General features: G+C 53.8%; 50 protein-coding genes and 2 riboswitches (1 of these 52 running past the window's edge). Of the genes, 12 read left to right on the top strand and 38 right to left on the bottom strand.

All coding sequences use genetic code 11. From position 1 onward, the window contains the following. The 3 genes from DFQ01_RS23380 to DFQ01_RS23370 form a co-directional block, all read right to left on the bottom strand. Positions 1-716 carry the beginning of an S-layer homology domain-containing protein gene (locus DFQ01_RS23380; RefSeq protein ID WP_110046324.1) on the bottom strand. It extends 1765 nt beyond the left edge of the window, so the window shows 716 of its 2481 coding nt (coding positions 1-716); its start codon is at positions 714-716; the stop codon falls past the left edge of the window. 299 nt (positions 717-1015) lie between these two features. Then, positions 1016-1597, bottom strand: coding sequence for an ATP-dependent Clp endopeptidase proteolytic subunit ClpP (clpP, locus tag DFQ01_RS23375; protein ID WP_110046323.1), 582 nt, complete (start codon positions 1595-1597; stop codon positions 1016-1018). Between the two features lie 98 nt (positions 1598-1695). After that, complete coding sequence (locus DFQ01_RS23370) at positions 1696-2448, bottom strand: RNA polymerase sigma factor (protein ID WP_110046322.1); 753 nt, start codon at positions 2446-2448, stop codon at positions 1696-1698. Positions 2449-2670: 222 nt separating this feature from the next. Here DFQ01_RS23370 and DFQ01_RS23365 point away from each other — a divergent pair, with 222 nt between their 5' ends. Beyond that, positions 2671-3129, top strand: a complete 459-nt coding sequence (locus DFQ01_RS23365) for a RidA family protein (RefSeq protein WP_110046321.1) — start codon at positions 2671-2673, stop codon at positions 3127-3129. Between the two features lie 38 nt (positions 3130-3167). On the opposite strand, the gene DFQ01_RS23360 is transcribed toward DFQ01_RS23365, so the two are convergent. Then, entirely contained in the window at positions 3168-3653 is a 486-nt protein-coding gene (locus DFQ01_RS23360; protein ID WP_110046320.1) for an 8-oxo-dGTP diphosphatase, read from the bottom strand. A gap of 244 nt (positions 3654-3897) precedes the next feature. Between DFQ01_RS23360 and DFQ01_RS23355 the strand changes: the two genes are divergently transcribed. The 4 genes from DFQ01_RS23355 (at position 3898) to queF (ending at position 7507) form a co-directional block, all read left to right on the top strand. Next, on the top strand, positions 3898-4971 hold the full coding sequence (locus tag DFQ01_RS23355; protein ID WP_219993711.1) for a phosphotransferase enzyme family protein: 1074 nt from the start codon (positions 3898-3900) through the stop codon (positions 4969-4971). 544 nt (positions 4972-5515) lie between these two features. Further along, positions 5516-5971, top strand: a complete 456-nt coding sequence (locus DFQ01_RS23350; protein WP_110046319.1) for a hypothetical protein — start codon at positions 5516-5518, stop codon at positions 5969-5971. Positions 5972-6206: 235 nt separating this feature from the next. Next, positions 6207-6533: a hypothetical protein gene (locus DFQ01_RS23345; RefSeq protein ID WP_110046318.1), complete on the top strand. Its 327-nt coding sequence runs from the start codon at positions 6207-6209 to the stop codon at positions 6531-6533. Between the two features lie 419 nt (positions 6534-6952). Beyond that, positions 6953-6996: riboswitch (PreQ1 riboswitch) on the top strand. Between the two features lie 13 nt (positions 6997-7009). Then, the gene (queF, locus tag DFQ01_RS23340; protein WP_110046317.1) at positions 7010-7507 is read left to right on the top strand and encodes a preQ(1) synthase; all 498 of its coding nucleotides are present in this window, start codon (positions 7010-7012) and stop codon (positions 7505-7507) included. A gap of 108 nt (positions 7508-7615) precedes the next feature. On the opposite strand, the gene DFQ01_RS23335 is transcribed toward queF, so the two are convergent. Continuing rightward, on the bottom strand, positions 7616-8362 hold the full coding sequence (locus DFQ01_RS23335; RefSeq protein WP_110046316.1) for a stalk domain-containing protein: 747 nt from the start codon (positions 8360-8362) through the stop codon (positions 7616-7618). 209 nt (positions 8363-8571) lie between these two features. Here DFQ01_RS23335 and DFQ01_RS23330 point away from each other — a divergent pair, with 209 nt between their 5' ends. Both DFQ01_RS23330 and DFQ01_RS23325 read left to right on the top strand, forming a co-directional pair. After that, positions 8572-9600, top strand: a complete 1029-nt coding sequence (locus DFQ01_RS23330) for a SepM family pheromone-processing serine protease (protein ID WP_174812853.1) — start codon at positions 8572-8574, stop codon at positions 9598-9600. Between the two features lie 27 nt (positions 9601-9627). Then, a complete protein-coding gene (locus DFQ01_RS23325) occupies positions 9628-10608 on the top strand; it encodes a helix-turn-helix transcriptional regulator (protein WP_245946843.1) in 981 nt (326 codons plus the stop codon). Positions 10609-10833: 225 nt separating this feature from the next. On the opposite strand, the gene DFQ01_RS23320 is transcribed toward DFQ01_RS23325, so the two are convergent. Both DFQ01_RS23320 and DFQ01_RS23315 read right to left on the bottom strand, forming a co-directional pair. Beyond that, positions 10834-11292, bottom strand: a complete 459-nt coding sequence (locus DFQ01_RS23320) for a hypothetical protein (protein WP_110046314.1) — start codon at positions 11290-11292, stop codon at positions 10834-10836. Beyond that, the gene (locus DFQ01_RS23315; RefSeq protein WP_110046313.1) at positions 11289-12677 is read right to left on the bottom strand and encodes an MATE family efflux transporter; all 1389 of its coding nucleotides are present in this window, start codon (positions 12675-12677) and stop codon (positions 11289-11291) included. Before DFQ01_RS23315 ends, DFQ01_RS23320 begins: the two co-directional genes overlap by 4 nt. Positions 12678-12869: 192 nt before the next feature. On the opposite strand from DFQ01_RS23315, the gene DFQ01_RS23310 reads away from it, so the two are divergent. From DFQ01_RS23310 to DFQ01_RS23295, 4 genes are all read left to right on the top strand, one after another. Continuing rightward, positions 12870-13748 (top strand): AraC family transcriptional regulator, encoded by an 879-nt coding sequence (locus tag DFQ01_RS23310; RefSeq protein WP_110046312.1) that lies wholly within the window; start codon positions 12870-12872, stop codon positions 13746-13748. A gap of 86 nt (positions 13749-13834) precedes the next feature. Then, positions 13835-16375 (top strand): DUF7948 domain-containing protein, encoded by a 2541-nt coding sequence (locus tag DFQ01_RS31970; protein WP_110046311.1) that lies wholly within the window; start codon positions 13835-13837, stop codon positions 16373-16375. A gap of 314 nt (positions 16376-16689) precedes the next feature. Then, positions 16690-18021 carry a serine--tRNA ligase gene (gene serS, locus DFQ01_RS23300; RefSeq protein WP_110046310.1) on the top strand — a complete coding sequence of 444 codons (1332 nt, stop codon included), beginning with the start codon at positions 16690-16692 and terminating at the stop codon, positions 18019-18021. A gap of 359 nt (positions 18022-18380) precedes the next feature. Further along, positions 18381-19973: a sensor domain-containing diguanylate cyclase gene (locus tag DFQ01_RS23295; protein ID WP_110046309.1), complete on the top strand. Its 1593-nt coding sequence runs from the start codon at positions 18381-18383 to the stop codon at positions 19971-19973. A gap of 251 nt (positions 19974-20224) precedes the next feature. On the opposite strand, the gene DFQ01_RS23290 is transcribed toward DFQ01_RS23295, so the two are convergent. From DFQ01_RS23290 to DFQ01_RS23145, 30 genes are all read right to left on the bottom strand, one after another. Beyond that, entirely contained in the window at positions 20225-21088 is an 864-nt protein-coding gene (locus tag DFQ01_RS23290; RefSeq protein ID WP_110046308.1) for a bifunctional 5,10-methylenetetrahydrofolate dehydrogenase/5,10-methenyltetrahydrofolate cyclohydrolase, read from the bottom strand. A gap of 63 nt (positions 21089-21151) precedes the next feature. Further along, positions 21152-21231: riboswitch (ZMP/ZTP riboswitch) on the bottom strand. A 158-nt stretch (positions 21232-21389) separates the two neighbouring features. Next, complete coding sequence (locus DFQ01_RS23285) at positions 21390-22463, bottom strand: ABC transporter substrate-binding protein (RefSeq protein WP_110046307.1); 1074 nt, start codon at positions 22461-22463, stop codon at positions 21390-21392. Continuing rightward, positions 22460-23278 carry an ABC transporter permease gene (locus DFQ01_RS23280; protein ID WP_110046306.1) on the bottom strand — a complete coding sequence of 273 codons (819 nt, stop codon included), beginning with the start codon at positions 23276-23278 and terminating at the stop codon, positions 22460-22462. The genes DFQ01_RS23285 and DFQ01_RS23280 overlap by 4 nt, the downstream gene beginning before the upstream one ends. Beyond that, complete coding sequence (locus DFQ01_RS23275; protein WP_110046305.1) at positions 23278-24087, bottom strand: ABC transporter permease; 810 nt, start codon at positions 24085-24087, stop codon at positions 23278-23280. The genes DFQ01_RS23280 and DFQ01_RS23275 overlap by 1 nt, the downstream gene beginning before the upstream one ends. Then, positions 24077-25207 (bottom strand): ABC transporter ATP-binding protein, encoded by a 1131-nt coding sequence (locus DFQ01_RS23270; RefSeq protein ID WP_110046304.1) that lies wholly within the window; start codon positions 25205-25207, stop codon positions 24077-24079. The genes DFQ01_RS23275 and DFQ01_RS23270 overlap by 11 nt, the downstream gene beginning before the upstream one ends. Before the next feature lie 534 nt (positions 25208-25741). Continuing rightward, on the bottom strand, positions 25742-26617 hold the full coding sequence (locus DFQ01_RS23265) for an AraC family transcriptional regulator (protein ID WP_110046303.1): 876 nt from the start codon (positions 26615-26617) through the stop codon (positions 25742-25744). A gap of 106 nt (positions 26618-26723) precedes the next feature. After that, positions 26724-27605 carry a C39 family peptidase gene (locus DFQ01_RS23260; RefSeq protein WP_110046302.1) on the bottom strand — a complete coding sequence of 294 codons (882 nt, stop codon included), beginning with the start codon at positions 27603-27605 and terminating at the stop codon, positions 26724-26726. A 19-nt stretch (positions 27606-27624) separates the two neighbouring features. Further along, positions 27625-28704 carry a VgrG-related protein gene (locus tag DFQ01_RS23255; protein WP_110046301.1) on the bottom strand — a complete coding sequence of 360 codons (1080 nt, stop codon included), beginning with the start codon at positions 28702-28704 and terminating at the stop codon, positions 27625-27627. A gap of 31 nt (positions 28705-28735) precedes the next feature. After that, on the bottom strand, positions 28736-31237 hold the full coding sequence (locus DFQ01_RS23250; protein ID WP_110046300.1) for a hypothetical protein: 2502 nt from the start codon (positions 31235-31237) through the stop codon (positions 28736-28738). 104 nt (positions 31238-31341) lie between these two features. Next, positions 31342-33384 carry a phage tail protein gene (locus DFQ01_RS23245; RefSeq protein ID WP_174812854.1) on the bottom strand — a complete coding sequence of 681 codons (2043 nt, stop codon included), beginning with the start codon at positions 33382-33384 and terminating at the stop codon, positions 31342-31344. Next, positions 33374-35335: a putative baseplate assembly protein gene (locus tag DFQ01_RS23240; protein WP_110046298.1), complete on the bottom strand. Its 1962-nt coding sequence runs from the start codon at positions 35333-35335 to the stop codon at positions 33374-33376. Before DFQ01_RS23240 ends, DFQ01_RS23245 begins: the two co-directional genes overlap by 11 nt. Before the next feature lie 69 nt (positions 35336-35404). Next, entirely contained in the window at positions 35405-38554 is a 3150-nt protein-coding gene (locus tag DFQ01_RS23235; protein ID WP_110046297.1) for a putative baseplate assembly protein, read from the bottom strand. Between the two features lie 18 nt (positions 38555-38572). After that, a complete protein-coding gene (locus DFQ01_RS23230; RefSeq protein ID WP_110046296.1) occupies positions 38573-38968 on the bottom strand; it encodes a GPW/gp25 family protein in 396 nt (131 codons plus the stop codon). Positions 38969-38986: 18 nt separating this feature from the next. Further along, positions 38987-39280, bottom strand: a complete 294-nt coding sequence (locus tag DFQ01_RS23225) for a PAAR domain-containing protein (protein WP_110046295.1) — start codon at positions 39278-39280, stop codon at positions 38987-38989. Between the two features lie 53 nt (positions 39281-39333). After that, a complete protein-coding gene (locus DFQ01_RS23220) occupies positions 39334-40002 on the bottom strand; it encodes a phage baseplate assembly protein V (protein ID WP_110046294.1) in 669 nt (222 codons plus the stop codon). Then, positions 39999-41084 carry a phage late control D family protein gene (locus DFQ01_RS23215; RefSeq protein ID WP_110046293.1) on the bottom strand — a complete coding sequence of 362 codons (1086 nt, stop codon included), beginning with the start codon at positions 41082-41084 and terminating at the stop codon, positions 39999-40001. Before DFQ01_RS23215 ends, DFQ01_RS23220 begins: the two co-directional genes overlap by 4 nt. 1 nt (position 41085) lies before the next feature. Continuing rightward, complete coding sequence (locus DFQ01_RS23210; RefSeq protein WP_110046292.1) at positions 41086-41721, bottom strand: CIS tube protein; 636 nt, start codon at positions 41719-41721, stop codon at positions 41086-41088. Positions 41722-41760: 39 nt separating this feature from the next. Beyond that, the gene (locus DFQ01_RS23205) at positions 41761-44304 is read right to left on the bottom strand and encodes a hypothetical protein (protein ID WP_110046291.1); all 2544 of its coding nucleotides are present in this window, start codon (positions 44302-44304) and stop codon (positions 41761-41763) included. Continuing rightward, positions 44301-44741 carry a phage tail protein gene (locus DFQ01_RS23200; protein WP_110046290.1) on the bottom strand — a complete coding sequence of 147 codons (441 nt, stop codon included), beginning with the start codon at positions 44739-44741 and terminating at the stop codon, positions 44301-44303. Before DFQ01_RS23200 ends, DFQ01_RS23205 begins: the two co-directional genes overlap by 4 nt. A gap of 21 nt (positions 44742-44762) precedes the next feature. After that, positions 44763-44987 carry a DUF6760 family protein gene (locus tag DFQ01_RS32035; RefSeq protein WP_110046289.1) on the bottom strand — a complete coding sequence of 75 codons (225 nt, stop codon included), beginning with the start codon at positions 44985-44987 and terminating at the stop codon, positions 44763-44765. Next, positions 44939-45307 carry a hypothetical protein gene (locus tag DFQ01_RS23190; RefSeq protein WP_110046288.1) on the bottom strand — a complete coding sequence of 123 codons (369 nt, stop codon included), beginning with the start codon at positions 45305-45307 and terminating at the stop codon, positions 44939-44941. The genes DFQ01_RS32035 and DFQ01_RS23190 overlap by 49 nt, the downstream gene beginning before the upstream one ends. Positions 45308-45399: 92 nt before the next feature. Beyond that, on the bottom strand, positions 45400-45837 hold the full coding sequence (locus DFQ01_RS23185; RefSeq protein ID WP_110046287.1) for a phage tail protein: 438 nt from the start codon (positions 45835-45837) through the stop codon (positions 45400-45402). Between the two features lie 227 nt (positions 45838-46064). Beyond that, positions 46065-47894: a phage tail sheath family protein gene (locus DFQ01_RS23180; protein WP_110046286.1), complete on the bottom strand. Its 1830-nt coding sequence runs from the start codon at positions 47892-47894 to the stop codon at positions 46065-46067. Positions 47895-47938: 44 nt separating this feature from the next. Continuing rightward, positions 47939-48814, bottom strand: coding sequence for a hypothetical protein (locus DFQ01_RS23175; RefSeq protein WP_110046285.1), 876 nt, complete (start codon positions 48812-48814; stop codon positions 47939-47941). Continuing rightward, a complete protein-coding gene (locus tag DFQ01_RS23170; protein WP_110046284.1) occupies positions 48811-49398 on the bottom strand; it encodes a Pvc16 family protein in 588 nt (195 codons plus the stop codon). Before DFQ01_RS23170 ends, DFQ01_RS23175 begins: the two co-directional genes overlap by 4 nt. A gap of 27 nt (positions 49399-49425) precedes the next feature. Further along, positions 49426-51744, bottom strand: coding sequence for an ATP-binding protein (locus tag DFQ01_RS23165; protein ID WP_425452433.1), 2319 nt, complete (start codon positions 51742-51744; stop codon positions 49426-49428). Between the two features lie 337 nt (positions 51745-52081). Continuing rightward, complete coding sequence (gene melA, locus DFQ01_RS23160) at positions 52082-53587, bottom strand: alpha-glucosidase/alpha-galactosidase (RefSeq protein ID WP_110046283.1); 1506 nt, start codon at positions 53585-53587, stop codon at positions 52082-52084. A gap of 168 nt (positions 53588-53755) precedes the next feature. Then, positions 53756-54685, bottom strand: coding sequence for an AraC family transcriptional regulator (locus DFQ01_RS23155; protein ID WP_245946841.1), 930 nt, complete (start codon positions 54683-54685; stop codon positions 53756-53758). Between the two features lie 419 nt (positions 54686-55104). Next, positions 55105-55524 carry a DUF3995 domain-containing protein gene (locus DFQ01_RS23150; protein WP_110046282.1) on the bottom strand — a complete coding sequence of 140 codons (420 nt, stop codon included), beginning with the start codon at positions 55522-55524 and terminating at the stop codon, positions 55105-55107. Between the two features lie 181 nt (positions 55525-55705). After that, positions 55706-56473, bottom strand: coding sequence for an SDR family NAD(P)-dependent oxidoreductase (locus tag DFQ01_RS23145; RefSeq protein ID WP_110046281.1), 768 nt, complete (start codon positions 56471-56473; stop codon positions 55706-55708). A 270-nt stretch (positions 56474-56743) separates the two neighbouring features. On the opposite strand from DFQ01_RS23145, the gene DFQ01_RS23140 reads away from it, so the two are divergent. After that, positions 56744-57337 carry a TetR/AcrR family transcriptional regulator gene (locus DFQ01_RS23140; RefSeq protein ID WP_110046280.1) on the top strand — a complete coding sequence of 198 codons (594 nt, stop codon included), beginning with the start codon at positions 56744-56746 and terminating at the stop codon, positions 57335-57337. 157 nt (positions 57338-57494) lie between these two features. Here the strand turns inward: DFQ01_RS23140 and DFQ01_RS23135 are convergent, their stop codons facing one another. After that, complete coding sequence (locus DFQ01_RS23135; RefSeq protein WP_146216902.1) at positions 57495-57671, bottom strand: IS3 family transposase; 177 nt, start codon at positions 57669-57671, stop codon at positions 57495-57497.

Genomic DNA, 57671 nt, shown 5'->3' with positions numbered 1-57671 from the left:
GACAAGGCGATAATTTTGTTAACGCCTTTCTCTTGAAGCGCTGCGACAGCTTGCTCCGCACTTGCCTTAATGTCTTTGAAATGGATTGCTTCACCTGGCGAAGACAAAGCCGCCGTATCCGGCGTCGTCAGGCCAAAAATCCCGATTTTCTCACCGTTCACGGTGCGGATAATGGCCGGATAGATATTGCCGTTGTCCCCTGGCTCGCCCACAGCTGCGTTGAACAGCGGACTCAGACTCGCATCCGTACCGAAGTCGATGTTGCTGCTCACGAACGGGAATGATGCGCTTTGAATGAACGTTTTCAGCGTCGAAGGCCCTTTATCGAACTCGTGATTGCCGAATGTCATCGCGTCGTAACCGAGTTCATTCATAAACCACAGATCAGCCAATCCTTCATACTTGTTAAAATACAGCGTGCCCGAGAACACGTCTCCCGCGTCAAGCAGCAGCGTATTGTCGTTGCGCGCTTCCTTGATAGCCGTCACACGGCGTGCGACGTTATCCAGATGTGCATGCGTATCGTTCGTATGCAGCACACGAAGGTCGAAGGTGTTCACTTCCTCGCCCGGGTTCATAACAGGCACTTCTTCTGCATGCGCATGTTGTACCCCAGGGATTCCAGCCATCGCACCGCTCCATACGAGTGCCACGGCAAGCATTTTGGTAAGATCGCTCCGCATACGCGAGCGGACAAACGGCTTCACTAGTTTCATTGTAAGCTTTCCCCCACCTCATGAATTGTTGACCAATCGTACTCCGTAACGACCTGATGATGTCTGGATGCGCAAATACCGAATCTCTCAATCTTCCAAATAACTGTAAACGACTATACGGTTGCATCTTATAGGACAAACGTTTGACGATCATTAATGGCATATGTTGATATCGTAAATTCAACCAATAATAGGTATGAACGCTTCTTGTATTCCCTAGATTTCGATGCAAAAAAGCAAGCCCGTCAGGATATTATCCTCGACGAGCTTGCTTTGTCTGACCGATCAAGCCTCTTCTCTTATGCCTTGTTAATGATCTGGTCAATAATGCCGTAGTCGCGCGCTTCCTCGGCAGTCATGAAATAATCGCGGTCCATATCCTTCTCCACCCGCTCCAGCGGCTGGCCGGTGCGATCGGCTGTAATTTGGTTCAACCGCTCGCGCGTCGAAAGAATGCGTTTGGCGGTAATCGCAATATCGCTCGCCTGGCCTTGTGCTCCGCCGTGCGGCTGATGAATCATCACTTCGCTGTTCGGGAGCGCGAAACGTTTGCCTTTTGTCCCCGATAGCAGTAGAATCGCCGCGAACGAAGCTGCCATCCCCGCGCAAATCGTCTGCACATCCGGCTTCACATATTGCATCGTATCGTAAATCGCAAATCCGGCCGTTGTCGATCCACCCGGACTATTGATATAGAAGTGAATATCTTTCTCCGGATCTTCCGCCGCTAGAAAAAGCATCTGTGCCGTAATGCTGTTCGCCACCTGATCATCAATCGCCGAACCAAGGAAGATAATCCGATCCTTCAGCAACCGTGAATAAATATCGTAAGACCGCTCACCGCGGCTGCTTTGTTCCACCACATAAGGTACGTAGGACATAGGGTTCACCTCAAACGTTTTTGTTGGTGGGAGAGATCGTCAAGCAAAGCTTGCGATCGAGAAACAAAACGTTGCATCGGAAGCATTAACCCCTTCCATCAAGCTGCATACATCAACGTATCGAAGCCGCCAGCATAGCTGGCCCTGACATCGACAGCTGCGCTAGCCTGCACCGGCGCGACATGAGCACCTTGAACGGCTGGCAGAACATCCTGCGACTCATCTGCGTTCAGCAGTAGGAGCAATCCTGTTACATTCCGAGTTCGGAATGCGTTCAAATAGGCATAGACAACAGCTTCATCTGCATAGCTTCTGCGTGCAGCAGGCATTCTTTTACCCCGTATTCTACGGCCGCCAGCCCGCTCCTGCCTCCACCCATCCAGCTTCGTACGGGCTCGATGCAATGCAGCCTTGACCGCACCTTCCGACATCTCCAGCAGCACCGCCGTCTCGCCAGCCGTGAATTGCAGCCCTTCTATGAACAGCAGCACCATCCGCTGACGCGGAGGGAGCAGCGACACAACAGCCGACATCGCTTCCGTCAGCTCCGGCGATACCTCTACCTGATCCTCCGCCATGATCCGATCTGCCAACTGCTCTGTCAGTTCTTCACAAGCAAGCCGGCGCTTCCGGCACAGATCAATCCACGCGTTCGCCGCAACGCGATATAGGTACGAGCTGCTAACAGGCCTGCTGCCAGCTCCCTGCCGCCATATTTTCATCCAAGTCGTCTGCGCCAAATCATCTGCATCCCAATTCGATCCCGCCAGCTTCCGGCAAAATCGCTTCAGCCGATGCTGCTGCTCCTTAACGAGCACATGCATGCGCTCCTGATCCTCTGCTTGATTCATGCCGTATCTCCGCCTTTCTTGATCGATCTCTCCCACTGTATAACGATGATCACTACGTCAAACGATACGGTACTTCGATAAAAATTTCCTGTCGCACACGCCGTTCTTTTCATTTATTATAGCTCGATTTCCAGTACTTGTTGAATCTTCCTTACGATGTTAGGATAGTCCTAATCTATCGAATGATTTTCCAGTCTGTGAAGAACCGAGGAGGGATTATATATGGCAGAAGGCTCAATTGAACGTCGATTAGAGGAGCTCGGCATAGCACTGCCCAAAGCAAGTGATCCAGCGGCGAGATATGCGAATGGTGTACAGGTGAACGGGTTGTTGTTCGTATCAGGCAAAGGGCCTGCAGGCAGTCCGGCAGGCAAGCTGGGACAGCAGTTTACGACAGAGGAAGGCTATCAATTCGCGAGACAGGCCGGCCTTGAAATTCTCGCAGTTGTGCAATCTGAGCTCGGTTCATTGGATCGTGTGAAACGGGTCGTGAAGCTGCAAGGCTTCGTGAACGCAGACCCAGAATTCGAGGAGCATCACAAAGTGCTTAACGGCTGCTCCGACCTAATGCTCGACGTGTTCTTAGAGAAAGGGCTCCATGCGCGCTCCGTATTCGGTGCGGTATCTGTCCGAAACAACTTGCCTATCATTGTAGATTCGATTTTCGAGGTCGAGGAGTAAATCAAATGCAAAATCCCCTCATAACGAGGGGATTTTGTTCATCCAAGCTGTCGCAGCTTATCTTCAATAGAGCTGTCATTGTCCTCGTCCCATACGACCGATATTTCGAAGGTACCCGGTTCGAAGAACAATGGCAGCCTCCGTTTGAACCATGACTGCATCGGCAGCTCCATCGCATCGACTAGGTTCACCCAGCGCAGCTCCCCTTCGGGTGGATCGGTCAATAACTGCCCCGTATACTTTTTCGCTAAATAATTGAAAACCAAATAACGATAATTCGTCTTCGGCACAACATATTCGTCGATGCCTTTGAAGATCAGGTCCTCAGGCTGTACGATAAGCCCCGTTTCTTCTCGCAGCTCGCGCACCGCCCCTTCCGTGAAGCTCTCAGGGAAATCCACTTTGCCGCCAGGACCGATATAGCCCGGGAAGCCAAGCTTATCCGGCCTGTTCATGAGCAAGATGTTGTCACCGTCCTGCACGATGCACATCGTATATAATCCGCACACATTTCTAGCTGCCATAACGTCCTCCCGTATCACTACTTGTAAGTGTTCGTTGTAGGAGAACTATTCGATAAATCAATCAAGCCTCCTGCATGTTAGCTGAATCGCTTGGTCTTCAACTTAATTCTATATGTTTTATATTCCATATTTGTTAATATACAATGTGAATATACTCGAGAGGAATGATGGATCAATGTTAAACAAGACCGTTAGAAAATCAGTAGGTAAGTCCATCTAGCAATAAGAATAAAGGAGAGATTATTTGAATCATAACGAGGTTGTCGAAATTGGAAATGCTTATTTGCTTCCATTGGTATCCGAGCTGTACGGGTTGGAAGGCTGCGATATCCAGCTGATTCCTGCGCATGACGGCGGGCGGAACATCGTATACACCTGCGAGAAAGAAGGCGCCAAAGCTCTGATACTCCGAATCGCTTTCTTGCCGGACAGGAGTCGGGAAGATTTTCTCGGAGAAGTGGAGTATATCCGATATTTATACGAGCATGGAGGCAGTGTATCGGATGTAGTCAGCTCCAGGAATGGAAATCTTCTGGAAGAGATCACTCACAATAATCACACCTTCTTTGTCTGCCTGTTTGAGAAGGCCAGAGGAACAAGGCTTGCGGACAATCATTATCGGTATCGGGATGGCGTCCCTATTACCGAATATTATTATAATTGCGGTAAAACGCTGGGAAAGCTGCACCACCTATCGAAAGGGTATGCGTCTGCCCATAGCCGGCATCGTTTTGAAGACAAATACAATGCCGAATCTATCGATACACTGATACCCGACTCGTTGCCGCTGCTGAAGAAGAAGCTGTTCGAGCTCCTTACAACCTTAGAACAATTGGACAAGAACCGCGAATCTTTCGGTATGGTCCATTTTGATTATAACGACGGGAATTATTCGATCGATTACAATACCGGGCAAATCACGGTCTATGATTTCGATAATGCATGTTACTGCTGGTATATGTTTGATCTGGCAGGTCTCTGGACACAAGGTGTAGGCTGGATACAATTCGAGCCGGACGCCGGCAAACGCAAAGCATTCATGGATGATTACTTCGCAACCGTCCTTGCAGGATACCGATCCGAGACCGAGCTCGAAGATTCCATGTTGGATCAGGTGCCCTTATTTATTCAGGCAAACATCATGGAGAATATTGTTGATGCATTCGAGGTCATGCGGAACAACGGCGAGGAGCCGGCGTGCGACGAGGAACTGTCGTATCTCATCAAATGTTTGGAGGATGACATCCCGTATAAGGGATTCTTGCATGATATATACTCGTGTGAAGAACCGTTTGCGTATGAGGTGCGAGATTTATAATTCTATAGCTTAGAAAAAACGCTTAATAGAGAGTTCTGCAAAAGCATCACTTTTGTCTGAGCGAAAGTTGTAAATTTGAATCGAATATCTATGAACTAAAAAAGCAGTTTATCCTCAACCTAGGATGGACTGCTTTTTCTCATTTAGCTTACCATCTGCCTTACGTTTACTGCAAAAGTGGTAGGACCATCTTGAAGTCGAATCAGTCTAAACAGGAAATATATTTCATTATGCTCTGATATACAGGGTCTAGTCACTAGGAACTATCTTCCCACATACCCATATTTTAATACATTCTCTTCTTCGGACCCTATCCAGATTTGGATATTATCTAAAAAAATTATAAATACCACCCCAAGGCGAATTTATCAACAATCATATTATTTAGTATTTATTATTTTTTTGATAAAAGAGGAACCAAAAAGAACTGTTTAGAAAGTCTCTATTAAGTATTTTTGCTTGTCTACTAATCGTATCGATTCCTCAATTTGCTACCGCCGCTTCCAGTGCTAAGGAGGTCAAGAAAGGAAATAAGATTGTACAAGTGAGCAAGAGTGAGGCGCAGCGTTTACGTACCGAAGCAGGTTTACCTTACGATGATAAAGTAACAGGCGGATTTATTGTCTATCCAGAGGAAACGTCGACGACAACCGAGTCAAATATTATTACACCACTGGAGATCGGCGGAAACGAATATTATATAGTAAATCCAGCGACTTCCTATAGAATTGACTATTCCGATCCTTATCTGCCTGGGACTAGTGGGTGTAACATGACACTGACGAATAGTGCAACCTTCACCAAAACATCGACACTTACGGGTAATGTTAGCTTCTCCGCTAGCATGTTAAAAATCATCAGCGCACAAATCGGGGCTAGCTTCTCGATTGGAACTACGAAAACAATAACAGCTACCGGTTCTAAAGCTGTAACGGGTTGCCAGGTTCTGAAAGGGTATCCAAGATATGAAGAAAAAAACTGGCGACCTGTGGGAAGATGATCCAATTTGGGATGACTATATTTCACCATATAAAGCGACGAGATTGGAATCTGTATACTTCGAAACAAGCTATATGTAATAAAGGTTTCGTCTTATCAAATGAATCCTTGGTCAATGGACATGACTCATCGACCAAGGATTCATTTCTTTATGTAATTTACAGATTACTCCGCAACCCACAGTCATGAAATTGCGTCAGTTAAATATACTGATCCATACGAAAGGAGGAGTCTGTATGAAGCATCGTTCAATCGGTTTAGTCAGCATCGTTGCGGGTATAGGAGTGTTAGCCAGCCAGCTTTTTCACCATCCAGTTAATAAGGTGTATGTCTATCCGCCGGAAGCAAAATTAGAAGCTTATCCCGATGTAGTTCAAACATCGACCAGCGAATTAATTATAAATGGATGCTCTATTCCCCATAAAACCTTCTCGGTCGAAGTGTCGGAAGATGAGGCTAAGAAACTCCGAGAAGAAGCTGGATACTCTTCCGAAGGAGTGACCGGAGGAATTAGCGTAGAACTTCTGGAAACAGGTACATGTTCTTCTCAAAAGGATAAATAATCCTTCGATGTATTAAATATTGTTTTAAATAGACTGCGACTAAGGGAAGCATCCCACTGATTATGGGATGCTTCGTCTTATATAAAAACTAAAACTTCAGTCTACTACTCTGACGAAATCTTATTGTTCGCAAAACAAATCCGGAATCTACTATTGAATAGATCTTCCATAACAAATGGTTTTCAGGTACAAGCTTATTTAGTTCAGCATGAAATGATGCGGCTAATGGTTTGTCTGGATAGAACTACTACTACGATCAACTCATGTTGCGGTTCTTTTTTGGAGACATATCAACCATCAACGCTCTCCGCCATTAAAAATATTGCCATTCCCGCATCTGTTCTACACAAGCTGGCCGAACCTGCTATAATGGATACGCGCTGCGCGTTTGGCGGCGCATCGAAATCCTTGCCACAAGCAAGGTAGAGGTTCGCAAACTCCCTCTCTAAAAAACTAAGCTCAAAGGAGACCACATAATGACAGGAAGACAACATGAGGAGATGAGCGATCTGACGCTCCTCGGCAACCAAGGCACCAAGTACCCATTCGAATACGCACCAAGCGTGCTCGAAACGTTCGACAACAAACATCCGTACCGTGACTACTTCGTCAAATTCAACTGCCCGGAATTCACGAGCCTTTGCCCGATTACGGGACAGCCGGATTTCGCGACAATCTATATCAGCTACATTCCTGATGTGAAGATGGTCGAGAGCAAGTCGCTTAAGCTGTATCTGTTCAGCTTCCGCAACCATGGCGATTTTCACGAGGACTGCATGAACATTATTATGAACGACCTGATCAAGCTCATGGAACCACGTTATATCGAGGTTTGGGGCAAATTCACGCCGCGCGGCGGCATCTCGATCGACCCGTACTGCAACTACGGCAAGCCGGGCACGAAGTTCGAAGATATGGCGACGCAGCGCCTGATGCAGCACGATATGTATCCAGAGAAAGTGGACAACCGTTAATCGGCTGTCCTTACATAAAAGAGCTGTCCTTGAAGTCGGTAGACTTCATGGGACAGCTCTTTGTCGTTTCGTCGGCGGTCGGGGCGTCTAGCCACCGGGCCTAGTTCGTTACTCTACCTCTATCTCCAGCTCCGCCACTAGCTCCTGCTTCGTATCGATCATGTTGTCCTCATTCAAAGAATAAGAGGATACCGCCCCTATCACATATTTGCCCTTCGGCAGCGCTGCCGGACGCGGGGTTGTTCGCATATAGGTGTCCAAATCGTCGGAATGGAGTCGGTTCAAGTTATAGGAGATGAGCAGCTCCTGCGGCATCGATTCGAGCCGCTCATTGTCGTACTGGAATGTCTCGGTCACGAGCATTTGTGGGTCCAACAAGCTTGCTTCTGTTCCATCTGCCCCTCGAATGTAGTAAAGAATCAATGCTCCGCCATGATGGATAGTCAGCTCCTCCTTGCTCAGCGAGGTCAGGCTGGCCCAGACGTTCAATGGCTCACCTTCTGCATACCGAGTCTTCGCGGAGGACAGCTTCAGCTTGAACTGCTCCGTCTGATCGGATTGTGTGACTGTCGATTTGTTGTAACGAATCTGGTTGTCGTCGATATAGACCGATTTGCTCTGTGCATCGTATCCTACGATATTGTGCAGCTGCTCCGAAATGAATCGAATCGGCACATAGGTGCTGCCATTCACATTCATGACGGACTGACCGCTTGGCAGCTCCTTCTTCTCGTTATTGATATAGATCGCGCCATTGGATAGATGCGCCTGCACCAAATCCGATGCGTACGAGACAGCTGTGAAAGCCCCGCCCAAGCAAATTACGGCGGCAGCGATTTTTAGTTTATCGTTCATTATGACAACTCCACTCTCATTTCATAAGATAGATTCAACTAGTATTGACGCCGAATCTATTCTATCAGTTTCTATATTTAAACATATATAGAATAAACATAGAACACTAAATCTCGTTATCTCCACCCTTTTCCACTCCGCTGGGAACTGCTATTCTTTTATGCGATAATGAGAAAACAATGATCGAAGAATGTGAGGTTCACTGTACGATGAAATGGTTCCGACAACGTTTAACACGCTGGGTTATAGCATTTATCGCGCTTTATCTGATCCTATTCTTGCTGCCAACGCCCTACTATCTCTATCAACCAGGAACGGTAGAACCGCTCCATGAGCTCGTCACGGTGGAGCAAGGCCAGAAGCAGAAAAGCGCAGGCTCCTTCAACCTGACGACCGTCTATTCGCAGAAAGCTCGCAATGTCGTCATGCTCATTAAAGGCATTCTCGATTCCGATACCGAGGTTCGCAAAACCTCGGATGTACAAGGCAATCTTACAGACAAGGAGTATGTGGTCGTACTCAAACATATGATGTCATCGTCGCAGCAGACGGCGGTCGCCTCTGCACTGAGCGAAGCCGGACTGCAAGTAGACAAACGTGTGACGGGTCTGTTCCTGCGTATGCTCGTGGCTGGCTCCAAAGCTGAAGGCGTGCTCGAGGTCGGTGATATTTTGCTCGAAGTAGACGATCGTCCGGCCCAATCCTTGCAGGCAGTCAGCAGCTACATCACGTCTCAGAAAAAAGTCGGCGACATCATCGAAGCAGTCATTCTGCGTGATAGCGAGGAACGAACGGTACAGATCGAGCTTGTCGCCGCGAACGCGCAAGGTGTGCCCGGCATCGGCGCGGTCTTCGAGCCGGAATATGTCGTGACACCGTCACGCAGGATCGATTTTGCCGAATCGGATATCGGCGGGCCTTCTGCGGGACTCATGTTCTCGCTCGAAATTCTCGACCAGCTGCTGCCGGAGGATCTGACGCATGGTTTGAAAATCGCAGGCACAGGCACAATTGATATGAACGGCAATGTCGGTCAAATCGGCGGCATGCGCGACAAAATCATCGCCGCCCATCAGGCCGGCGTCGTTCTGTTCTTCTGTCCGAAGGATCAGGACATAACCAGCCACAATGCGCAGGAGGCGATCGACGAAGCTAAGAAGCGCGGATACGACGACCTTCGAATCGTACCAGTTAGTACATTGAAAGAAGCGGTAGAGTACTTACGGAACAACTATTAATCTCAGAGGCGAGGAGGTGTGAAACGGATGGCTGAACAAGAGCACTTGACGGATAACGAAAGGGACGATGAACAACGTGATCCACTGCTAGAGGAACTGGATGACGAACAGGTACTTGCGCCAATTGGCGATACAAGAGGCGAACACGACTATCATCGGTTTCTTATGAACCCGGCGCCCGGCGAAGGCGAGCTTGTCGTCTTGTTCAGTGGTGAAGGCCAGCCCCATCCGCTGCACAAAATCGGCCCCGCCATCCACGACTATGTGCTCATGCATACCGTCCTGTCCGGCCACGGCGTCTATCGGACGCGAGGGCAATCGTATACGTGCCGCGGCGGCGATTCGTTCGTCATTTTCCCCGGCGAGCTGTTCTCCTACCAGGCGGATGCGGAGGAGCCTTGGCACTATACGTGGGTCGGCTTCGTTGGTTCGAATGCAGCACCGCTGCTCGAGTCGATGGGTGTAACGCCGGATCGCCCGATTATTCGCGGCGCCCGCCTTCCTGATCTGCGGCCGCTGTACAGCTCCCTGCACGACACCTTGCAGCAACCAGACGACCCGCCGATAGCCGATCTCGAAGCATCGGGCTGGCTGCGTCTCATCCTCGGTCAAATGGGCCGCATCTGTCACGGAAACGGTACGAGCGCCGAGCCGGATACAGCGGCGATTGATCGACAGATCGAACAGGCGGTCCGCTTCATGTCGCTCCATTACACGCAGCCCGTGTCCATTGAGCAGCTGTCCCGCATGCTAGGTTATCATCGAACGCACCTAAGCCGCATGTTCAAACGGACGACGGGCCTGTCGCCGAAGCAGTATTTGATGCAAATCCGGCTGGAACGCGCGCAGATGCTGCTATCCGACACATCGATGCCGATCGATCAAGTCGCGTCGGCCGTCGGGTTTAATGACCCGCTCTATTTCTCGAAGAAATTCAAGGATTGGGCCGGGACCTCACCGTCTACTTATCGCAAAGAGCTGCCGCAGCGACAGCTTCTGTCAGAGTGACAGCGATAGTTTCTGCCCAATAAAAAAGCCTGCTCCATATAGCTATATGGAGCGGCTTCTGTATGTTTGTTATTTTGAGTCAGGTACAGCCCAATCATAGATACCATCAAAGTTCATGCCGAGATAATACAAAGAGACTAACATGGCAAGGCCTATAAGTGTTGATACTTTTCGACATAAGGGAATAAATTCCTTTATTGTGATACTCGCGTACCAGCCCCTTGCTCAGGTCGACGACGAAGTGGAAGAAGAGCACTTCGAGGCATGACGCTTCTTAAGCAGGTAGCGCTCCGTGCGGAAGCTGATCATTCGGGCGGCGAATAAAACAAACGTCAGGAACAACGCGATCATTAGCGGCCTGCCGGTATAGGCTGCCACGCAGCTCGCGATACATAAGCTGATGATAGAGGCCTCCAGCGACAATGTGGCAACTCGCTCAACTCGTACGGAACCGACGCCTGCGCATTGAACGCACAATGCTGCTTCATCCTCCGTATCGCCTGCATGAGCAGCCCGGTTTGCTGCGCTGCCTGCTCCCTTACTCAGATCCATAGATGACCATTCTGTCCCGTCGTCCTTCGCGATGCGGCTTTGTTGCGCGCAAGATGATGACGAGTGTCTGCCCGTTCCGCTGCATGTATCACATGTTCGATAGCCTGCCGCATACATGAACTCCAGCTTCATCCCGTTATCCCTCCTCCGTTCATTGCGACGGTCCTTAAACCAATCTGTTCTTTCGGCAGCCTCCGCCGGCTTCTCCAACGCCAGCCAACCAATACCGCACGATAAAGCTCATCGATCATTAGACCCGCCAGCACCCCGACAATTCCCCACCCTGCCAGTACACCGAATACATAGGCTCCGCCAGTCGCGAACAGCCACATCCCAATGACCGTGTTAAAAGCGACGAACTTCGCCTCCCCGACAGCGTTGAGCGTCTGCGTAATCGCATACGTCCAGGTGCGCATCGGCTGCCAAATTAAGCACATGAGCAGCAGCGGCAGTGCCTTCGCGATGACATCCGCATCCGAGGTGAACCAGCCAAGTGCCTCGCCGCCAAAGCCGTAGACGAGTGCAGCAAGCCCGAACGCAATCGGAATACCTGCGGTTACAGCACGATACGGGCTGCGGTAAGCAGCATCATAATGTTTGCCTCCGTACAGCTGACTGCATTGAATTTGTGCCGCCATGCCAAGTGCTGACCCGATCAACCATGGCAGCTGTTGAATGACGTTGGTGTACGTATACGCAGCAAGCGAGATTGCACCAAGGGACGAGACAATCGATAGCTGAACGATTTGCGAATAGCCCCAAGACGCAGCTGTCCCAAGATTCGGCAGCCCAATCGCCATCATCTCCTTCAGAATCGAGCGATCGAAGCCCCGCCAATCGGAGCGCTGGAATCGCTGTTGGAATGCGCCGGACAACACCCACAGGCTGACCAGCAGCGCGAGCAGACGGCTGACGATCGTCGAGATGCCGATCCCAACGATGCCCAGCTTCGGCAGCCCAAGTGCGCCGAATATAAAGCCATAGTTCAAGATGAGATGTACGGCATTCATGCCGATCGCGATCAGCATCGGCGCTCTCGTGTTGCCTGTACTGCGGATCATCGAGGTCGTCATCATATTAAGCTCCGTAATGATGACGCACGACCCGACGATCGTCATATACGCAATGGCGTCAGGCGCCACCTCGGATGGTGTCTGCATGAGATGAACGATGCCGCCTGAGCCGAAAGCGAACAACAAGCTGAGTACCGCTCCGCCGATCATCCCTGCTTTAAGTGCGAGCGCGGATGCACGCCTTGCTATATCGGGCGAGCCCGCGCCCCAATGCCGGGCAATGACGATGCCTGCCCCGCCATTAATCAGAACGAAGATCGTCATAATCGATTGAAGAACTTGATTCGAAAGGCCAACGGCGGATACCGCGTTATCTCCGAGGCGGCTAACCATAAGGGAATCGACCGTTCCCATTAGAAATTGCAGCAGCGTCTCGATGGCAATCGGCCATGCGAGCGCGAATAGCGATAATGCCGCGACGTCCTTACGTGCTGTTGTGGGCATGCAAATATGCAGCCTCCCTCTGATGACAATCCGCTTCCCTTACGGGAATGAATTTCACTTCCTGTTATTTGACGATTTTGCTCCGAAATCGTGCTACTATTAAACAATATATAAGGATATACAGTGGAAGTCTTAATGCTTCTTGTCGTTTATTATTCCAATCTTGCGATCCAATCAGGAGGAACCGTTTAGATGAATAGAGAGCTGCTTGAGGATACGGAGCTGGCTGATCCTGCTTTTCCTATCAATGTGTTTCATACGACCTTTACGCGGGTCGATTTCTTGCGGCTGCATTGGCACGAGCATTTTGAGCTCATTCATATCGAGGAAGGCGAAGCTGCCTATCAGATCGGAGGACGGACGGTTATCGCCTGTCAAGGAGATATGCTGTTCATTAACAGCGGAGAGCTCCATGCAGCAAGCCTAACGAATGTGGATTCTCCAGCGACCATTCGCACACTTGTGTTCAACCCATCCATGCTTGGCCTGAAGGAGCCGCATATTAGCGACATCGTCGCGCCGTACACGTCTGGGCTTTCGCTCATTGCCAACGAGTTCAGACCAACGGATCCCCTCTATCCGCAGTTGAAGGATACCTTCATTCGCCTCGTAGACGAATTCAACGCCAAGAAGCCTGGTTTCGAGCTGTCCGTCCGAGCCTACTGCCAGCTGTTGTTTACTTGGTTAAGCCGGGAATTTACGGTGACGACGCGCAGCGACAATGAGATCGAGACGCTTCGGGTGAAAAATGATCGATTCAAGGAGCTGTTCACCTACTTGGAGCAGCACTATATGGAGCGTATCTCCGTCGAGCAAGCGGCTGCCATTGTGCACATGAGCGTGTACCATTTTTGCCGTATTTTTAAGCAGATCACAGGTCAGACGTACATCCAGTTCATGAATCTATATCGGATTAATAAAGCCGAGCAGCTGCTTCTGCAGACGTCGATGAGCGTAACTGAAATTGCCGCAGAGGTAGGCTGCAGCAGCATCAACAGCTTCTCGAAGCTGTTCCGTCAGCTCAAGGGCATCTCCCCCAGCGATGTACGGCGAGACCGCACCAGAAGCTAGCTGGCATAAGGCTCGGCGGCGAATACGCTCCCCCGGCAACGCATAGACATAAAGTGGAAATCTATGTGACTGAAAGGGGTGCACCTATGTCGCTTCATCATGCATGGGACAACGAACTGTTAATTCGTGAGGCAGTAGCGAATCCTCGTTTGCTATTCACGCCGACCTATGATGAGCAAGAGCGTGCGAGAGGTATCGAATACGCCGTTGATCGGAAAGGCATGAAAGGTCGGTTCGGACGCGAATGCGTTGAATTGATGGTTTACAGTGCAGCAGGATCAGATGCGCTGACCAAGACTGCGATCTCGCTGCAAGGCGTGCGCTTGAACTTGTATTTCATCGGCGCCAATCCTAATGTCGTGCTGGAGCCATGCGGACGATTAATGAGCAAGTGGAACGTGCTGCGTGGCAGCGATTCGGGAAAATGGCACACGGACGTGCCTGTCTATGAGAAGCTCGCTTACCGTGATGTATGGCCGGGAATCGATCTTATTTTCTACGGCGGAGACAGTGGGTTGAAGTTTGACGTTGCTGCGCAGCCTGGCGCCGATCTGAATCAGATTCAATTCGCGTACGAGGGTGCTGATCGACTAACGATAACCGATCAAGGCGCACTGGAGATTGAAACAGCTGTGGGCTCGATTCATGAGCATATTCCGATCAGCTACCAATGGGCCAATGGAGAGCAGCAGCATGTCCAATGCCGCTATCGGCTGATCGATGAGGACAGCCTCCACTTTGGATACGAAATCATTGCCGGGTATGACCCTGCTCTCCCGCTCGTGATCGATCCCCTGCTGCTGTATAGCAAACTCGTCGGCGATACCAACACCTTCAATTATGCTAATTCCATTGCCGGCGACTCAGAAGGAAATGCATATGTCGTTGGAACCACGACAGATCCGAACTTTATCGTTACGCCAGGAGCATTCCAGTCCGTATTCTCGGGTTCCAGCGATGCCTTCGTGATTAAGCTGTCGAAGACTGGCGATCCTTTCATCTATGCAACCTTAATCGGCGGCGATGCCAGTACGTCTGGCGCAAGCATTACCATTGATGCGGATGGCAACGCCTTCGTCTTCGGTTCAACAACGGGCACCGAATTTCCAGTCACACCAAACGCGTTCAGCAATACGCATCATGCCAGCGGCGATTTCTACGTACTTAAGCTGAATGCATCCGGAAGCGAGCTAATCTACTCTACATTAATCGGGGGCAGTCAAGGACAATACGCAACCGATATCGCAATTGACGCAGCTGGCAATGCCTATATTACCGGCTATACGAGCTCGGCTGATTATCCGACTACGCCTGGTGCGCTTCGAACGGTCAAAAACACAGGATCTCAGAGCGACGCGGTCGTCACCAAAATAAATGCAACAGGCAGCGCACTTCTCTACTCGACCTTCTTAGGCGGCTCATTAACCAATTTCGCCAACGGCATTACCGTTACGGAGCTCGGCCTTGCATATGTAACAGGAAATACGACGTCTACTGATTTCCCCGTCACATCTGGCGCTTACTCTACCACTAAAGCCGGAGGATCAAGCATCTTTGTCGTTCAGTTGAATGAGACCGGAACCGGCCTCATCTATGGTACTTACCTTGGCGGTACGGGCAATGATTACGGCAATGCGATTGCCCTCGACTCATTAGGATACGCTTATGTGACCGGAAGCACCGACTCCACTGACTTCCCAACCACCTTAAACGCTTTCTCCCGAACGAACAGCGGCGGAACCGATGCATTCGTAACGAAGCTGAGCCTAACAGGATCATCTCTTGTCTATTCCACTTATCTTGGCGGAACAGGGACGGATGTAGGCAGCAGCATAGCCGTCGACTCCACCCATACGGCCTATGTGCTCGGCACAACCAGTTCGAGCGATTTCCCGACTATTGCTGGCGCGGTTCAAAGCAAGCTGAATGGAGGAGACGACTTATTCTTCACCATGGTCAGCATTACGGGAACCGACCTGATATACTCCACCTATCTTGGAGGCTCAAAGCAAGAAATCGCTGGTGGTATTAGCGTTAATGCATATAGTGAAGTGTTCATTGCGGCCACGACGATTTCGCTCGATTTCCCTACGAATTTGGAGGATATGAAAATAACGCAGAGCAAAGCGATCATCCTCAAATTCGGCTATCCCGCTCCCCCAGGTCCACAAGGGCCAGAAGGTCCACAGGGTCCCGAAGGACCGCAGGGGCCTCAGGGGCCTCAAGGTCCTGAAGGACCGCAAGGACCGCCGGCTGATCGCCCGCCGGTCGTTAACGTGATAGCCAATCCGGAGATCATCCAGCCAGGCGGCGAGACGCTTATCACGATGACGATCCAGAACGTAGCCTCTATTGCTATACGGAAACGACTTCGTACACGCATTCCGGAAGGTTTCGAGCTGGTGGCGCGTTCGCTGTTCATCAGCAATCATCCAGAACTGGTCGATCTGCTCGAAGACTTCGAACTCGGCGTCAACCAGCCGGGACAGATCGATACGATTCGATTCCGGCTTCGTGCACCGATCATTCGCCTACTGGAGCGTGGTATACTGACGAACATCGTATCCAGCGAGCTCGGCGACGTCACTGTCCATACGGAGATTACGATCGAGGACGAGGAAGAATAAGGGATTAGGGTATCTACCCTTGCATCCACTTTCGCGCTCTGCTATACTTTCTCATAATTTCAAATCGACATTATGCCTATGATGAGCATCCAACTCGGAGGCGTTCCCGTCAAGAACAGCTAAGCAGCGGCCTCGCTGCAAGCCTGATCCTAAGTTTACCGGCACCGCCCGTTATCGCGGAACCAAAGCGGATCGCACGGCCTCGTGCCAGCGGTCAAGTTGGGTGGCACCGCGAGTGATAGAACGCTCCTCGTCCCATACGGATGAGGGCGTTCTTTGTTTTGTTCCAAACAAAATAGAAGGAGCGGTGTAACATGTTAGACATCAAATGGATCAGGGTACATGCAGACGAGGTGCAGCAGGCAGCGGACGATAAGCGGATCAACCTGCAGGTGAGTGAATTGCTCGCACTGGACGATGAGCGCAAGCGGCTCATACAGGAAACGGATCGGCTGCGAGAGGCGCGGAATGCAGCATCGAGGCATATTGGACAGCTGATGCAGAACGGAGATCCAGCAGCGGCCGATGCAGTCCGCCAAGAGACGGCAGCGATGCTCGCAGAGCTGGATGCACTGCAGCCGAAGCTGGCTGAGCTTGAACGTCAATGGTCGCAGCAGATGCTGCTTGTACCAAACATCGTCTCGCCCGCCACTCCGCGCGGCGCGTCGGACGCAGATAATGTGCTGGTGAGGCAGGTCGGCGAGCTGCCTGCCTTCGATTTCACGCCGCGAAGCCACGTTGAGCTCGGCGAGCTGCACGGATTGATGGATCTGGCCCGCGGGGTCAAAACAGCGGGGACGCGCCAATATTATTTGCGCGGAGCCGGCGTGCTGCTTCATCGCGCGGTGCAGCAGCTCGCGCTCGATGTGCTGCTCGAACGCGGCTTCACCCCGCTTGATGTGCCGCTTGCAGTACGCGAAGAAGCGATGGTGAACACAGGCTTCTTCCCGCTCGGCACGGATCAGACGTATCGCATCGCAGGCGAGGATCGGCTGCTCGTCGGCACCTCGGAGGTGCCGCTTATCTCGTACCTCAGCGATGAAATCGTCGATGTGACAGAGCCCATCCGGCTCGCCGCCGCATCGCTCTGCTTCCGCAGCGAGGTTGGTTCGGCTGGGCGCGATGTACATGGACTGTACCGTGTCCACCAGTTCGCTAAGGTTGAGCAAGTTGTACTATGCGAGGCGGACCCTGCCGTGTCGGAGCGTATCCTGCATGAGATTACGTCGCATGCGGAGCATATATTGAATCTGCTGGAGCTGCCGTATCGCGTCATGGCTGTCTGTACGGGCGATATGTCGCAGAAGACGTATCAGCAATTCGACATCGAGACGTGGATGCCAAGCCGTGACGCGTATGGCGAGACGCATTCGTCGTCGAACGTACATGATTTCCAAGCCCGACGGTCGAACATTCGCTATCGCGGAGCGGACGGCAAGCTGCACTTCTGCCATACGCTGAACAACACGGCTGTCGCGTCGCCGCGTATTCTAATCCCGCTGCTCGAGAATCATCAAGAAGCGGACGGATCGATTCGCATTCCAACTGCCCTGCAGCCGTATTTGGGCGGGTTGAAGCGGCTTGAACTACCTGCTTCGCCGGCGGTTACGAGCCGCGAACAGACGACATTGGCGCGAGAGGAATAGCAATCGCGCACATGCTGCTGCAGCTGCGCAATGAAGGAGCAGCGTCGGCATTCTGTGCTCGTTGTATACGGCGGATACCTGTGAAAATGCGGGTATCCGTTTCTTTTTGCGAAGCTCCGATTCGTCTCTCTTATCCAGTGCACGTTTGCACAAAAACACCGCTACTTATTGGGTAAGTTAACGTATAATATAGCGGGCTGCGAGCAAGTCCCACTTGTTAACGCAAGAAGCTTGATCTCGTGACCTCTACAACTTATACATAAATTAACAATTCCTGCAAAAGGAGTTGCGCGTATTTTGTCGAATTATTATTGCAACACATAATTTGAACTAATGAGAACAGGGGATGACCAGGTTTAATGCTTCACGTTATTACTCGCAATAAATACAAACTGTCCCTTCCGATGCTGCTGTCTGCACTAACAGCCATATCGGTCCTGCTCACGCTCGTCGTCACCATTACTGCGTCCTATCAATCACAACGCGAGACGCTGTACGATACAACCCTTCAGATGAACAATTCCAGCGCTCAGAAAATGAGTCTGACGATGAGTTCACTCTTTCAATCGATGCGTGGCAGCCTGCGAACGGCAGCTGATTACTTAAGCGATCATCCGTCACTGGATGATTCGGGCATCATCGATCATCTGGAATATTCACGCAAGACGAGCAGCTATTTCAACTCGCTCTTCTGGGTTGATACCGATGGCGTCGTTAAGAGCATATCACCCCCGGCCATCGCGTTGAAAGGCACGAAGCTTACGACCGCAGCGTCCCGTGAGGCGCTTAATTCGCACGCTTCTTATCTGTCGATGCCGTACGTGAGCACGACTGGACGTTTAATCATTCTCATGTCGGAGCCGATCTACGATTCGAATAACCATTACGAGGGCTTTATCGGCGGGACGATCTATCTGCAGGAGAAAAATATTTTGAATACGATCTTCGGCAGCAATCCGATCGAAACCAATGGCTCCTATTTCTATGTCGTCGACCCAAGCGGCAAACTCGTTTTCCATCCGGATCCGACCAGACTTGCTGAAGATGTGTCGAGGAACGCAGTCGTCCAGAAGCTGATGGCAGGCAAAACCGGCGAATCCGAGGTCGTCAATCTGAAAGGCACGACCTATCTTGCCGGGTATGCAACGGTGCCAACTACGGGCTGGGGCATCGTCATGCAATCGCCTGTCCAGACCGTCTACGAGCAGCTGAACAACCAAATTCGGTCCACGATCATCTACATGGCGCTCCCATTCCTCGTCATTATGCTGGTGGCGATGTACATTGCACGCAAGCTCGCTCTGCCATTCGCGGCATTAACGGATTATATCGGCCAAGCGGCTGGCGCCCAGGAAACACCGCCACCTGTGAGCCCGAATCACTGGAACCGGGAAGCGCATGTGCTGTCCCAGACCGTTGTGCTCGCCGTCGAGACACTGCGCAAGCAGTCCGAGGAGCTGTCACATGCCGCCCTTATCGATCCGCTGACCGGACTTATGAATCGGCGCGCGATGGAAGGCGTGCTGAGCAAATGGACGGCGACGAACGTTCCGTTCGGCTTGATCGTCATGGACCTCGACCGGTTCAAATGTATTAACGACACGCTCGGACATCAGGTTGGTGACGAGGTGTTGAAGTGTTTGGCCAATGTCGTTCAGCGCTCCGTTCGATCCAGCGACATCTGCTGCCGATTCGGTGGCGAGGAATTCGTTGTCCTGCTGCCTCACATCAGCGCGGATGAAGCATTCCGTCTTGCGGAACGTATCCGGAAAACGATGGAGAAGGAGCCGACGCCAGCTAACCGCGTCATTACGCTGTCGCTTGGCATCGCCGTATCGCCGCAGCACGGCACCGATTCGAGCACGCTGTTCCGCCTAGCGGATGAAGCGCTGTATGCAGCGAAGGAGGCCGGTCGCAACCGTACGATGCTGGCTGCGTTAAGGGACCAGTAGCCTGTCCCTTAACGACCCTACATTTCTTTTTTCTACCCACCTAAATCCTCCCTGCTAGGGAGGAGACCCCAGGGGACTCCCGTCCCCTGGACCCCGGAAGGGGTTGGTGGCAGGACAGATGCCGTTGCTAATTACTACCTGCTAAGAGCCGTGTGCCCCTTTTGGTCACAACTTTCGTTCGAGCATGTATTGAAAAAAAGCGTTGCTGAGCAACGCTTTTTTTCTTTGAATGGGCTAGTTATCTGCCAACTTCATGACTGCACAGAAATTTGTTTCGAAGCAGCCCGTTCTGCTCCGTCCACCGTATGCTTGAGCAGCGTAGCAATCGTGACCGGTCCAACGCCTGCGGGTACGGGCGTGATGGCGCTGGCGCGTTCCGCGCAAGCTTCATAGTCGGCGTCGCCGATGTTGCCTTCGTTGTAGCCGGCATCCAGCACGACTGCGCCTCGCTTGATCCAGCTGCCTTGCACGAAGTTCGCTTTGCCGACGGCGGCGACGACGATGTCGCCGAGCCCGACCAGCTCGGGCAGTCCATTCGTGCGCGAGTGGCAGGTCGTCACGGTTGCGTTGCGGTTAAGCAGCATCGCAGATACGGGCTTACCGAGTATCGGGCTGCGGCCGATGACGACGGCATGTTTGCCTTCGATTGCGATGTTGTAATAATCGAGAATCGCAATGATCGCTGCAGGCGTGCAGGATGGGTACTGCGCGAAGCCGAAAGCATTTTGTGCAAAACCAAGTGTTGTAACGCCGTCTACGTCCTTCTCGATCGCAATCGCCTCGAACGCCGCGCGCTCATCGATATGATGCGGTACGGGGTGCTGCAGCAGAATACCGTGCACGCTCTCATCCTCGTTCAGCTGCCGAATCGTCTCGATCAACTGCTCCGTTGTCGTAGAGGACGGCAGATCGACGCGAATGGAGCGAATGCCGATACGCTTGCACGCGTTCCCCTTCATGCGTACGTAGGTTGCCGAAGACGGGTCGTCTCCTACCAGTATGGTCGCAAGACAAGGCACGACGCCCTTCTCTGCCAATGCAGCAACTCTTCCTGTAAGTTGTTCCTTGATATGCGCGGCTACTTTGCTTCCGTCGAGAATCAATGGTTCATTCATCCGTATTCCATCCCTTCGTTTGTGTAATAAACAACAAAAAGAGATAAGCGCATAAACTGCACTTATCTCTGCCCAGGCGTACGGCTTATTCATCCGCGTGCTTCCTCATGGTTCCCCATGCTCCGCCAGTCACACGCAGCGATTAAATTATCTAACTATTCAATATATTATCAGCGATTGTTTCGAATCGTCAACCGTTATGGATGCCGCGATTACAACATGTGGACCAAATGTTATGGTGTCCGCCATACGAACTCGGACAGCCTCTTTGTATCGGGTCAGCTTGTCTTACAGCTTACCCTCACTTCCGGTGCATCTTGAACTCCAGGAACAGCTCATTGTAATGCGCGAGCATCCGCTTGCCCAAGTTGCGATATACCTCAAGCTTTTCGGTCAGCTCAGGCGCTGGATAGAACCGTTCATCGCCCGAGATGTCCTCCGGCAGCAGCGCCAGCGCGTCCTTGTTCGGCGTCGAATACCCGACGTATTCCGCATTTTGCGCGGCATGCTCCGGATCGAGCATGAAGTTCATGAACTTGTACGCCCCTTCGATGTTGCGCGCCGTCTTCGGAATGACCATATTGTCGAACCACAGGTTCGAGCCTTCCTCCGGCACGACGTAATCAAGGTTCTCGTTCTCGCCCATAATTTCCGATGCATCGCCCGACCAGACGACGCCAACCGCTGCCTCTTCGTTCGCCAGCAGCATCTTGATCTCGTCGCCGACAATCGCCTTCACGTTCGGCGTCAGCGTCGACAGCTTGTTCTTCGCTTCCTGCAGATGCGCTTCTTCCGTGTCATTAAGCGAATAGTGAAGGCTGTTCAGGCCGAAGCCGATGACTTCACGCGCGCCGTCGACGAGCAGAATCTGGTTGCGCAGCCGCGGATCCCATAGATCGTTCCAGCTCTTGATCTGCCAGCCATCCAGCATGCTTGGGTTGTACACGATGCCGACCGTACCCCAGAAGTACGGAATCGAATACTCGTTATCCGGGTCGAACGACAAGTTCAGAAACCGCTCATCGATATGCGCCAGATTCGGAAGCTTGCTGTGATCGATCGGGAGCAGCAGGTTTTCTTCTTTCATTTTGCTAATCGCATATTCCGAAGGAACGCTCACGTCGAACGTAGTGCCCCCCTGCTCGATCTTCGTCATCATCGCTTCATTCGAATCGAATGTCTGATAGATGACCTTCAAGCCGCTTTCCTTCTCGAACTCCGTGATCAGATCGGGATCAATGTAATCGCCCCAGTTGTAAATCGTGAGCGTGTTGCTGCCCGCATACCCTTCCGAGGAATTGAGCAGATGTACGCCGTACATAAGCGCGAAGGCAACGACGAACACGGCAACGAACATTCGAACGAGCTGCTTCATCGCTGCACCTCCATTCCCGGCGGTCGGTTGCCCCGCTGATTAATGAAGTAATACCCAATCACGAGGATGATCGTGAATAGGAAAATAAGCGTCGACAGCGCGTTGATCGACAGCGAAATGCCCTGCCGTGCGCGGGAATAAATCTCGACGGCAAGCGTCGAATACCCGTTGCCCGTCACGAAGAACGTAACCGCGAAGTCGTCGAGCGAATACGTCAGCGCCATGAAGAACCCTGCGAAGATACCCGGCCGGATGTACGGCAGGATGACCTTCGTCAGCACGTCTGTCCGACTCGCACCAAGGTCCCGTGCAGCATCAATCCACGTTGAGCTCATCTCTTCCAGCTTCGGCAGCACCATGATGACGACGATCGGCACGCTGAAGGCGATATGCGCCAGCAGCACCGATACGAAACCAAGCTTGATGCCGATGATCGTGAACAAGATGAGGAACGACGCGCCGATGATGACATCCGGGCTGACGATCAGCACGTTGTTGAGCGCCAGCAGCATGTTTTGCGTCCGACGGCGTCTCACATGCTGAATCGCAAGCGCGCCAAGCACACCCAATATCGTCGACAGCGCCGATGACAGCAGCGCGATAACGAGCGTGTTGAGCACGATGATGAACAGACGCGTATCCGCGAACACTTCCTTGTACCATTCCAGCGTGAAGCCTTCGAAATCATGCATCGCCCCGCCGCTGTTGAACGAGTAAAGCATCAGGAAGAAGATCGGCGCATAGAGCACGACGAATACGGCGATCAGATACAGATGCGACCATTTCCATTTACGGGATGAACGTGCTGCTGCCATTATCGGCTCACCTCCCGCTTACGACGGTTACCCGTCAGCACCATAATGAGCGCCATGATCACGACGAGGAACACCGCAATCGTTGCGCCCATCCCCCAGTCCTGGGTAACGAGAAAATGCTGCTCGATCGCAGTGCCCAGCGTAATGACGCGGTTGCCTGCGATGAGGCGCGTAATCATGAACAGCGACAGCGCCGGAATGAACACCGCTTGGCAGCCGGCCTTCACACCGTTGACCGTAAGTGGAAACACGACGCGCTGGAACGTGGTCCAGGCCGAAGCGCCGAGGTCGCGCGAAGCGTCGATAAGCGACGGATTCATTTTCTCCAGCGCATTGAAGACAGGCAGTATCATGAATGGAATGAAAATATAAACCGAAACGAACACGAAGCTGAAGTCCGTGAACAAAATTTGCTGGCGTCCGATGCCCAGCGTATCAAGCGCTGCATTGACAATGCCATATGTACCGAACAGGCCAAGGAACGCATACGCCTTCAGCAGCAGGTTAATCCAGCTTGGCAGGATGATGAGCAGCAGCCACAGCTGCTTATGCTTCGTGCGCGTCAACAGATAAGCTGCCGGATAAGCGATGAGCAGCGAGAAAGCCGTTATGAGAAAAGCATACCAGAACGAGCTGAGCGTCATTCGCATATAGACCGGCGTGAAGAAGTCGCTGTAGTTCGAGAATGTAAAATTCCCTTCAATATCGAACAGCGAATAATAGACGATCAACGCAATCGGCGCGACGACGAACAATACGATCCACGCGGCGTACGGGATCAGATACAGATTGCGTGACTTAACGGACATGGACGACCTCTTCCTCGTCCTCATCCGTTTCTGCATACGCCTCTAAACGCCGATCGAACTCTTCCTCCGTCTCGTTAAACCGCATAACATGAATCGCTTCCGGGTCAAAATCAAGCCCGATCCACTCGTCGACCGTCGCCTTCTTCGTCGAGTGCACGAGCCATTCGTTGCCCGCTTCATCATACGCGCTAATCTCATAGTGAACGCCGCGGAACAGCTGCGTGTCCACACGAGCCTTCAGCTTGCCGTTCTCCGGCTTCGTCATCTCCAGATCCTCTGGACGGATTACGATCTCGACCTGCTCGTCTTTGTTGAACCCGCCGTCGACGCACTCGAATGTACGTCCCGCGAATTCGACGACATAGTCTTCTTTCATTCGTCCGACCACAATGTTCGATTCGCCGATGAAGTCGGCGACGAAGCGGTTAATCGGCTCGTCGTAAATATCCGTTGGCGTGCCGCTCTGCTGAATATTGCCTTTGTTGAGGACGAAGATCTCGTCCGACATCGCAAGCGCCTCTTCTTGGTCATGCGTAACGAAGATGAACGTAATGCCAAGCCTGCGCTGCAGCTCGCGAAGCTCATACTGCATCTCGGTGCGCAGCTTCAGGTCGAGCGCGGACAACGGCTCGTCCAGCAGCAAAATTTCCGGCTCATTCACAATCGCGCGCGCGATCGCGACACGCTGGCGCTGACCGCCGGACATCTCCGTAATTTCGCGGCTCTCATAGCCCTCGAGGTTTACGAAACGAAGCGCCTCCCGCACTTTGTTCGTAATGACGTCGTTCTTCAGCTTTTTGATCCGTAGGCCGAAAGCAACGTTCTCGAACACGTTCAGATGCGGGAACAGCGCATAGTCTTGGAATACGGTGTTTACTTGGCGGCGATTCGCCGGCACTTGATTGATCCGCTTGCCGTTGAAGTAGATCGAGCCTTCCGATGGCTCCATGAAGCCTGCGATGAGACGCAGAATGGTTGTTTTGCCGCAGCCCGACGGTCCGAGCAGCGTGTAGAACTTGCCTCGCTCGATCTCGAAGCTGACGTCATTCAAAATCGGAGCGTCATTGTCAAATCGCTTGGTCACATGCTCGAAGCGAATGATCGTGTTGTTGTCGCTCATCGTCATCTCTCCTTACATCAGGATCTTTGAACGTAGTTCAAAGTCACTCTACTGCTACATCAGGATCTTTGAACGTAGTTCAAAGTCACTCTACTGCTACATCAGGATCTTTGAACGTAGTTCAAAGTCACTCTACTGCTACATCAGGATATCTTCTGATTGGACAGCGAGCCGTGTCGGCTCCTGTCACTCTTATGCCCTCATTATATATCATGGGAAAATCCATGCAATAAACATTCCGGCCAGCAGGAAAAAAGCCGCAGACAATCGTTAATATCTCCATTATTGTCCACCTTCACGCACACTTCCAACTGGCTGCGACGGACTCCAGGGGCGCTATTGATCGAAAAACAATGTTACCGTTCCTGTAACGGACACAGCAGCCCCTATTCAGTGGTTTCACGCCATCATTGGCGCCTAACCAGCTCAATAGAGGCTGCTCAGTCCGTTAGCATAGGAAATGGGTGATTAAGAGTAAAATAGTGTCCGCATAGTCCGTTAAGCTTCCGCGCGGCGACCGTTAGCGCTGGAACTCTACGGCTTCTTCACAACAGGAATCCAAATCTCGCTGCGATAATTCGGCACCGTCGTATCCTTGCCTTCGTTCCACAACAGCTCCGGCCCTTCCGTCAGTTCGTAGCCGGATGACGGGAACCACTCGGAATAGATGCGTCCCCACACCTGCTGCAGCGTCTCGGGGAACGGACCGACCGCTTCGAACACCGCCCACGTGGTTGCTGCGACTTCCAGCGCCGCCCATCCATCGGGACATGCTTCTGTCGTAGCTGAACCAATATAATGATCCAACTCGCCCTTCTCCTCCATACGTCCTTCCGAGAAATGAACCGACGCGCTAATCATGCCCGCAGGCTCAATATTGGACAACTGCTTCAGCAGACTGATCTTCTCCATATCGAGGCTTTGCCACATCGCGGCAATCTCAGCATTTACCCCTTCGAATACGATCGGCACACGCTTCATAAGTCCTACGATACGGAAAGCTTCTTGGTCCACGATTCGATAATTCATCTCGATTCCTCCTTGTACGGTAAGCTGGAACGTCATCGGCGGATATGCTTTGAACGAATGCGCACCGGTTCTCGCCTCCGAAGGCGTCATCCCATGCAGCTGCTGGAATGCTCGAGCGAACGCATCAGCCGAGCCGTAGCCATATTTGACCGCTATATCAATGACTCGTTGATCTCCGCCCTGCAGCTCGAACGCTGCAAGCGTAAGCCTTCTGCGTCGAACGTATTCGGACAGCGGAATGCCGGCAAGGAACGTGAACATTTTCTTAAAATGATAGGCCGAGCAATACGCTCTTCTTGCCGCCTCGGTATAGTCGATCTCCTCCGCCAGATGGCGCTCAATATACGACATGGCATCATTCATTGCTTGAAGCGAATCCATTCGTCTGACTCCCCTTCCAACCTCAGCGTAACAGTATCCGAAGCCCTGCATCCGACTTTTATTGTACAAAAAAAACCGCACAAGCGTACGCTCATGCGGCTTCACCCTACACGTTAAAAATCCAGAACTGCCCCGCCTCTTGGCGGAACACCGACTCCTTCGCCGTCACGCGGCCATCGTCCTGCCTGCCCTCATCGACTAGACCGTCATGACCTCTGCGGAAATACGATTGGTTGTCATGATTCGGATCCAGCACATCCACCCAGCTATCGCTAGCCCGATTCATATAGCCATGCAGCACGATATAATGCCCACCCTGTGTAAAATGTCCCGGCCTCATCGACGCGATAACCATCCGCCCCGGCTGGCTCAACGCCAGCTTTACGTCATCCCAATCCGCCGTCTGCTCGCAGCGCAGATTATAACGGGCCGCGATGCTGCCGTAGTAGCCCCATTCCGTGCCGTCATCATAGCTGCGGAAGCCATGATCAAGACTGTACTGAGCCGTTTCCGGCGGAAGCACGACCGTTCCTTTCAGATTGGTAATGACCATCGCCATGCAGGTTGGCCCACATCCGGAGCTGCCAATGTTCTGTTTAGGATCACGATGATTGGAGTACATGACCCCTTTCCATTTCGAATCCTCTTGGCTGTAATAGACCGGCTGCTTAGCGGGATAAGGCTCATCGGCCGGCTTATGACCAGACGCATCCAGCACATCCGGACTGAAGAGAACCTTCCAAGACTGCAGTCCGATTTTGCCAGCGGCGCCCCCGGTATTGCCAAGCTTATTCATCGACTTGAACGCATTAACGGCGAACAGCGTATTAGGTCCGAACTTCCCATCAGCCGTAAGCGGCTGATTCGTCGAACCGGTGTAGCCCAGTTCATTGAGCCGATTTTGCAGCAGAATGACCTCTTGCCTCACCGTGGATGGATCAAGCGATAGGACGTCGTTGAGCGGGGCAGGCTGTTGAACGTTTGACATAGGCAAACACTCTCCTCAGCTATAAACCTGTAAATTTATAATCTTTGCCATACAGCAGCTTCAGCGCCTGCTCCGGTTCGCCTTTGTTCAGCCGGTAGTAAACGCCGGCCTGCATCTCATTGCCGCTCTTAGAGAAGTAGCCCATATACTTGCCGTCCACTTCATCCGCCACGCCTTTGATCGCTTTGGACTTGCTCTTCTTGACTTCATCCGCATCCATCTTCGTGCTCTTCGTGCTTGGCGCATCCTCTACAAGCTTGCCGCTCTCCTTGTATATCGCTCGAATGAGCTGTTCATCCGTCGCCGTCGCCATGTCCAGATCCTTGAATGCAACTTCAAGCACATACAACAGACCTGGCGACTTGGAGCCGACGCCATGCTGAACCGCACGCGACCAAATAACATTTTTGAGCGCGAAGCTGCGGGTATTAATATCGAGGCCGAATTTGTCTTTGATCTTATTCGCCGCTTTGTCGTAATACATCGTCTTCGTATAATCGTGCTGCAGCTTCAGAAATTCCTTCGGCTTATCCTTGCCGAGCTTCTCGAACGCTGCATTGAACTTGTCGCCGAATTTGTTGCCGTCCTCCTTGTAGCCCGCTTCCAGCACCGCATAGATATCGGCGTCATGGTTCTTCAGCCAAGCATAGAAATCATCGATGACCTTCTGTGTGGAGCTGAATTGGTACGCGCCATACGATTTGCCGCCTGGATCGCCGACGCCGCTCGATACGGTGCCCGGATTGCCGTTGGACTCATATTTGGATGACAATACGCCCAGCTCTTGATCCCCCGCACCGCTTTCCTTCGGCGCAGCAGGAGCTGTGCTTGCTCCTTGCTTGCTGGCATCGATGACAGGGGAAGACGGCGCCGGCTTCGCTTCGGACTTGTTCGGCCCGCTCCAAAGCGAGTTCACATACTTCCACACCGTACTGCTGCCCAGATACTCCTCAATGAGATCGAGTGTGCTTGGTTCAGGCGCCTTCGGCGCTTCCTTCTGCGCAGTTGCAGGAGCAGCGGGTTTCGGAGCCGTGCTCTTCTTCTTGCCAGATGCTTTCTTCTTCTTGGATTTCGGCTTGGCGGCCGCGCTCTTGGCCATCTCTACCACTCCGTTCTATGGCGGGCAGGCATTATGCCTCCTCCGGCGAATCTGTGCTTCTGGTCGTTGGCGTCGACGTATCTTTGGTCGTCTTCCGCGTCGTCGTCTTCTTCACGGTCTCCACGGCTGCCTCTGTAACGGCTTCTTGCACCGCTTCATTCACTGCAAGCTTCTCTGCAGAAGCAGACAACGTCTGGGCCGTCGATGGCGATGGGGTTACACCTTTCTGCAGCGAAGACGACAAACCTGACGAGACCGTAATCGAACCGGTATATGTCGTGCTTGCGAATGCCCACCAGGTCACCGTCCAGCTGACTCCATATTCCGCTTGTACAGCCAGCCCTCTCCGATCCTGCAGCGTGATTGTGAAGGTAGTCGGCGAGTTGATCTCATACGTCGCCATAACACTCGGCAGCTCCGGCTCCAGATAAGAGAGGTCACCGAAATGCATCGTCGATGTCGATATCGGAATCACGATCGGTCCCGGACCCGGGTATGGCGTCGGATCTGGATTCGTTACGGCGATGGAAGGGCTAATGCCGCTGATCACATCGAGTTTATCTGCAGGTAGGACGATATCGGTCAGCTTATCGGCCGTCTTTAGCTTATCAAGCACATCGGCGTTGATAACGGGCGTAACGTTATCGATTGCGCTGACCGTATCAAGCTTTTCAACCGTCGACAGCTTATCCGGAATCGTCGTCTCCAGCTTACCGATCAATGACGTATCAATGCCGCCGGATGTAACGGTACGAATAACACCAAGCACGATTGCCACATTCGAAGATGCCAGCTGATGCGGAATCGATGGCGAGACTACGTTTTGCCCGGGATATACACCTTCGAACACGACTGAACCTGACGAGATCAAAGCCCCCGTACCCGAACCTGAGCCTCCGCCAGGAATCGTTACGTTAATCCGTCCGTTCGTCGGATCGTCCACTGCGGTTACACCTGCTCCGGTGAAGTTGATTTTCGTGCGGGCGGTCAGCGCGATGCCTTCGTCCTGCACGACCACTTTCTGCGGATCTGCAAGCGTGCCGGATAGGTTGTTCACGTTGATTTTATCCAGGCCGCCATCCTGATGACTGAGCGCGTGACTGGAAGCTGCGCCGCTGATCGTCACATTAATGCGGCCATTCGCCGAATCATCGGTTGCGGTAACGCCTGGACCGATGAAATTGATTTTGGAACGGGCGGTCAGCGCCGTCCCTTCTTCCTGCACGACGATTTTCTGCGGGTCGGTAAGCGTACCCGGCAGATTATTCACGTTGCTCACACCTGCGATCGTTATGTTCGTTCGATTGTTCGTCGGATCATCGGACGCGACAACGCCTGCGCCGGTAAAATTGATTTTGGCACGGGAGGTAAGTTCGCTCCCTTCGTCCTGCACCGCAATCTTCTGTGGTTCGGCGAGCACGCCGGACAAATTGCTGACGTTAATTTCATCTTCTCCGCCGCTGCCATGCGTCGCCGCATGCGTCGGCAGCTCTACCGGACGTTGACGGTCCGCGACCAGCAGCTCGAAGAGCAGCTCGTTATTATAAATGAAGGAACGGACCGATTCATCCGCTTCCGTTATCAGCCCGTTATTGATCTTTAGCTTCGCAATGACGACCGCGTCGCTCTCGGGATCCACAACCTGCAATTGGTTAAAATATTGCTCCGCCAACAGCCTTGCAACCGATCGCTCTGACTCGATCGCAATAGTCGAATGATTCAAGCCGTTATAGAACACGCTGTTGATCAACACGTTCCCGCTAATCGCGCCGCCTGTCGACTGCTCGCCGGCGCGCGCATAGTAACGCTGCGTTCGAACGGTGCCGACGGTTAATCCGCCGAGACTGAACGGAACCCGATTGTTCTTCCAACCGCTGAGCATCGTGAATTGATTCGGCAGCGTATCCGTTACTTCAACGAGCAGACTGCCGGATGACTGCTGCTTCACCGTCGTCTTCAGCACCACTTCGACGATATCGCCTGGATTCGCAATGGATGGAACCGTACGCTCTACAATGAACTGGCTGTTCTCATATACGGTTACGGTCTTCCGATATTGCGTATCGACAGGAACACCTTTGTCTGGTGCTTTCTTGCTTAGCACGAGATTGAACGTCTCGCGGATTTTGTTCGCTGCAACCTCTTCCTTGCCTAATATCGCATTGGCGACGACAGGAACTGGCTCGAACGGCACTTCGACATATTGGAGCGACAGATAGAGATCGCCGGACGTAAAATCTATCGGATATCCAGCCAGCTTGCCGATGTCCGCCCGATCTTCATTCGCTGCAACGACAATTTCTCTGCCGCTCGCATCAATCGCAGTCCCTGGCGATACTCGAAATCCTTTGCCATCTATAAGCGTGACATGAAGGCCGCCGATTACTCCCGTGCCGTGAATGAACCGGTTGAGCAAATTCCGCTTTTCGTTCATATACCGCTGCTCCAGCTGAAAATCTTTGACATTCAGCAGCTTGCCATAAAAATAATTGTTCCGCTCGAATTGCTGCAGCTGCACTGGACTATTCGACACAGCATTAACCCCCTACATGAGATTGCTCGCTTTATGTGCATGCCTCTGCCTCTAAACGTTCGAGTTCGCAAAGTTCGGTTCTCTTCCGTGATCAGAAGCGGACTCTATAACAGTCGCGTATCCGCCCCAAGACCGGAACGGACATCGAGCTGACCGAACGGCGTGCCGTCCTCTAGCATCGAGTCCCGCTGCATGACCGAATCGTCATACAGCAGCGATAGCGGCTTCGTTAGATACGTGTTTACTTCCAGATAAGTGTGACCGCCTAAATAAATCCACGGCTGCAGCCAGACTACGTCTGCGCCTGTATGCGCCGGCTGATCGCTTGCGATCATGCGCTTCACTGTCGCCAGCTCCGCCGACCCGGCGATCTGCCTCGGCTTCAGCAGCACGGAGAACCGGTAAGGATCATCGCCGAACAGCGCGGCATACGCATTCTTCGCCTCCGATTCCTCGATGCTGCGAACCTTGCAGCTCTCGAATATAATCGGCCGCTCATTCGTATACAGCTCCAGCAGCCGCTCCATGCCTTCCTTCGTTCCCCGCTTGCGGTGAATGTCCGGCATTCCTTTAATCAGCCGCCGCATCTTCGATTCCGTCCAGCCTTGGTCTGTGAGAACGCCAATCCACGTCGCCAGCCAGCGCATGTATTCAGCGTTAACGGCATCGACATCCAGCCAACGCGGCGACGTCTCGATCTGCCCATCCAGCTCGGACAGAAACGTCTCGAACATCGACAGAAACCGCTCGAGCAAATCTTTGCTCGCCGGATCTTCCTGATAAACGGCGGGCAAATACCGCAAGTACGACAACCTTGGAAAATGTGCCCGAATGCCTGCAATGACAGGAGACTGTTTATCGCTGCCATACAGCTGAATACGAACCCATAAATAACGGCCCGCCTCACCGCGGATAAGCATATCGCGCGGATTGATCGACGTCTCTGACCAAGGGAGAAGCGACAGCGCAGCGATTTTGTCCGAGGACCTCACGCCTGGCTTCTTCAAATAATCGTCCAGATTCTGATTGCTGCCATCGATACGGAACGTGGTGGAATCAGCGATCAAATAAGAGACGCGGATGAGCGTGTTGTCCGGAATCGTGCGATCCAGCTGCAGCTTATGCCAGCGCAGTCCTTCCTCCGTACAGTCGATGCTGCGCGAGATGTATTCGCCCTTCGAAATCGGCGAACCGCTCTCGCGAAACAGCGCCGGTTCCCGTCGCAAATAAGCAACCGATTGCAAGGTCCGATCGAATAGAAACATGCTGCTTCCGCTGAACACAATCCGATCAGCAGCACCGCTGTAAGCGGTCAAAGGGCCAATATACGTGCCTTCCGCATTAAACAGCTGAATGATCGAATCCTGTCCGATATAGAGAACGTTTAAGTTATCGACGGCGATCGAACGGGGCGCTGTGAGCGGCCCAAGCTCGACCTGCTGCGGCTCTCCCACGCCATGCTGCGGGTAGATGTAGAGCTGCTTCCTATCGGTATCGACCACATACAGCGTGCTGTCGCTTCCGATTGCCGCTGTCTGGCGCCCCCCTGCTTGCTCTGCTAGTTGCTGCGGCGGAGCAATCCAGTCGACGAATCGGCCGCCTTGGTCGAAGCGTGCCGCTTGTACGGTATGCGTCAAAGTCACATAGCAGTAACCGCTGCTATCGGCTGTAATATCGCATGGGAGAAAATCAACAAGCGGCATTTCGCCATCGATAACGACGGGTACATCCGTGCTCCATAGCGGCTGACCCGTGATAGCGGAGTAAGCTGCAGCTTGTAAAACCTCCGTAGATGTCCGTTCCAGCAGATAGACAATTCCCGAGCTGTACGCCATAGCAACGGCTTCGTTCAATGCATACACAATGCCGCCCGGACGATCGAGCCGCATCGTCATTGGGTTGAAGGCATACACCTTCGCAGATGTCTTATCGAAGAGCAGCAGCATGCCATTGGGTCCTTCGGCGACGTCGGCTACGACAGCTCCAGCAGGCAGAAGCTCTGCTAATCGGATCGGCGCATCCGCTCGGTAGTCATTGGCCATTTGAATCCGAATGCCTTGCTCATCGAGCTCCAACTGATGCAGCAGCCCTTCCTGCCAGGTCGGCAACGATCGGATGACATGATAATGAAATTCGCTACGATCCAAAACGGGCATAGAAGGCTCCTTCCTCCGTCAGTCGACCCGACCATGGCAGTTCAATTTCGATCTCGTGCCGGTCAGCGTAAACAAGTGCGTTAGCTGCAATCGTCAAATTGCCCTGCTCATCCAATTGACCGCTGCCGCTTATCAAGAACAGCTGGAGACGCCGCACGTTGTCTACGCCTGTCACCCCATCTACCAAGGCATACAGCTCCGAGAGATAAACCGTTCGGCCAAAAGGCCATCCGCTGCCATGCGGCCCGCCTTCCAGCGGATGCAAATAACGGTTCAGCGCCTCTTCAACTGCTCCTGTCACCACCGAGCTATCATAGCCGCTGAAGGCACGAACCAGTACGCTTGCCATCACCTTCACGTACTGAGGCGCCATTACGCGAACCTGTGTCGTAAGCAGCCGATAGCGGTCGAGATGGCGAGCGATCGTGTCCATAAAGCTGCCGCTTGGCTGCGGATTCGGCTGATCGCTGTATGGCACCGCTACGACAGTTACTGCATTCTCCTCGAGCATGAGCGCTTTGGCTCGCGCTACACGAAGGCCTGGCGCACGGCATGCCAGCTGCTCATAATCGGCATCCGTAACCGCGCGCGTTAAATGCTTCAGCTCAGCTGCAGCGCGCGCCATCGCTTCGTCGACGCTTTCGGCCGCAGCTCCGCCGCTCGCAGCAGTCAGCATCTCGATGCGAAGCGCTCCGTTCAGCTCATTGCTGCTTCCGACGAATCGGCCAGACGCACCGGACGTAATGCTTCCTTGCAGCGCCAACGTCTTTCGATACGACGCTCGAACACTATCGACATTCGAAGCAGGCGGCACTTTGCCATGCTGTCCGTCACCGAATCGAAGCTGCCCGCTGCCGCTATCAAGCACATAGTGCTCGTCACCGGGTGCCGAGGCATCGAAATCGTCTACACGATCCCATACCTTCCATGTGCCATCGGCTTCTCGTACTTCAATACTCAGCCCGTCTGCTACGATCCCGCGGTCACCTAGCTCGAACTGGCTGTTTCCGAGCCCCATGGATCGACCGACGTATCGGTCCTCGACCGCCTCCTGCTGCACGATTGAAACGGTGTTGAGCATGACGCTGTCGATTCGAGGCGCAAGCTCGTAATCATCGTTAATAACGGTGCATTTGATCCAGCAGCAGGCTTCGGCAACCGTCGGAAAATGCGTCCGCATAGCTGCATCGTCCGGCATTCGCAGCGTAAGAAATCCGCTCCTCGATAAATCTAATGTCTGATCGACCACGGGTTGGATCGATGTCCAATGATTCGCACCGCTGTTGTCCAGATAAGCCCAGCTAAGCCGATTGGGCGGCGTCGCATCGAATGGCGTTTCACCGATCTCCGGATCTGTAATCGGTACAGGATAGCCGTCATACATGCGGAAAGCAATCGACAACAGCGTGCCTTGCGGCACCATGCGATCCAGGCCGATATACAAGCTGTTGCCTGCCTTCGCCGCTTCGCCGAATGGATGGAAGGTGATCCCGTCATGGCCGGCCGATTCCAGCTGATCGATCTGTGCAGAGCCGTCCAGCGTAATAAGCTGTGCGATGGAGACGTCTGTTATCGTCACTTCTTCCTCCGTCTCGAACGGTATCTCGCCTAGCAGCAGCTTCGTGCGCGCCGGAACGACAAGCGGAGAATCGGAGCTTGCACCCGATTCCAGCGGCAAGAGCCTCACTACCGCTCTTGCTGGCTTGGGAGGAGCTGGAGCTGTGCCTAGCAGCTTCACATATTTGCGGATATGATCATCACGGACTTGATCCAGATAATAACGCTGACCTTCGGCAAGCCATGCGAACAGCTCCAGCATCGTAATGCCTGGATCATGCGCATTATAGTCCGTCCATTCGGGAGCATAACGGGCGATTTGCTTCTTCGCATCCTCGATGAGCTGCGCGAACGTTTTATCGTCCAAATTCGGAATAGGAAGCATGTTGAAGCACCTCGTGGTTTACGAAATTGTAGGGATTGTCACAAGACTGAACGCATGGCATGCATCGTATTACTTGCTCGCGCTTCGTACGACGACATGGTGATCGCCGCTGTAGATCAGAATGTGCGGCGAGAGATCGACTGCCGCTTGCTGCATCGGCGTTATGACCGCGACCTGCCCATTCGCATCGCGCAGCGTCATCTCCAGCCGCTCCACATATTCAAGGCCAGGTATGCTGCCTAGTAGCACATAGAGATCGGATAAAGCAGGTATACTGCCGAATGCCCAGCCCCGTTGATCAGAATGGCCAGACAGCGGGTGCAGATACGACTTCAGCCTGCGCAGCGCTTCGCGCTCTGCATCGGGCACATACGCGATATTGGTTGTTACGAGCGTCGTACGGATGGACACTTCGATGTAAGAGGGGCCTCTGACGTGAATATGCTGCGGCTGTGCGACAACATTCGCCGCCCTCTGCTGCACATACTCGGTAATGGTTCGTCTAAGCTCCGTACTTGGCTGCGGCAACTGCTCGCCAGACTGCGGCACGACGAGCAGTGTCACACGTCCAAGCTGATAGTCGCCACGTTCATTCGTGTTGGGCAAACATTGTACCCGTGCAATGCCGCGCGACGCCTCGAAGACGAGGCTTTCATAATCCGCCGCCGTAACGGCGCGATAGCGATGACGAACCATCTGCGGTCCACGTACTCTCGCAGCTTCCTCATTCTCCGTATCATAGCCGCCTGCCGCCGCCACTGGATTCGTTACGCCATCCACATAAGCGATCGACGACTTCAGCATCGCAATCGTACTCGCGGCTACATTGCCGCGAACGCCGCCCCCGCACTGATAATTGAGCTTAACGTTATTCGTGCCGATCGGCGGAATCATGCCATGAATGCCGTCACCGAATCGTATGACGCCCGTCGTTCGGTCGATGACATAGTGGCGGTCGCCCTCACCTGACCCCGACAGCGTATCAACGGACGTCCAGCGTACCCAGAGCCGTATCGCAGCGCCCTTGTCGTCTTTGTCCTCCATGAATACCGTGCCGTCTTCCTCGAACTGCTGCCGCTCTCGATCTGTCAGCGATGCCCGCTCATCGACGTACAATTGCTCCGTAATGACGGGCACTTTGGATACGGTGAATAATGCATTCGGCGTGCCGCGAGAGGAGCCGACCATTTCATCGCGGTAGCTCTCCACCTGCTCCGCGATTGTCGTGTTCCGATACAAACCAAGCACAACCGGAGCCGGCTCCCGATTCTCATCCATGGAACCAGCCGCCTGAAACACCCCCGTCGTATCGACCGCTCGCAGCCAGAAGCGAGACCGTCCGAATAGGTCTGTCTCCGTCCAATCCGGCAGCCCAACGAATTCCACGCACCCGCTTCGGGTCAAATGGTCGGTTCCATCGTTCGCATCCAGCTTCACCCAACCCGAACCGCCTCGTTTCTCCGCATAATACTGCCATTCCACTATCGGATGGCGGTCCGGATCATACAACTGATCGAGCAGCGAGAAATAAAGGCTGATCGGACCCCGAAGCGGTGCACGGTCGAAACCGAGATAAAGCGCCTGCTCCTGATCGAGCGCTTCCGCTGCTTCTGTCGAGCTGCCTGCGGTTCGATCTTGATAGCGAAGGTTCCGATAGGTCAATACCTGCTCGGCCGGAGCAGCAGACTGGTAGGCGATGTTCACTTTGCGAATGAGCAGCTTCTTGCCCGTCACCTCCAGCTTGCCGGAAGGATCGAGCTTCATCAGTCTGCACCGAATCCAATAGCTCTCCTGCCCTTGAACCGCAAGAGACGCTGCATCTATGCCAACGTCGAATTGAATTTGAACCATGTCATTCTTGCTATCGTAAGCGATGTCTCGGCGGTTCAAGCGGAGCCAGCCCCCACCGTTCCAATACTCCCAAGACACCTCATCCGTGAATAGTGTCGCGAAGGCAGCCTCTGCGTCTTCTCCCTCCAATTCCTTCGCAGCCGCAAGCAGTCGAAGCGCCTCCTCCGCGTTGCCTATCATGAAGGACAACGTAACAAGGCCTCCCTGCTTCGATAACGCCTCTGCACTGGCGATATACAGCGTGTCACCCGTGCGCGGGCTTTCGCCAAACAAATAGAAACCTTCCTCCTTATCGAGCGGTCCAACTGGATTGTTATTGCTGAACATCAGGTCAGGCGCACCGATATCGCCCTGAACGGCAATACGCCACCGGCCGGTGTAGTCCGCCCCTGTCGGGATGCGACCACGCAGCCACCGATTCCGCTGGCCATTCACCTCCGTAGAGCCGAGCATCCTCGAACCAGGTGCAGGCCGAAGGCCCCCGGCCGTATGCTGAAGATTGATCCAAGCACCGTCCCAATACTGCCACTGTGTCCGATCGCTCTCATCGGTAACAGCCGACCCGCCCTGTTCATTCAACGTTTCGTGCAGTAGTTTAATGGTGGAAAGCGCGCTGCACTGGAGCAGATCATTCTCCGCAATGTACACATAGCTGTCCTGCTTGTTCAGTCCCATGAACAGCTTGAAGGCGGTAACCCGGTTAACTTCCGTTCCTGCAGCATAGGACAGGACAAGCGGCGAAGCCAGTGCAATGACATTGTCCTTAGCTCGCAGCACTTCAGCGTATTCCATACCGCCGAGATCCAGCAGATCGCCTGGCTGAAGCCCTTTCGCACTGTCCACGAACAACTGCGTGTCACCACTTCGCACCGGTGAACCGATCACCGCCCAGAAAGGTGTTGGCAGCTGTTCCGCCATTCCTGGAGGAGCAGCATAGATGCCGTCTGCGCCTGCCGTTGCGCTCAGCATCTCTGTAATACGGGCCGGCGTTGCCAGCATCGGCCGCGTCGTCTCGAAGACGATCGGCTTGCCGCCATCGGATGGCGGGGCAGCCGTCTGCGTTCGAGCCGGAATTAGTACCGGCTCCTTCAGCCCTGCGCTAAGACGGAATGTGACTGGCACGCGGGCTGGCGTCGCAGGCAGCAGCGAGACGCCAAGCTTGCTGAGGTAAGTCATTAAATTTTTATCCGGCACCCGATTCAACCGATCCAAGGTATCCACGTATTGACCGGCAAATATACGAATAACAGCGGCGGCAGGATCATGCTCGCTCAGCGCATTCCATTCCGGCACATAGTACGGTGCCAGCTCCAGCAACTGCTCGATAATCCGGCCGACATCCCGTCCGTCAATGAGCGGGGCGCGCATCGTTCCACCATCCTCCCATTATCCTTCGCGCAAATAAAACGGATAGACTAGATTGAATTCATTGTTCGTCGAGCGGACCCGATAACGGATCGTAATCATCAGCTTGCCGGCCGTGCTGCGCTCCGGCTGCACATCAACCGACAATGTCTCGATCCTTGGCTCCCAGCGCATAAGCGCATCGCGCACGCTTGCCTCCATTCGGGCGGCAGTCGCTACGCCCATCGTCTCGAATACATAATCGTGTATACCGCAGCCGAAATCCGGGCGCATGACACGCTCGCCTTTGGCCGTGAACAGAATGATTCGGATCGCTTCCCGAATGTCCGTCTCGTCTGCGGATAACGCGAACGTTCCATTGCTCGGCTCCAGAGAAACAGGGAACTTCCATCCCTTCCCCAGAAATGAATTAGCCATCGCGTCTGCTCACCGCCTTCACCCGATTATGACCGTTGGCTCGCCCATAATAATGGCGTTTGGTCCGCCTCCCGGCTCCATCACACTGTCGCCCATACGAACAGCTGGCAAGCCGTTAATGAGCACGGTTGTGCTTCCCATACTCACAACGCCCGCGCCATGCGGCGGCGGCGGCGCCGGCAAACACATATGCAGATCAGAGCCCGCCCGCCAGGCAGGCTTGCCGCCGATCAGCACGTTCGCGCTGCCCGGACCAGGGCTTAGCGGTAAGCCGTGGCTGGTCGGATCGCCCATTCTTGCCGCAGGCGGCATAGGCGTCAGCCTCCTTCGTCTGTTTGCTATATTCGGCGTCGAAGCAACCTCTATTAATTGATTTGTACGATTGCGCCTTGTATCTTCAAAGGCCCACTCGATTTGAGCGTCATCGAAGCATCCGCTGTCATCTCGATGATGCTGGACTTGATGACCACCTTCTGCGTGCTTGTCACCGTGATGGCGTTGCTCTTCCCGTCGATGACGATCGAATTATCGTTCGCATCGGTGATCTGAACGGCAGGTCCATCGGATCCGTCTGCCAGCTTGATCGTTTGGCCGTCTTTGCTCGTAATCGTCACGTTTTCTTTGCCGTCGGTATCATCAAGCACAATTTCATGTCCGCTGCGCGACTTGATGATTCGTTTGTTGTTATTGCCATCATCGTTGCTGCCAGGCGGTTTATCCTTGCCGTTCCACAGCGACCCGAGCACATACGGGTGGTTGATGTCGCCATGCTCGAATGCAACGAGCACCTCGTCGCCAACCTCCGGCAGGAAGTACATGCCCCGCTCCTTGCCGCCATTGGGCACTGCCATGCGTGCCCAATGGCTCTCATCGGAAGCGCCGTCGCTTCCGCCCCGCCATGGATAAGTCAGCTTTACCCTTGCCAATCCTTCCGGGTCCTGATTGTTCGTCACTAACGCAATCATGACGCCGTAGATGCGATCATGCTCATGGTTTGCGCCCGACCCTAGCAGAGAATCAAGATTCATGCTCATATCGTGTTCCCCTTTACCCGGAAGGACGTCCGATAACCGGATGCATCGATGGAATGCTCCGTCTCTTCGATATAGTAGGTCGTACTAAACATGCGTCCCAAGCCAGCAAGCGCGATACGCATGCCTGGCAGCAGATCGGGAATGCCGATCGCTTCCGCGCGGCCCGTCAGCAGCCCTTCCGCACGTTTGTTCAGAATCGAGAGCGCCAGCCGATCGGCTTCCGCCTGCGAATAAACAGGCCGCCGCACCGTCTCCACCACTTTGCCGCCGCCAAGCTGCGACATGTAGTCGCCGCCGCTCTTTTTCCCCTTGCTGTAGTCCGCTGCCCATTCGTCACCGGTGCTCGCTTTGCCGATGATCTCCTTCTTCTCCTTCGGATCCCAGCCCCGGACTTCAACCTCCGACACTTGGCCCGTCAGATTTACTTCAGGATGAAAGCTGAGCAGCGATTTGCGCCATTCAAGCTTGATGGTCGGATCGGACTTCATCGCAGGAGACTTGAACACCAGCTTATCGGCGGCCACATATAAGTCGAAGTAGTTCTGTTCCGCCAGCGTCTTCAGAAATTGATAATCGTTTTGCCCCTCCTGCTTGGTCAGCTTCGGATAGGTAACCGGTGTACTCTCGCAATCGGCCTGCAGGCTGTAGTCACTCGCAATGGCCGACACGATATCGCTCTGCTTCATGTTGTCCCAGGACCGCGCCTTGTTGTTCTTCATCATCGCGAACGTCGCATCATACCCTCTCACATTAAGCTGCGGCATACCCGACTCGGCAAAATCAACCTGCACGCTCGTCACAACCCCAACCATCATGACGCGCATCGCATCGGCGTACCCCATCTTGATCTCGACTTTCTTCCCGAAGCTGAACAGCTCGCTGACGCTGCGAAGATCCTGTTGAATCGGATCAAACGCATCATCAACGGTGAACGAGAAATAGCCCGCTTCCTCAATCGACTGCTGCACGACGACACCTGCAATGAGCATCCCTTTGCGCAGAAGGTCCTCGCCTTCTAGCGTGATGGTGAACCGCGGCGCGTAGAAATGTCTGTACTTGGAATCCAACTCCTGAAACTCCATCTCACGCCTCCAGCGGCGGAATCGTCAGCGGCTTGCCCGCTGGCAGCTTCCGGGGATCAGCAATGCCATTCGCACGCGCAATCGTGCGCCACTTGCCAGGGTCGCCATATTCACGGCTTGCGATCGACCACAACGTCTCGCCCTGCTTCACCGTTACCTGCTTCGTCTGATCCGCCTGATTCGTTGTCGTCTGCTGCTGCTCCGTCATCGTCCGATATTCGCGGAACGTCACCTGCAGCGTGGCACGAACCGGAATGCCCGAATCAAGGAACATCGTGAATCGCTGGCCGACCCGCTCCACAACCGCTTTGAATTGCATGCGGCCCCAGATCACCATACAGACGGGTGGTGCGTGAAGGTCAGGATTCATATCCATCAAGCCCGTCACTTTGCCCGTATGCTGACGAACGTCGACACCCTGCTCATACGTATCGAAGAAGAGCTCCATCGACAGCGTCTGTCCGCCGCCCCCGACGAATTGCGTAACCGGCGTCGGCAGTCCAGGCACGACCGTGCTTTGCAGCTGATTGCTTCTGTCGATCGCATATTCGGTCGGGTTGAACAACACGCTGACCGCATCGCCCTTCGGATTGCCGTCATAATCGAGCGGCTGAATCATCGCCTTCTCCAGCGCCATGTCCCCACTCTTCTCCTTCTCATCTGCAAAATAAAACCACTACCGCTGCAGCCCGCGCCGTTCCTTCGCGATCTTCAGCTTCCGTTCCAGCATCCCATACACTTGCTCAGTCAGCTTCTTCATGTCGGCGTCGGATAACTTGCCGCCGCCGCTTCGCCGCGAGGTCGGAACAACCTCCTCGCGCACAGCATCGAACGGCTGCTGCGCAGCCGCAGATCGCGGCGTCGTACCGCCAGCTGCCGTCGAGACAAGGGCTGCAGCAGTGCGCGCATCCTTGCGACTCTCGCCAGCTGACGGCTCCGCCGCTGGATGATGCAGCTCCGGCGCCGGCTGGTGCTGCGCGCGCGACGCTGGCAGCAGCGCCTCCCGCTGCTGCTGATTAGACTCCTGCGGCGCGGTATTCATATGCGCCAGCATGGACGGCGGCAGCTGATGCGATTCGGACCGCTGCATGGTGTTTATGCGCGCTAGCATGGTTTGCGGCTGATGGAGCGGCTGATGGAGCTTCTGATGGACCGGTTGATGGAGCTGCCGTTGCTCATTCTCCGCCGTGCTCGGTTGCCTCATCGTGGTGGAAAACGGCACGTCGCCCGTGATGGGCAGGCTCGTCTTTATCGTCTCGTGTGCCCCCGTTTGCAGCACGGTGGGGTCCATTACCATCGCCGCAGTGTAGCTGAGCATCAAGCCGTTTGAACGAGATGCCGATTCCGTACGCAAGCCGACTGGCAAGTCTGTATGCTTCGCAACCCTTTCTCCGTCCACCGGAATATGCACAAGATGTTTAGTCAGCAGATGGACTCGTACTGACGGATCGTTATGTACAACAAATCTAACTCGTGACGGGTCTTGATGCTTGGATTGCAATTGAGAGAGTTGCAGATTAGATACTCGTTGTTCGGACTGCTTCGAATGCAGACCGGAGGTAAAGGTAGATGTTTGCTCTTGATGTAGAAGTTGAGACGGTGAAGCAAATGCTGCTGCTCGTGCAACAGGCAATGCTTGTGGAGCTGATGAACTTAATGCAATGGACATGCGACGCGGACCTTGATGATCTCGTCGTTGGACCGCAGATTCAAGCGCTGGCCTCCTATGATGCTGGGCCAACTGCTGCACCGTATCGTCGGCAACCACGACAATCTCTGTCTGATGCCGCAATATCGAACCGCTTGAACGCCCCGATTGAGACTGATCATGTCTGGGTGCAGCAGCTGCTGCTGCAGATGCAGCCACTTCAGTTCCGCGATCCCGTAGAGCAACGATTGGCATCATCTCGTGGGTTAGCGAGGCTGAATTTGTTCTTCCCTTATGCTCGCTGCTTGCGGGATCACTCATCGAACGAGTCTGCCGTGTATCGTCCGCCATTCTATCGGAGGATGTGATCATCTGCTGCAATAGCCGATGCGTGAGCAGCATCACATTCGAATAGGAGCGAGCTTCATTCGCGAAGCCCCATTCGGATGGATGCTTCATGCGGCTCATCCGAGTCGTGGCAGCTTCCACTACCGCAGGCAGTGCAACCGTCATCATAATCGACGAGGTGCGAAGCAGCGTCTGCTGAACCGTCCGATTCCGTGCTTCTTCACGCTGAATAGCTCCTGCAAGGAATTGTTCCGTGTCAGCGGCATCAGCTGCGAACATCGGCCCGTCAGCATACAGCATTGAAGCACTGGACGGTTGGTGGACACTGGCACGTTCCGTGTCAACCGTTAAGGCACGGTTAAGAATTACATCCTCTTGCAGTCGAACTGACACTACCGCCTCTTCAGACAGCACCATCCGCTGCATCGCTAACATGCGATCTGCCGCAATGCGACTACCCCATTGCTGTGCAGAATCCACCCTAACAGAAGCATCGGAACGATTAATCGGTTGTGCGCCCCAGCCCTGCGGCGAAGCCTGCCTGTCGCTCGGCTGGTTCATCTCCGCTGCGTTACCGCCAGCAGAACGATTGCTTTGACGATGCATCGTTTCACGGTCGGAAGCTCGCTCACGATTCCATGGCGATCCAGCCTCTCCCGCAGTTTCGACCACACGATGAGTCATCTCCCCGACCGAATCAGCCCCAGCACCGACAGGAGCTCCAGACCGATGGATACGACCTGCCTGCTGTCTCGCCCCTTCGATAGAAGCACTGCCGCTAGCAGTCCTGCCGACGTCGCTTCGCCTTCCGACTCCACCTTGCTTACGGTCAAGCATCGTTCCCATCGCCGCTTCATGTCGAAGCAGCTCTGTCCTGACGCTCGCAACGCTCAATCCCTCAGCGTGCCAACGCCCGTCGCTTCTGCGAGAATCCCGCTTCTCTGCACCACCTTCGCGAACCCCTGCGCCAGCTTCGCCTGTCCTGCCACCTGCAGCCGATCCCGACCCGCTGCCAAGCGGCGCCTTCCCGCTCTCCCGCAGCACAATCGTCCGCTCCGTCAAGCGCTCGATGATACGAGCAGGCGGCTCATCCATAGGCGCTTCTTCTGCGCCAGCCAAATATACAAGCGCCGCCATTGCCGGCATTCGGCGCGCCTCCTCGGGCGCATGCTTCGCCATAAGCGCAGCCGCGAAGCCGGCATCCGATACAAGCAGCCGCCTCATAGGCCGTACGCCGTCAGCCCTTGGTGCGCAATCTCGATGGACTCGACAGCGATCGTACTGCTGTCCGCGCGCAGCTCAGGCCCGGTCCACTTCACAGGGTAAGCGCCGGAGAAGTTCCACCGCCACGCCTCGTAGCCTTGTTCGTCGAGGACGATAATCGAGCCGTTGCGGCGCGACACCCAGCCTTCGGCAGCAAGCTTGAACCAATCCCATAGCTCCGTCGAACCGGTCAGTCCGCGCTTCAGCGTCAGGTTGGACTGCCGTGTCATTTTGGGCAATCGATGTACGTATCCGTTAACGCCGCCCTCCCGATACTCCTCCATCTCGATTTCCGCCTCCAGCCCATGCACCTCGCTGAACCCTGCGGCAATAAGTCCATCAAGCTCTACGAGAAACCGGAACCCGGCGAGCGGATCCCGCCTTTCGCCTGTCGGCATGAGCCGCCCCTCCTACGATCGTTATGTAGCAAAAATGTTCTTCGGCTCCTTGCTCACCTTGCGGTGTATCCGCGATATTTCGTCGCACCAGCGCCGGCGCTCCCGATGGTCCATCGCCATAATGTCGTCGTGCGCCCAATGCATGTAGTACGCAATGAAGGCTACCTCTTCATAAATCCGGTCGATCGGGTAACCGCTTAGAGCTCCCCCGCCGCAGCGATCTCCAGCTGGAAGTGATGCTCGCATTTCGGGCATTCCGCTTCAATCGCGGCAATGCCGTCATCGTTAATCCGTTTATAGAACTGCTGCAGGAACGCCAGGTCCGACGAGAACAGCCCTTCAATGACTGCCGGATTGATCATAGGCAGATCGCCCAGTCTTGTAATAACGCGGGATAACAAAATAATCGTTAGATATGCCGGGTTCTGCTGGACGCGCGGGTCCTTCAGCGGCAAAATCTCGTCCGCTGCCGTCGACAACCGCATCGTACCTGTACGATGAAGAGAACCCGCCTTATCGACATAACCTTTGGGCAGTACAAATTCGAATTCCGTTACGAATGCCAAGTGCGTTCATCCTCTCTTGTTTGTTATTAGCCTTTAAGCCCTGTGCTACGTGCCCGCCAGCGTTAGCCGACGGGCAGCAGAACAAGCTTGCACTACCCTTCGCGCACCATGCCTTCGTGTACGATCTCGAGCGACTCGATGCCGACCTCACTGCTTTTGGCCGTGAAATCCGGTGCATCATACTTCGTTGGCCATGCATTGATGAAGTTCCAACGCGATTTGTCCGCACCTGTCTCATCGACGAGCACGATCGAGATATGCTTGCGCTGCACGTTGCCCTTCGTTACTTCGATGTACCATTTGTAAATTTCGTCCGAATCGGTAATGCCCCACTTCAGGTTGATGTTGCCGTACTTCGTCAGGCCGGACAGCTTGCGCGCCGTCGTAACCTCGTTGCCTTCGCGGTATTCCACGACGTCGACCGAGGAATCGAAGCCGGTTACGTCTGTAAAGCCTGCCTGCTGCAAGCCGTCAATCTCGACTCTGAATCGAAAACTGCGGTAAGGATCTCTTCTTTGACCCGTTGCCATCGTTCGCTCAACTCCTAAAAGTTTTTTGCGTAGCTTCTAAGATTCACTCCCTGTGAGCAAAAAATCTTGCTTCGGAAGCATTAACTAAGTTTTTTGCGTAGCTTCTGGAATTCGCCCCCTGTGAGCAAAAAATCTTGCTTCGGAAGCATCAACTCAGTTTTTTGCGTAGCTTCTAAGATTGACTCCCTGAGAGCAAAAAATCTTGCTTCGGAAGCATCAATCCTCTTCTATTGCGCGTCTGCCCCGCCAGCCAGCTGCGCGATGCGGAATACGACGAACTCCGCTGGACGAACCGGCGCTACGCCGATCAGCACAATGAGACGTCCGTTATTAATGTCATCCTGCGTCATCGTGGAGCGGTCGACCTTCACGAAGAATGCTTCCTCCGCTTTCGAGCCCATCAAAGCGCCGTCACGCCACAATCTCGTCAGGAATTCGTTGACCGTTCGTCTGACACGCGCCCACAGCTTATCGTCGTTCGGCTCGAATACGACCCACTGCGTGCCGTTATCAATCGACTCTTCCATGTAGATGAACAGGCGGCGAACGTTAATATATTTCCAGAGCGGATCGCTCGAGAGGGTGCGTGCGCCCCAGACGCGGATGCCGCGGCCCGGGAATGCGCGAATGACGTTCACGCCTCGCGGATTCAGAATGTCCTGCTCGTTCTTCGTAATCTGGAACTCCAGATCCACGACGCCGCGCAGCGTATCGTTCGCTGGCGCTTTGTGGACGCCTCGATCCGTATCCGTGCGTGCATACAGACCAACGACGTGACCGCCAGGCGGGATCGTTTGCAGCAGACCCGTGTCTGGGTTTACGACTTTAATCCACGGATAGTAGAACGCTGCATACTTGGTCTCATAGTTCGAACGCGGATCCAGCCCGTCTACCTTCGATTGCGCTTTCGAATCCAGCACGACGAACCGGTCCTTCAGCCGCTCGCTATGGCTGATCAGTTCTGCTGCAAGTCCCGTCACTTCCAGGGCATTCGGCGAATAGAGAAGCGAGATGCCGTCGATCCCGTCAAGCGCGGTAAGCCCTTTGCGTTTGCCTGGCTCATTCGTCTCTGCGCGAACGAAGTCGCCCAGCACGAGGCCTGCGGACGAGATTTGATACGACGAGCCTGACGTCGGAACCGCCGTTGCATCCCAATTCGCGGACAGCGTCGCAACCTTCGTCGAGCCTGCATAATCGGTAATCGTACGCGACTGTCCTTTGCCTGGACCGTCAATGATGTGAATAACGTTGCCGTTATATGCATCGTCCTTATCCGAAGCCTGACCGTCAAGCGTAATCGTGCCGCTGCTTACTGCCGTCGGCGATCCGCTCGCAATATTGGAGTTCGACCCGCCGTTCAGATAAGCAATTGCGCTAGCGCTTGGCTCTGCCGCCAAGCCGCTGACCGGGGTCTCGAGACGAATGAGGTTAGAGACGCCGTTTACTTTTTTCACATAGTAGTTAGGCGATGTTGCTTGAATAGAAAGGTTGTCGTATTGCTCCACTACGGCAGGTCGAGGCGTCTTCTTCAAATCGGTCTCCGGATCGAAGATCGCACCCGCATCCTTCCAATAGAACACGGATAGCTTGAAGCCCTCTGCCGTGCCTGCCGTTACTTTGACCGCGATTCGGTTGCCCCAATCGCCTTCGCCGATCGCCTGCACGAGCAGCGCATCAACGGAAGATGAAGCTGCAGCTTGCTGCCCGCCTTGACCCTCTTCCTCTTCCGGCTCAGCAGGAACGACAACAGCAGCCGTCGTCTTCACCAGCTTCAAGCTGGCCGATACGGCCGTGCTTGGCGTTACGCGAGCCACGTAGGCACGTTGTCCGCCATTCTCGAAGAACCCTTGCACCGCATATGGCAAATACGCATCCGCGCGGAAGTAGCTGCCGAATAAGCGTTGATAATCGAGCCAACTCGTTACGAATTGCGGTGTTGTCGGTCCCCGCTCGGTCTCGCCTAGAAATCCTGCTGTGCTCGTCGATACGCCCTCTACAGGCTTGCTGCCGATCTCAATCTCTTCTACATATACACCTGGGGACAAATATTCCGGCATGGCCATTTCCCTCCTCAACATGTATAAAACAAGGTAAACAAACGCTATATAGACAACAGCGTAATGATGCCTGGCGAGCTCTCGCTTCCTTCATCACACTGAATATCTCGATACACAGTACGGAAGCCTGCCAGCGTAATCGTAAGGACAACGAAGCCCCTATGAAGCGGCATGCGCACCAATGGAAGAACGAATTCTCCTCGGTTATCTGCCTTGGATTGAACGGTGACCGCTTCCTTCATCGCATACACATAAGTTCCTGCTGCATGCGGGTAACGCAGCGGCTCAGCCGTCGTATATCCTTCCGCCGACGGATTGGCCGGCAGCGGTGCTGTAATGCGCGCATATTCCAACCGATTGGCTCGCGGGTCCTTGAGCAGCACAATCGTACCTGCTGTTACGCTGCCAGCCGTTAATCCGCCAAGCTTCAGCTTCGTTCCGCCTGTCGTCGTATCCTCAGCGAGCGTCGCCAATAGACCAGCCTCCGATTCGAAGAGCACCGCTCGAACCGCCGCATCGGACACATCAGCCGCAGCAGCAGTGGCTGGCAGACGTACAGCCCCCCGAATACGAGTCATATCGCTTGGGAACGGATAGCTGCTATTCGGAAGAAGCGCCACTTCGATCGTCGGCGTTGTCTCAATGGCCGAATCGACGACGAACGAGATCTCGGCATCGAGATAATAGTCCGAGACAACGACAACGTTGTAGACGCCCTTCGGCAGATCGGTATATACGTACCAGCCGCTTAGATTACGGATGGGCGCCCGCTCTGGCCCAGTTGGCGATAGCTGCAATCGAACGGCTCCGATAGGCGGTTTGCCAACCGTTGTACTGTCCGACAGCTTGATCGCAGCGGATACGCGGGTCGACCATGCTTCCGGCGGGACGGCGAATGCCTGCTCCTGATTGTTCGTCATCGCTCATCCTCGCTTCGGATGCCGGCGGTGAATGTCCGTTCACGGACACGCGCTGCTTCCGCACCGGACTGCGCAGCTTCAAGCAGCAGCGGCGAGACGACGTAACCAACCGATGGTCGATAAAATTGTTTCGGAATCGCATGCCAGATCGACGTCAGCTCCGTAAGCGCAAGCGGATTCATCGTCACGCGAAGCACTTCGTCCGTGCCGCTCAGCGAGCCTTGCAGCTTGGAGCCCCGCAGCACGGTGTTCTCATGGAGCAGACGCATCGCGCGTCCGAGCACGCGCTGCTCTTCGGCTGCTTTGAGTCGAATGTCTTGAACCGACGTGTACGCCGTCAGCATGTAATACAGATCGATCGCAAGCGGCTGTCTGCCGCTGCCGGAGTAAGAAGGCGGTTCATTTTTCAAATGCGGATTTTCCGCTATGTAGTACAGGAAGAGCGTCAAGCTTACGTTCTGCCCTTCCACATCAGCCGGCGATAACAACACGATGGTGCTCGGTTGAACAAGATCGCTCATGCCGTCCTGCAACAGCTTGAGCAGCGATTCGCCGACGTCGGCGATGGCGCTATCTGCTGCCAATGGGCAGCCCTCCCCTCGTCATGTCCGCTAGCCAATCCAATCGTAATAAGGTCCAAAATCGTCCCGCAGCGACAGCTTGCCAAGCTTGTCGAACTCCTGCTTTACCGCCCGAACGAGATGACGCATGCCGATCGGCTCCCCTTCGTCCGCTGCAAGATAAGCCGCGGTAAGCACGGCATTCTTGATGCCGCCTCCCGACAGCCGAATCTGTCTAGACAGAAACGCCAGATCGATATCCGCTCCTCGCGGCGCTTCCACAGGAAACATCGACTGCCACAACCGATAGCGATGCTCCGGCTCCGGTACGGGGAACTCAATTCGAAAAGCCATGCGGCGCGCGAATGCTTCGTCCATGTTGTGCGACAGGTTCGTCGCGAGGATGGACATGCCGTCGTACTCCTCCATCTTTTGCAGCAGGTAAGCGACTTCGGTGTTGGCATGCCGGTCATGCGAATCCTTCACCTCGGACCGTTTGCCGAATAGAGCATCCGCCTCGTCGAACAGCAGCACTGCGTTGCTGTACTCGGCTTCCTGGAACAGACGCCGCAAATTTTTCTCGGTCTCCCCGATGTACTTGCTGATCACCTGCGACAGGTCGATCCGATACAGATCGAGGCCAAGCTCGCCTGCGATTGCTTCGGCAGCCATCGTCTTGCCCGTTCCGGGCGGCCCCGTGAACAGCACGTTCGTGCCTTTGCCCCGAGACAGCTTCCCGTGAAAATTCCACTCCGTCAGCACGCGGTGCCGCTGCTTCTGTTGGCTGATGATTTGGCGGATTGTTCGTGCCTGCTCCATCGTGAGCACCAATGAATCCACGCGATGTCTCGGTAGGATGCGTGTGGCGATGTCGCCAAGCCGATGCGGCTTCTGACGTCTGCACGCTTCGCGAATATCCTCTGCTGTGATCGTATCGATACGTCGGGATGTGGTATCGTCTCCCTGCTCAGCTGTTAGAGTGGCATGGTCATCTTCAGCATGGGCGCCTAATGGGCTTGATGATGCTGCACGCCAATAAGCAAGCGTCTCAGCCTGCTGCCATGCTTCCCGAATCGCGCTTCCAGTCAGCTTGTAATGTTCTGCAATCGCAAGCCAGTCGATGGACGAATCAACCGATGCGGTGGCAGCCTCGGCTAGCTCTGTCCAGACGGCGGCTCGTTCGCGAACCGTCGGAAGCGGCAGCTCGAGTTCGATAAGTGACGGCATGCTCCATCGCCCGCTTCGAACCAGCGTGAAACGAGTGGAGCCGAATAGCAGAATCGGAGTTACAGCATTAGCCTGATGGGCGAGTATTGGCTCCCACTCGACCCCTGAATGTTCACGTGAATTGAACTGGTCAGCATACAGCAATCCAATCGCTGCATCGCGAAGCTGCGCTTCACGGCACAGCAGTTGCAGAAGCGCTGCAGCTTCCTGCGCATCGTCCGGCAAGCGGCTCATATCGGCCAGCAGCAGTGGTACACCCGCGCAGCTGCATGCTCGATAGGCTAGTTGGCGAAGGGCTGTTTCGTCCCCGCCATACAACAAATACGCCCCAGTCGAACGAGTGCAGTTTGACAAGCTCGCGGCAAGCTTTTGTGCCAAATGCTCCATACCTGCCTCACGAAGAGAGACGTCACTAGTAACAGCTGCCGATTGGGATGACAAACAAGCGCCAATCGTGCTCAGACGACTGTCCAGCCGCTCCGGCTCCAGCAAATACTGCGCAATCCCTTCCTCCAGCTTGATCGAAGCGCCCATCAGCGACTCCGCGAAGCTCTCGGATGAGCTCATCTGCAGCTCCAGCAGCCGATGCCGGCGAAGTGCGGCACCCGGCACCCAATACCGAAGCAGCTGTCTGGGTTCATGCTCATCGACTCCTCGCAGACGCAAAGCCAGCGCCACCGTTGCGTATTGACGCGTCACATCGTTATGAAGCAAGCCGAATAGCTTGCCATATTTCACGTCAACCAGCGATGCAGAAGCGAGAAGCAAGCAGTCCCGCTCGAAGGCGTCCAGCTTAAAGCACGCTGCAACGCGATAGAGCGGCAGCACTGCTCCTTGCCTCGCACTCGCCTCGCATCGTGCTTCGATGACGCGGCCAAGCTCGCGCAGCTCCTCCTCCGTATCAAGAAGCTGCATTCGTTCGTGCGCCGACAACTGGGCATGGGTCACAATGCCGGAATCCAGCAACTGCCCCATTTCCTCCAAGGTTAGCTCCCCGCGCATCGACTCCAGCGCCTCTCGCTGAAACGTCATCCGCCGAAGCTCCATATGCAGCAGGAGATCCAGCCGCCGGAGCTCGTCGAACCAATGGGCCCAATGATCGGTATAAGGGGCTGCTGCGACTTGCGATCGTATATCATCCACCACCAGTTATTGTTAAAATACGATACGAATTGTATCATCCTTTACATTCGCCAGCAATGCGAACGAACCCCAAACAACGATCTATTTTTACGCTTTTCATCTAAAGATTCGTTAAAGCCTTCAGGGCAAACAAAAAGCGGCAGGAAGCCGCATAGACGGGATGTTCTCCCGGTCTACGACTCCTGCCGCACCTGTTCATTAACGCTTACGACTTCTCGCCTAGCGCTGCATCACACTCAACAGATCAGACCCCTGACTAGAGACGGATTGGAAGCATAACTCACCCGTTTCTACCCGTATAACCCCATCTGCCGGAAGACCCAGCAGCAGCAGCGAATTAATGCGCTGCAGCCGGACGTTCCTTCGCCTTATCGGCTTCTGAGGCGTTGCGGCGAGCCGCTTCGCGGTCCTCCATCATCTCATCGACCGTCTTCACCTTCAGGCGCGCTGCACCTTCATAGTCCTTCGTCGGGATGAGGTTGCCTGCAGCAAGGCGCGCTTTCGCAGCTGCGATCGCTTCACCGTATTGCGGCAGCCATTTCTCCTGCGCGACGAGCATCTCGTCCGCCATCTGCCAAATTTCCTTCGGATTGCACACCGCGCCGACAAGCGGGTCCATCATCATCGCTTGGCGCAGCAGCTGGTCGTCGCCATGCACCGCTGCTTCAACCGCCAGACGCTGCACGCTGATGCTTACATTGCACACAGCAGCAGGTCCAAGCGGCAGATCGCCGACATGCGGCATGTTGATGCCGTTGCGGTCAACATAACCTGGCGCCTCGATGATCGCATCCGCCGGAAGGTTCGAGATGACGCCATTGTTGACGACGTTGAAGTGGCCGCGATAGACGCGTCCCGTCTCCAAGCCTTCAATAATGTACGAGCCATGCTCCTCGCTTCGCTTATCTGCTTCGAATTTGAATGGCTCCTCCTGCATCCAGTTCGGGAAGTCCGTCTCGAACCAGTTGCGGCCCTCGGTGCATACGCGCAGATAACCGCCCGTCTCGCCGTTGATCCACGTGCCAAGATCGATCCAGTCTTTGATCTCCTCTGGACGTTTCCGGTACCATGGCACATATTCGCTCAGATGGCCGTTCGACTCCGTCGAATAGTAGCCGAAGCGGCGAAGCATATCGATCCGAACCTTCTCCGTCTTGCTGAATTCCGGATGCGCTTCGAACGCCTCCAGCAGCTTGCCCGTCATGTCCTCGCCTTTATGCTGCACCTGCACGTACCACGTCTGATGGTTGATGCCTGCGCAAATAATATCGACATCCTTCTTCTCCAGACCAAGCGCCGTCGCAATCTGCCAATGGCCGCCTTGCACACCGTGGCATAGACCGATCGTACGAACGCCGCCGTACTTGTTGCACGCCCAAGTCAGCATCGCCATCGGGTTCGCATAGTTAAGCAGCAGCACATCAGGAGACGCGACTTCGCGAATGTCCTTACAAATGTTCAGCATCTCGGCAATGCCGCGCTGGCCGTACATAATGCCGCCTGCGCACAGCGTATCGCCAACGCATTGGTCGACGCCGTACTTCAGCGGAATGTCGACGTCCGTCGCGAATGCTTCCAGACCGCCGATCCGAACAACCGTCAGCACATATTTAGCATCCTTCAATGCTTCGCGGCGGTTGGTCGTCGATTGAATCTTAATGTTCAGACCGTTCGACTCAATATCCCGCTGGCACAGCTGCGTCACCATGTCGAGGTTATGTTCATTAATGTCCGTAAATGCAACTTCGATATTATGAAATTCGGGCACTGCGAGCAAATCTCTCAGCAGTCCTCGTGTAAATCCGATACTTCCAGCGCCGATGAATGTTACCTTGAATGACAAGCAAATCAGCCTCCTCTGCTGGGCGGAGTCATGTCCGTCCTCTGTCCCCATTGTACCAGCAGAGCTATGAAAGCGTGATCCAAAATAGCGACCAGTTCACGTATTGCATGTCAACTATTGCAGCTTTTCAAACACCGATCACCGTACTATATCCACTCCTTTACAAGCTCAACCGGACTCCGATTCATCCTCATGCTCACCATTCTCAAACACCGATGAGGGGTAAAAGGAAGCCTCAGCCCGCCTCCGATATTCATTTGGCGTAATCCCAATCATCTTACGGAACAGCATGCTGAAATATTGACGGCTGTTCAGCCCAATATAATCCGCGATCTGCGTAATCGGAATATCGGTACGCGCGAGCAGCATCTTCGCCTTCTCCATCCGTATCTCCGTCAAGTAGTCAACCAATGAGCATCCCATGCCCGCTTTGAAAATGCGCTGCAAATACGTCGGATGCAGATGGACGGCATCCGCTACTTCCTTCACCTGTAAGTCCGTGTCGTAATGCTGACGGATGTACTCCGCCGCCTCGCGTACATAGCGGCTCGTCTGCGCCTCGGCTCCGCCGCGCTTCAGCTGCGCGAGCCGAGCAATCTGTACAAGCAGCTGTCCGAGCAGCAGCTGCGCCATGCAGCTTCGCTCCGCATAGCCACTGTCCAGCTCGGTTACAAGGCTGCGCAGCGATTGATATACATCATGCGGATCTCGCAGCACGATAGCAGGCTCTGCTGCCGTCAGCAGCGACGTCAACGCCGGACTGTCCGCAGCTAGCGCCCGGACAGACGGGTAACCTGCGCCTGAATCAGCGAAGCCGAATTCAGCATTCAGCATGCGGCACGGCCGCCCTTTGTCCACGAGCAGCCGATGTCTAACGCCTGCGTCGAGCAGGACGAAGTCGCCTTTGCGCAGCGCAATGATCTCGTGCTCCGTCTCGACCGTGCAATCGCCAGAGATGACGTACATAATCTCGACGGAGTCATGGGAATGGAACGACATCCGAAACCCGTCCCATTGTTTATAGTAATAGGCCGTAATGAAGGGCGCTTGATCCGCCTCCAGCCTGGCCGGGTCATATAAACGGTTCATCTCCGGCATGGAACTCACTCTCCTATTTGTTCATTCACATCTAAGGCCTGCGGGACTGCCATGTTACAGCCGCCACAACCTACTATTCTACTCCAGCCATCCGTTCAACTAACGGACATGGCAAGCTCAATTTCTTCATAAGAAAGCGATTTCGGAAGCTATAAATAAGAGCTCTAGTGTCTCTTAGCCGCGCATTGACTTTCCCCTGCCAAGACACCCGCTCACGTGTGACTATTGACACACTATTTACAATATCATAGCGCTTACACACCCTTTTCCGCTATGGTTCAAACCGCCTGTTATTAATAAATTCGTTAAGAGCTAACTAAAACCATCCAGTTTTGAACATATGCTAAAGGGCTGAGAATCGGTCCTCAAGCATAACAAAAACCGCCTCCTCACTAGAAGAAGGCGGTCTAATCCTAACCCTATCCTTGCAGCGCTGCTACAAACGCCACACCCAGAAATAAACAAAGCGGACTATAGAACCATGTGTCGTATTTGGCAAACACCGAATGTTTATATCGCTTGAAAAAACCGACGTAGCGGAAATCGCCCACTGTCCGAATGACGAATACGGCCGCACAAAGAATGCTGCCCCATCGCGTCACCCTATTCGCTTCAAGCCCAGACAGCAGCTCCGCCTGTGCAACTAAGCAATAACAGGCCACAAGAATAAGCGCTGCAACAGCTGCCGTCTCCGCCGGACCCGGTCGGAATGTAAGCCCTCCGCCTACCTTCTCAGGTACAACAGCGCGCCCACCCCATCTTCCGCCAAAAGCCCAGAACAAATGAATACCACTAACGAACAGCAATATGACCGCTGCCAGCATCACGATTATCTCCATAGCCTATCGCCCCGCTTTCGAACTTGATTGGACCGATTATGGTACTATCCGTAGCTTCCACACCAATTCGACCATTCCCTTCCATCAATATCAACAATATGATGAAAGCATGCCAAAAAACCTCGTCTCTAAAGGAAGAGACGAGGGTTTGCGATACACTTGGATGAGCAAGTGCGTTCTATTATTGGCCGATCATGCCGCCGTCCACCGTGTACAGCGATCCAGTGACGAACGATGCTTCATCGGACAGCAGGAAGTTCATGACCGCGGCAACCTCTTGCGGTTCGCCGTAGCGGCCCATCGGCGTCGCTGCTTCGTTCGCCGATTTGTATTGATCCGCATCGCCGAAGTTCGATTCGATCCGGCGCATCATGCCGGTGTTGATCGTACCTGGCAGCACCGCATTGACGCGAATGCCTTGTGCGGCCACTTCGTTAGCGGCTACGCGAGTGAGGCCGATTACGGCATGCTTGGACATAATATAAGGAGACACGCCTGGACCGCCAAGCAGGCCTGCGAGCGATGACGTATTCAGAATCGCGCCGGATTGCTGCTTTTTCATAACCGGAATTACATACTTCAGCCCGAGGAATACGCCGCGTACATTGACATTATAGACGAGGTCAAGCGCTTCTACGCTTTGCTCCTCGATCAAGCCGGACGGACCTTCGATACCTGCATTGTTAGCAAAATAATCGATCGTGCCGAATTTCTCGATCGCTTGGTTAACGTAGTTGCGAACGTCCTCTTCCTTCGATACATCTGCTGCGATGGCAAGGGAGTTCGTGTTGTCCAGCCCAAGCTCTTGGGCAACTGCTTTAACAGCTTCTTCTTTCAAATCAACGAGCACAAGATTCAGGTTGCGCTGCGCCAAACGGCGTGCAAGCTCTTTGCCGATGCCGCCTGCTGCACCTGTAATAACGGCTGTTTTCACTTGATTGCTGCTCATTATATATTCGCTTCCTTTGTTATGGAATGAGTATTGATCTTGCGCCGCAGCTTGCGTTTGCTTGCTGCACCTATAGGGTACTGCTCATCGGACGAACGAACAATAATCAGTTCAAGCCGTCATGTCATCTAGTCGACATATGACGACTTTATGTTCAATTTCCTTCCGATATTGGACATCTCGGAAGGAAATGTTTGCCGAATTTTCGACCAAGCTTGTCATGTGCGGATATAATAGATGTAGCTTAATCAACGGAGGCGGATCCCATTCATGGAGGAGCAACTGGACAGACGTACACGGCGGACGCGCGAAGCGATCAAGAGCGCCTTCATCGCACTCGTGCTGGAGAAGGGCTACGATGAAGTTACCATTGCGGACATCGCGCAGCGCGCTGATTACAATCGCGGAACCTTCTATAATCATTATTTAGGCAAAGAGGAGCTGCTCCGCGACATTCACGACGAATTTCTGCAAGGCTTCGCTAGTGCGCTGCTGCGCCCATACGAGGGACTTGACCGGATAGCTGCCAAGGATACATTCCCTTCTGGCTTGATGCTATTCGAGCATATCGAACTGCATCGGCAGGTGTTTCAAGCGCTTCTGTCCGTAGACAAGAAGCTTGGCCTCGAAGTGTACGACGTAATGCGAGAATCGATGCGCCGCGACATGCATATCGAGATGGAAGCGGCTGGTCAGCCCATCGACTACGAAATTATGCTGAGCTACCAGATGTCTGCGACTGTCGGTGTCTTTCTTTATTGGGCAGAGACCGGCTTCAAATATTCGGCCCGCTACATGGCCGAGCAGCTCATGCTGCTCGTGGATACGCGAATTGATTCTGTAACGTTCATTCGCAATTCGTAAACCATACAAGCTTCCTACATAACAATAAAGCGGTACGCCCCATTGGCGTACCGCTTTCGTCTATTCGCATAAGTTAAGGCAAACAAAAAAGCAGCCCCAACTGTCTATTTGAACTGTGACCCGTTTTGTGGACAGTTTAAAAAGCAACCATCTTAATTTAACAAGCAATTAGATGATCCCTGAATTCGTCGGGGGTCATCTTTTTTAATCCCCATTGATATCGCTCAGTATTATATTGATGTATATAATCAGCGACGCGTTCTCTTACTTCATCGAGGGTTTGGCAATCGATGAAATTAACCTCATCTTTCATATGACCGAAGAAGGATTCCAT

Origin of the sequence: Paenibacillus cellulosilyticus, from assembly GCF_003182255.1 — a bacterium.
Taxonomy (GTDB): domain Bacteria; phylum Bacillota; class Bacilli; order Paenibacillales; family Paenibacillaceae; genus Paenibacillus_T; species Paenibacillus_T cellulosilyticus.
The sequence above is the reverse complement of the archived record's forward strand: the minus strand, read 5'-3'. Positions and strand labels throughout refer to the sequence as shown.

Excerpts from the sequence above, each read along its gene's own strand:
- clpP (WP_110046323.1), bottom strand. The coding sequence starts at position 1,597 with ATGTCCTACGTACCTTATGTGGTGGAACAAAGCAGCCGCGGTGAGCGG.
- DFQ01_RS23370 (WP_110046322.1), bottom strand. The coding sequence starts at position 2,448 with ATGAATCAAGCAGAGGATCAGGAGCGCATGCATGTGCTCGTTAAGGAG.
- DFQ01_RS23365 (WP_110046321.1), top strand. The coding sequence starts at position 2,671 with ATGGCAGAAGGCTCAATTGAACGTCGATTAGAGGAGCTCGGCATAGCA.
- DFQ01_RS23360 (WP_110046320.1), bottom strand. The coding sequence starts at position 3,653 with ATGGCAGCTAGAAATGTGTGCGGATTATATACGATGTGCATCGTGCAG.
- DFQ01_RS23345 (WP_110046318.1), top strand. The coding sequence starts at position 6,207 with ATGAAGCATCGTTCAATCGGTTTAGTCAGCATCGTTGCGGGTATAGGA.
- queF (WP_110046317.1), top strand. The coding sequence starts at position 7,010 with ATGACAGGAAGACAACATGAGGAGATGAGCGATCTGACGCTCCTCGGC.
- DFQ01_RS23335 (WP_110046316.1), bottom strand. The coding sequence starts at position 8,362 with ATGAACGATAAACTAAAAATCGCTGCCGCCGTAATTTGCTTGGGCGGG.
- DFQ01_RS23330 (WP_174812853.1), top strand. The coding sequence starts at position 8,572 with ATGAAATGGTTCCGACAACGTTTAACACGCTGGGTTATAGCATTTATC.
- DFQ01_RS23325 (WP_245946843.1), top strand. The coding sequence starts at position 9,628 with ATGGCTGAACAAGAGCACTTGACGGATAACGAAAGGGACGATGAACAA.
- DFQ01_RS23320 (WP_110046314.1), bottom strand. The coding sequence starts at position 11,292 with ATGAAGCTGGAGTTCATGTATGCGGCAGGCTATCGAACATGTGATACA.
- DFQ01_RS23315 (WP_110046313.1), bottom strand. The coding sequence starts at position 12,677 with ATGCCCACAACAGCACGTAAGGACGTCGCGGCATTATCGCTATTCGCG.
- DFQ01_RS23310 (WP_110046312.1), top strand. The coding sequence starts at position 12,870 with ATGAATAGAGAGCTGCTTGAGGATACGGAGCTGGCTGATCCTGCTTTT.
- DFQ01_RS31970 (WP_110046311.1), top strand. The coding sequence starts at position 13,835 with ATGTCGCTTCATCATGCATGGGACAACGAACTGTTAATTCGTGAGGCA.
- serS (WP_110046310.1), top strand. The coding sequence starts at position 16,690 with ATGTTAGACATCAAATGGATCAGGGTACATGCAGACGAGGTGCAGCAG.
- DFQ01_RS23295 (WP_110046309.1), top strand. The coding sequence starts at position 18,381 with ATGCTTCACGTTATTACTCGCAATAAATACAAACTGTCCCTTCCGATG.
- DFQ01_RS23290 (WP_110046308.1), bottom strand. The coding sequence starts at position 21,088 with ATGAATGAACCATTGATTCTCGACGGAAGCAAAGTAGCCGCGCATATC.
- DFQ01_RS23285 (WP_110046307.1), bottom strand. The coding sequence starts at position 22,463 with ATGAAGCAGCTCGTTCGAATGTTCGTTGCCGTGTTCGTCGTTGCCTTC.
- DFQ01_RS23280 (WP_110046306.1), bottom strand. The coding sequence starts at position 23,278 with ATGGCAGCAGCACGTTCATCCCGTAAATGGAAATGGTCGCATCTGTAT.
- DFQ01_RS23275 (WP_110046305.1), bottom strand. The coding sequence starts at position 24,087 with ATGTCCGTTAAGTCACGCAATCTGTATCTGATCCCGTACGCCGCGTGG.
- DFQ01_RS23270 (WP_110046304.1), bottom strand. The coding sequence starts at position 25,207 with ATGAGCGACAACAACACGATCATTCGCTTCGAGCATGTGACCAAGCGA.
- DFQ01_RS23265 (WP_110046303.1), bottom strand. The coding sequence starts at position 26,617 with ATGGATTCGCTTCAAGCAATGAATGATGCCATGTCGTATATTGAGCGC.
- DFQ01_RS23260 (WP_110046302.1), bottom strand. The coding sequence starts at position 27,605 with ATGTCAAACGTTCAACAGCCTGCCCCGCTCAACGACGTCCTATCGCTT.
- DFQ01_RS23255 (WP_110046301.1), bottom strand. The coding sequence starts at position 28,704 with ATGGCCAAGAGCGCGGCCGCCAAGCCGAAATCCAAGAAGAAGAAAGCA.
- DFQ01_RS23240 (WP_110046298.1), bottom strand. The coding sequence starts at position 35,335 with ATGCTTCCTATTCCGAATTTGGACGATAAAACGTTCGCGCAGCTCATC.
- DFQ01_RS23235 (WP_110046297.1), bottom strand. The coding sequence starts at position 38,554 with ATGCGCGCCCCGCTCATTGACGGACGGGATGTCGGCCGGATTATCGAG.
- DFQ01_RS23230 (WP_110046296.1), bottom strand. The coding sequence starts at position 38,968 with ATGGCTAATTCATTTCTGGGGAAGGGATGGAAGTTCCCTGTTTCTCTG.
- DFQ01_RS23225 (WP_110046295.1), bottom strand. The coding sequence starts at position 39,280 with ATGCCGCCTGCGGCAAGAATGGGCGATCCGACCAGCCACGGCTTACCG.
- DFQ01_RS23220 (WP_110046294.1), bottom strand. The coding sequence starts at position 40,002 with ATGAGCATGAATCTTGATTCTCTGCTAGGGTCGGGCGCAAACCATGAG.
- DFQ01_RS23215 (WP_110046293.1), bottom strand. The coding sequence starts at position 41,084 with ATGGAGTTTCAGGAGTTGGATTCCAAGTACAGACATTTCTACGCGCCG.
- DFQ01_RS23210 (WP_110046292.1), bottom strand. The coding sequence starts at position 41,721 with ATGGCGCTGGAGAAGGCGATGATTCAGCCGCTCGATTATGACGGCAAT.
- DFQ01_RS23205 (WP_110046291.1), bottom strand. The coding sequence starts at position 44,304 with ATGAGGCGGCTGCTTGTATCGGATGCCGGCTTCGCGGCTGCGCTTATG.
- DFQ01_RS23200 (WP_110046290.1), bottom strand. The coding sequence starts at position 44,741 with ATGCCGACAGGCGAAAGGCGGGATCCGCTCGCCGGGTTCCGGTTTCTC.
- DFQ01_RS32035 (WP_110046289.1), bottom strand. The coding sequence starts at position 44,987 with ATGCGAGCATCACTTCCAGCTGGAGATCGCTGCGGCGGGGGAGCTCTA.
- DFQ01_RS23185 (WP_110046287.1), bottom strand. The coding sequence starts at position 45,837 with ATGGCAACGGGTCAAAGAAGAGATCCTTACCGCAGTTTTCGATTCAGA.
- DFQ01_RS23180 (WP_110046286.1), bottom strand. The coding sequence starts at position 47,894 with ATGCCGGAATATTTGTCCCCAGGTGTATATGTAGAAGAGATTGAGATC.
- DFQ01_RS23175 (WP_110046285.1), bottom strand. The coding sequence starts at position 48,814 with ATGACGAACAATCAGGAGCAGGCATTCGCCGTCCCGCCGGAAGCATGG.
- DFQ01_RS23155 (WP_245946841.1), bottom strand. The coding sequence starts at position 54,685 with ATGCCGGAGATGAACCGTTTATATGACCCGGCCAGGCTGGAGGCGGAT.
- DFQ01_RS23150 (WP_110046282.1), bottom strand. The coding sequence starts at position 55,524 with ATGGAGATAATCGTGATGCTGGCAGCGGTCATATTGCTGTTCGTTAGT.
- DFQ01_RS23145 (WP_110046281.1), bottom strand. The coding sequence starts at position 56,473 with ATGAGCAGCAATCAAGTGAAAACAGCCGTTATTACAGGTGCAGCAGGC.
- DFQ01_RS23140 (WP_110046280.1), top strand. The coding sequence starts at position 56,744 with ATGGAGGAGCAACTGGACAGACGTACACGGCGGACGCGCGAAGCGATC.
- DFQ01_RS23135 (WP_146216902.1), bottom strand. The coding sequence starts at position 57,671 with ATGGAATCCTTCTTCGGTCATATGAAAGATGAGGTTAATTTCATCGAT.